The following is a 57,671-nucleotide window of genomic DNA, read 5'->3' as shown; positions in this document are numbered from 1 at the left end:
TTTCCGCCATCCGGCCCTCTGCTCAACAAGCGTTGAAAAGCCCCATCAAATAACGCAGTATAACCATCTCTTCGGCCGGTACCACAGGCATAGGCCGCAGACAATTGTGTCAATCTGCAACCCTGTTAACCGTCGCGGATACGCCGGGTCGCAACGATCAGAATCGGGGATAACAAACAAGATGTCAGGCAAGAAACTGGAAAACCTGAACGTGGCCAGCCAGGAACCGCTGATTACTCCAGAAGCATTGAAGCAGGAGCTGCCGCTTTCCGATAAGGCCGCAGAAACCGTCGCTAACGGCCGCCAGGCCATTTACGACATTATGGATGGCAAAGATCACCGCCTGTTCCTGGTGGTTGGACCCTGCTCTATCCACGACGTTGAAGCCGCGATGGATTATGCCCGGCGCCTGAAAAAACTGGCCGACGAAGTCAGCGACACCCTTTTGATCGTTATGCGGGTCTACTTCGAAAAACCGCGCACCACCGTTGGCTGGAAGGGTCTGATCAACGATCCCCACCTGAACGACACCTTTGATATTGAACAGGGCCTGCACATTGGCCGCCGCCTGCTGCTCGACATCAACGAGCTGGGTCTGCCGGTGGCCACCGAAGCGCTGGATCCAATTTCACCGCAATACCTGCAGGATACAGTGGCCTGGTCAGCCATCGGCGCCCGTACCACCGAATCCCAGACGCACCGGGAAATGAGCAGCGGCCTGTCCATGGCGATAGGCTTCAAAAACGGCACGGACGGCAGCCTGGACGTCGCGGTTAATGCCATGAAATCCGTGTCTCACCCGCACAGTTTCCTGGGCATTGACCAGCAAGGTAAAGCCTCCATCGTGCGCACCAAGGGCAACAACTACGGCCACGTTGTACTGCGTGGCGGCGGTGGCAAGCCTAACTACGATTCGGTGAGCGTGGCCCTTTGTGAACAGGCTCTGGACAAGGCCAAGTTGCGCAAGTCCATCATGGTGGATTGCAGCCACGCCAACTCCAACAAGGACCCGGCGCTCCAGCCCCTGGTCATGCAGGACGTCAGCCATCAAATTCTGGAGGGCAACACCTCCATCCAGAGCCTGATGATCGAGAGCAACATCAACTGGGGCAGCCAGTCTATCCCGGATAACCTGGCTGATCTGCAGTACGGGGTTTCGGTTACCGACGCCTGCATTGACTGGCCAACCACCGAAAAAGCCGTTCACGACATGCGAGAAAAACTCAAGGATACCCTGCCGAAGCGCCGTATCGGCTGAATCAGGTGCGGGGCCATAATCAACAGCCCCGAAAAAAGGGAGCCATCAGGCTCCCTTTTTTACGTCCTGAAAACAACCAACAGGTTTACACGGGCTGCTCGTCAGCCAGTTCCGGTACGCCCCCGACCCAGTCGAGCTTACTGCGTAACGAAACAACCTGGCCGATAATGACCAGTGTTGGCGGATGGACCTTGTGGGCCTGCACCCGCGCCACGATATTTGCCAGAGTCCCTGTCACCACGACCTGTTCCGGTGTTGTGCCTTTGGACACCAACGCAACTGGCATGTCCGGTGACATGCCGTGCCCCATCAACTGCTTACAAATGATCGGCAAGCCGACCAACCCCATGTAAAACACCAGGGTCTGATTGGTCTGGACAAAATCCTTCCAGGGCAGATCACAGGTATTATTCTTCAGGTGGCCGGTCACGAAGCGCACTGACTGAGCATGGTCTCTGTGAGTCAACGGTATACCGGAATAGGCCGCGCAGCCGGAAGCTGCGGTAATGCCAGGGACCACCTGGAAGCGAACACCGGCTGCGGCCAGGGTTTCGATTTCTTCGCCACCACGGCCAAAAATAAAGGGGTCGCCTCCCTTCAGCCGGACCACCTTGCGACCCTCCCTCGCCAGATCAACCAACCGCTGGTTGATCTGATCCTGAGGCAACGCGTGATTGGCGCGTTGCTTGCCAACATGAACCCGTTCTGCGGTTTCCGGAATCAGCGAGAGAATCTCTGGGGACACCAGGCGATCGTAGAGCACAACCTCAGCGGAAGTAATCAGCCGCCACGCCTTTATGGTCAAAAGCTCTGGATCGCCGGGGCCGGCGCCTACGAGAGCGACCTCACCGGCGGAATCGTTCGGGTTTTCCGTTACCGGGTTGGTGCGGTAGCGGGTTGGTCCTGGCGCTACCCCAACGTTTTTCCTAGATGCAAATCCCTGCCGTTGACTCATTGGATTCGATCAATGCCTCCCATGTAGGGCTTCAAAGCGTCCGGGATGGTAATGCTGCCGTCAGCTTGCTGGTAATTCTCCATCACCGCAATCAAGGCGCGCCCCACCGCAAGGCCGGAGCCGTTCAGGGTGTGTACGGGCTCCGGCTTCCCGGTTTCCGGATTACGCCAGCGCGCATGCATGCGACGCGCCTGGAAGTCCCGGGTGTTGGAGCACGACGAAATCTCACGATACTTGTCCTGACCCGGCAGCCACACCTCCAAATCGTAGGTTTTTGCCGCGGAGAACCCCATGTCACCGCCACACAGGGTAACGACGCGATAAGGCAGGTCCAGCATCTGCAACACTTTTTCAGCGTGGCTGGTCAGAGCTTCCAGTGCCGCCTCAGAATCCTCCGGACGTACCACGTGCACGAGCTCCACCTTATCGAACTGATGCTGACGAATCATGCCGCGGGTATCGCGCCCATAGGAGCCCGCCTCACTGCGGAAACACGGGGTGTGGCAGACCATCTTCAGCGGCAACTCTTTAGCATCGAGAATGGTGTCGGCCACCAGATTGGTTGCCGGTACCTCAGCGGTGGGAATCAGGTACAGAGGGTTTTCGCCTTCCATCTTGAAAAGGTCGTCTTCAAACTTCGGCAGCTGGCCGGTGCCGTACAGAGTGTCTGCATTCACCAGATACGGAACGTAGGCTTCCATGTAGCCATGCTCACTGGTGTGCAGGTCCAGCATGAACTGGGCCAATGCCCGGTGAAGCCGGGCAATGCCACCACGCATCACGGCAAAGCGGGAGTGCGCAAGGCGGCTGGCGGTTTCGAAATCCAGCCCTTTCATCGCCTCGCCGAGGGCCACATGGTCCTTTGGCTCAAAATCAAAAGTCCTGGGACTACCCCAGGTACGAATCTCGACATTGTCGTCTTCGCTCTCGCCCTCGGGCACATCGTCGTCCGGAAGGTTAGGGATTCCAGCGAGAAAGGCGTTGAGCTCTTCCTGCAACGCTCGCAACTCGTCTTCCGCCTCAGAGCGCTGTTTCTTCAGGCTTTCAACTTCATCAAGCAGCGGTTGAATATCTTCACCGGCCGCTTTTGCCTTACCGATGGATTTGCTGCGCTTGTTCTGCTCGCTCTGAAGTGTTTCCGTGCGTACCTGAAGGGCACGGCGGCGTTCTTCGAGCTGCTCGAAGGCGGAGATGTCAAAAGTATAGTTTTTGACGGCCAGCCGACGGGCGATCTCTTCAGTCTGGGTACGGACACGTTTTGGATCGAGCATGGTTATCCTGAATCTGAACGTTTGCGTTGTGAGGGAAATGACAGGCCATTATACCTGCACTGAATCTGGTGGCTACCGTGCGCTCAGGGGTAGCGCTTTCGCGAACTTTCCTTATTCCAGCGATCAAGGCGCTGACGCTTTTCCGCCAGCTTGATTTCCAGACCCCGGGAAACGGGTTGGTAGTAGCGGCGCTCATGAATCGGCTCGGGAAGATAGGATTCCCCGGCTGCGAACGCTTCCGGTTCTTCGTGGGCGTAGCGGTAGGTATCGCCATGGCCCATGGATTTGAGCAGCTTGGTGGGCGCATTGCGCAGATGCACGGGAACGTCGTAATCGGGATCCTTACGAATATCGGCCATGCACTGATTGAAGGCGGCGTACACCGCATTACTCTTGGGTGACAAGGCCAGGTAGGTGACCGCCTGGGCCAGTGACAGTTCGCCTTCCGGGGAGCCCAGACGCTCCTGTGCGTCCCAGGCGTCCATGGCAATTCGCAGCGCCCGGGGGTCCGCATTCCCAATATCCTCACTGGCGATGCGCACTAACCGGCGAGCCACATAAATGGGGTCGCACCCTCCATCCAGCATCCGACACATCCAGTACAACGAACCATCCGGATCGGACCCGCGTACGGATTTGTGGAGCGCGGAAATCTGGTCGTAAAAGACATCCCCACCCTTATCGAACCGGCGCAAACTGGTTTGCAGAACCTGCTCGAGGTGCGATTCCGTGATGGTTTCCTGCCCCTGCTCATCCGGCTCAGCCAGGTCGGCAGCCACCTCCAGGATATTGAGTGCGCGACGGGCGTCGCCTCCCGACGCAGAAGCGATTAAATCCCTTACCGCCGGACCCACCGATAGGCGCCCGTTGAACCCCTGTTCTGCAATCAGCGCCCTGTCCAGAAGCTCCAGAACATCGGATTCTTCCAGGTTTTTGAGCACGTAAACCCGGGTTCGAGACAGCAACGCGCTGTTGAGTTCAAACGAAGGGTTTTCGGTGGTGGCACCGACGAAGATAAAAGTACCGTCTTCGATGTGCGGCAGAAAGGCATCCTGCTGGCTCTTGTTGAACCGATGCACCTCGTCAACGAACAACAGCGTATCGCGCCCCTGCCCCTGCTTGCGGTCACGCGCTCGCTCCACTGCCGCGCGAATGTCCTTGACTCCGCTGAGCACCGCCGAAATGGTTTCGAAACTGAGATCACTGAGGTTGGCCAGCAATTTCGCAAAGGTGGTTTTACCAACCCCGGGTGGGCCCCATAGAATCATCGAGTGCATCTGGCCCTGCTCCACGGCTCTGCGCAGCGGCTTGCCAGGCCCTACCAGATGCTTCTGACCAACGTACTCTTCCAGCTGGGTCGGACGCATGCGATCCGCCAGCGGACGAAACCCGGCCTGGTCTTCGAACAGGCTGTCCTGCATCAGGCGCCGTCCCGGATTACGTCGACGCCCTCCGGGTAATCGAGGGTGAACGCACTGCTGTCGATGCTCTCATTCAGTTGGATGGTGTCAAAACTCAGAATGCTGACCTGGGCCAGCGAATCCAGCATACGCATTTCCCGCAGCTCGCCGTTCACAAAAGACAGACGCAGTGACACGAACAGGGAGTCCGGGCTGCGCGGCTCCAGCATGTACTCCTGACGGCTGTCGCCAACCATTCGCTGAGAAACCTTGTAGGTCTTTTCCAGGTTGTCTACCTCGCCGCTCAACAGCAGCGCCGGCGTGGTCTGGACCCGTTCATCCAGGTTGTGGATGGTTACCTGTTCCAGGTCAGGATCGTACACCTCAACGGTTTCGCCATCACTCACTATAAACTGCGCCAGAGGCGCACTCGTTTCCCAGTAGAACAGTCCGGGGCGCTTGGCCTTCAGCTTTCCACGGGTTTCCTGCACGGCATTACCATACTCGTCCGCGACAATCTGAATGAAGTCGGCCTGATAGGTTTCATAACTCTTCAGGGTCTGGGCCAGCTCACTAGCGGCCTCACTGCTGCCAGCAGGCTCCTCCGCGCCGACAGGCGCAGTGGCAACAAACAGCATCACTAGCAGGCAAAAAAAACGGCGTGCATTCATAACAGTCGACTCCTAGTCTCGGGGAGGCGGCGGCGCCAGCACTTCTCTCGCACCGTTGTGCCCGGCAGGACTGACAACGCCCGACGCCTCCATGGCTTCCACCAGGTTCGCAGCCCGGTTGTAGCCAATTTTGAATTTTCGCTGGACGGAGGAAATGGATACCCGTCGGCTTTCGGTTACAAAGGCAACGGCTTCGTCGTAGAGGGCATCACCTTCGTTGTCTCCACCTTCCGACAGCGTCGGAACGCCCGGCAGGTGTTCGCCTTCGGCGCCGTTGAGGACCTCATCCACATAGATCGGCTCGCCCCGTGCTTTCCAGGCACTGACAACCCGGTGCACTTCGTCGTCGTCGACAAAAGCACCGTGTACCCGCACCGGCAAGCCGGTTCCCGGCGGCAGGTACAGCATGTCACCATGCCCGAGGAGCTGCTCCGCGCCGCCCTGATCCAGAACCGTCCGGGAATCAATCTTGGACGACACCTGGAACGACATACGAGTCGGGATGTTCGCCTTGATCAGGCCGGTAATCACATCAACGGATGGGCGCTGTGTCGCCAGAACCAGGTGAATACCCGCGGCCCGGGCTTTCTGCGCGATACGGGCGATCAGCTCCTCGACCTTCTTGCCAACGATCATCATCATGTCGGCGAATTCGTCGATCACCACCACGATAAACGGCAGGGTCTCAAGCTCCGGGCGATCCTGTTCGTCATTGGCGAGGAATTCGTCCGGTTTCCAGATCGGGTCCAGCAGCGGCTCCCCGGCCGCGATGGCGTCTTTAACCTTGCGGTTGTAGCCTGCGATATTCCGGACCCCCAGGCTCGCCATCAGCCGGTATCGACGCTCCATCTCTGCGACACACCAACGCAAGGCATTGGCCGCTTCCTTCATGTCCGTCACAACCGGCGCCAACAGGTGCGGAATGCCGTCGTAGATGCTGAGCTCCAGCATCTTCGGATCCACCATGATGAAACGGACTTCTTCCGGGGTCGCCTTGAGCAGCATGCTCAAAAGCATGGCGTTGACGCCGACGGACTTACCGGAACCGGTCGTACCCGCTACCAGCAGGTGCGGCATCTTGGCCAGATTGGCCACCATCGGGTTACCGCCGATATCGTTGCCCAGAGCCAGTGTTAGTGGCGACGATGAATCCTTGAACACCGGAGCACCCAACACTTCGCTCAGCCGGACGATTTCCCGTTCTTCGTTGGGAATTTCAATACCAACGACTGATTTGCCGGGAATAACTTCAACCACGCGAACACTCAGTACAGCCAGTGACCGAGCCAGATCCTTGGCCAGGTTGGAGATTTTGCTGACTTTGACGCCGGGCGCCGGCTTGATTTCAAACCGCGTGATAACAGGCCCGGGGTTGACCTCAACGACTTCTACCGACACACCGAAGTCAGACAGCTTTTCTTCAAGAAGCCGTGACATGTGTTCAAGGGATTCCTCGGAATAACCCTTTTCCTGGTGCTCCTCCGGCGGATCCAGCAGAGAAATGGGTGGCACAGGGCTTTCGATATCTTCAAGCAGGGATCCCTGCTTGTTGCCCCTGCCAGGCTGGTCCACTTTCGCCGTTTGCGGCTCTTTCTTGAACGGCTCGATTTTCAGTGAACGGCTCGGTGCCTCTGGCTCAGGCCGTGACTCGGGTTGCCTTGGTTTTCTGGCCGGTTTGGCTGGTGTGGCCGGTGCGGCCTGATCGGTAGAACTGAATCGTTCGAACTCAACCGGCTCGGGTTCCGGTTCTGGCACAAAGCCGTCGAGCCCGGGCTCTTTGCGAACCACGGACTTATCGCCGGAACTCTCCCGCTTCAGCTTCTGTTTTCGGCCGCCAATCAGGCGCTGCCACCAGTTGCCGGGTTTTTCCGAACCGGCAGAATCAGCCGTCTTACCGCGCTTGCCTGCGGGCATGACACGATCTTCAACCACCGGTGGCTCCGCCGCTTTTGCGGCCTGCTTGTCCCGTTTCTTCGCTTCGGCCTTCTGCTTCTTTTCCGCTGCCGCGGCCTTGGCGTGAGCCTGTTTCTCGGGATCGGCGGCAAACGCGGATTTAAGATATCCGAACAGTCGGATTGTCCACAGACCAATCTGATCCATCAGCCGGAACCAGGACAAACCGGTCGTTACGGTCAGGGCGAAGAGGAAAATCGCTATCAGTAGCAGCGTGGTAGCCGGCAAATTGAAAAACCGGATCATCGCCTCAGACACAGTGGTGCCCAGGACGCCGCCTGACGATACCCCCAGACCGAACACCGAATACAGTGACAACAAGCTGGAGGCCGAAAGCAGGATAAGAAGGAAGCCGCCAAATCGCATCATAACCAGTGGCCAGTGCAACTCGACGGCATCGTTCCGCCTGCGAATCAGCATGATGGCGTAACCGGCGATCATCAGCGGAAACAGAAACGCGACCTGACCGAAGAAATCAATGAACAGGCTTGCCAACCAGGCACCGGTTCGGCCGGCGTAGTTGGTCACCGAGGTGTCGTGGCCGATACTGGCCCAGCCAGGGTCCGTCGGGCTATACGTTACCAGTGCCATGGCCAAATAAATGGCCAGTGCAATCAGGGCAATAACCGCACCTTCCCGGGCACCCTGTGCCACCAGGCGCCGGAAGCGCAGTTGTTTGTCCGTCAGTTCCTGTGGAGCCTGCTTTGCTTTTACTGATTCGGCCATGCAATTCTGCTAGTTGTGTTTATTGATTCTGAAGGGCCTGAAGTCCCCGGGTAAGATCGGTTTTCAGGTCTTCAACTGCTTCAACACCCACTGAAATCCGTACCAGGTTCTCGGTGATACCCGCCGCCTCTTTGTCCTCAGGAGACAACCGGCCATGGGTGGTCGTGGCTGGGTGGGTGATCGTCGTCTTGACGTCACCAAGATTGGCAGTAATGGAAATCATCCGCGTGGCGTCAATAAAACGCCACGCTTCGTCTCTTCCGCCTTTCAATCGAAACGACAGAACACCTCCAAAGCCATCCTGCTGGCGCTTGGCCAGTTCGTGCTGAGGATGCTCCGGCAGCCCGGCATAAAACACCGTTTCAACTTCGGGCTGCTGTTCAAGCCATTGAGCTAACTCTAATGCATTCTCACAGTGTGCTCGCATACGGATTGGTAAGGTTTCCAATCCCTTATGAAACACCCAGGCATTGAACGGGCTCATGGTTGGCCCGGCCGAGCGAAGGAAGCCATAGACCTCCTCCATCAGTTTACCCGGACCGACCACAACACCACCGACGCAACGGCCCTGGCCGTCCAGGTACTTGGTGGCGGAGTGGATAACCACATCGGCGCCATGCTCCAGCGGTCGTTGCAGGACCGGCGTACAGAAACAGTTGTCGACCACCAGCAAAGCATCCTGCGAATGAGCGAGATCGGCAAGGGCGCGAATATCGGCCACTTCACACAGAGGATTCGACGGCGTCTCGATGAACAGCATCCGGGTAGTATCCCGGACCGCGCTCCGCCAGCCTTCGTAATCCGTGAGGCTGACGAACGAGGTTTCAACACCGAATTTTGCCAGGTATTTCTGGAACAAAACGTTAGTGGTACCAAACACACCCCGGGAACAGACTACGTGATCGCCGCTTTTGAGCAGCGCCATGCACGTGCTCAGTATGGCCGCCATACCAGAGGCCGTGGCCACCGCGCGCTCGCCACCCTCCATTGCCGCCATGCGCCCTTCAAAGGCCTGCACCGTGGGGTTGGTAAACCGTGAGTAGATATTGCCCGGCTCATCGCCGCCAAATCGGGCGGCGGCCTGGGCTGCACTGCCGTATACAAAACTGGAGGTCGGAAAAATCGGGTCGCTGTGTTCCAACTCCCCGGTACGCATCTGCCCTGCCCTCACCGCGAGGGTATCTACCGACATACCCTCCAGATCCGATTCCGGGATCCAGACATTTTCTTCACGGCGAAAGGTCATGAACAACTCCTGCTTGGGTTTCGTACGCGTTTAGTCTTCGTCGTTATGGAGGTCAATAATGCCGTTTTCATCGGACTTATTGTCACCGGCTCCGGACCGTTTGGTGTCATTGCGGGCCTCGTCCAGCCGGTCCAGATAAGACTGATCTATGTCGCCGGTGACGTACTGGCCGGTAAACACAGAACACTCCCAATCCTCAATGTCGTCATTGACATCGCTGACGCAGGTCACCAGATCCTCAAGGTCCTGGTACAGCAGCCAGTCGGCGCCAATCAACTCGCCCACTTCCTCGACGGTCCGATCATGTGCAATAAGCTCGTTGGCCGATGGCATATCGATACCGTAAACGTTCGGATAGCGAACCGGGGGAGCCGCAGAGGCAAAATACACTTTACGGGCACCGGCATCCCGGGCCATCTGGACAATTTCCTTGCAGGTTGTGCCACGCACGATGGAGTCGTCCACCAACATGACGTTCTTGTCGCGGAACTCCAGATCAATCGGATTCAGCTTTTGGCGAACCGATTTTTTGCGCATTTTCTGCCCCGGCATGATGAAGGTCCGACCGATATAGCGGTTTTTGATAAACCCTTCGCGGAACTTGACCCCGAGCCGGTGCGCCATCTGCATGGCAGAAGTTCGGCTGGTGTCCGGAATCGGCATAACTACGTCGATGTCGTGATCCGGAAACTCGCGCAGGACCTTGTCGGCCAGTGTTTCCCCCATACGCAAGCGAGCCTTGTAGACGGAAACGCCGTCCAGGATCGAATCCGGGCGCGCAAAATACACGTGCTCAAAAATACAGGGGTACAGATGTGGGTCCTGCGCGCACTGCTGGGTATACAGGGTGCCGTCGGTTTCGATGTAGACAGCCTCGCCAGGGGCGATATCCCGCACCAGGGTAAAGCCGGCCGCACTCAGCGCGACGCTTTCCGAGGCAATCATGTACTCCTTGCGACCGTCTTCAGCTTCACGCACGCCATAGCACGCAGGACGAATTCCGTTCGGGTCGCGGAAGCCCACAATGCCGTACCCGGTAATCATTGCAATAACTGCATAGGCGCCACGGCAGCGCTTGTGTACCGCCTTTACCGCGGCAAAGATTTCATCTTTGGTCGGGTTGAGTTTACCCAGCTTCTGAAGCTCATGGGCAAAGACATTGAGCAGCACTTCGGAGTCTGAATTGGTATTGATGTGACGCAGGTCGGTACGGAACAGATCCTGGCTCAGGTCGTCGGCATTGGTCAGATTGCCGTTATGAGCCAGGGTTATGCCGTAGGGACTGTTGACATAAAACGGCTGCGCCTCAGCCGAGCTTGAGCTTCCGGCGGTGGGGTAACGTACGTGCCCAATGCCCACGTTACCGACCAGACGACGCATGTGGCGGGTATGGAAAACGTCACGCACCAGCCCGTTATCCTTGCGCAGGTAAAACCGTTCATTCTGAAACGTAACGATACCCGCAGCATCCTGCCCCCGATGCTGAAGAACGGTCAGCGCATCATAGAGCGTCTGGTTGACGTTGGAGGTGCTGACGATGCCGACGATGCCACACATGAAGAAACTGTCTCCGAGCGTTAATACTGAATGTTAACTGGATGCAGCGACGGGTTCCACGACCGTCTGCTGCTGAATAGTGCTGTGCGCATCCGTGCTATCTGGCGCCGGCCCAAGGAAGCGGGCGAACTCGTCACCAAAGGTTCTTCTGGACCAGTCCTCCACCTCAGCCAGGTGGTCAATCATGACAGATTCTCGCCACCAGGTATCTTGTGCCAGCGGGGTGTACCGAGTGAACGCTATGGCCACAATAACCACCACGACACCTCTCAGAAGGCCAAAGCCCATCCCTAATACACGGTCGGTGGCCGACAGCCCGGTTGCACGAATCAGGTGGCCGATCATGTTGTTTATGATGGCACCGACGATCAGTGTACCGAAGAAGAGAATCGCAAACGCTGCAATCAGACGAACCAGCGGAGTTTCGACCGTGCTTTCCAGCAATGTCTGCATCTGTGGATGGAAGGTTCGCGCAAGAATAAACGCACCCACCCAGGTGACGAGTGACAGAGCTTCGCGAACGAAACCCCGTTTGAGACTAATCAGTGTGGATACTGTGATCAGGGTGATGATCACCCAGTCAATCCAGATCAGAGTTTCCATGAACTACCCAATGGAACAGAGGAAGCGCGAATTCTATCAGGAAACCGACAGCGGCCAAACTGCCAGCGGGCCCAATCGGGCGCGTTTGTTCGTTTATTTGTCGCCGGTTGTAACCAGACTGTTAAGGCTGAACGCCTCGTCGAGCACCCGCTTCGCGGCTTCGGCACTGGGCCGGTCCGGGAAAGGACCGCTGAAGACCCGGGTCAATGTGGCATCGCCACGCTTGATAGCTTCCAGATGGGAGCCATATCCTTTCTCTCGGACCTGATCCCGCAAGCGTCGAGCATTATCGGCATTGCCGAAACTGCCCAACTGAACCACCCAATCCCCCTCAGCAACGGGGTTCGGCACGGTGTTCGAGGATTCACCAGCAGAGGGCTGATTTGCCGCAACTTCTGGTTTTGGTCCAGGAGTGGCCGGTGCCGGATCGGGAGCAGGTTCAGAGTTCGCCGCCGGAGTCTCATCCACCTGGGGTACGCCTTCAAAGGGCGCAGGTTCATCCTCGACAATCCGGTAATCAGGCGCACTCTGACCGGGCTCCGCTGGCGATTCAGAAACATCACCAGTTGCTTGCGGCGCATTGTCGATAGGCGCCCCTGCCGCCTGATCCTCGGGTATCACAACTTCGGGGAACGGCGGCTCCTCGGGGATCTGGATTGAATTAGAGGTTCTTTCCGAGTGCGGCTCATCGAAAATCATGGGGACAAAGATAACGGCCAGCGACACCAACACCAGCGCACCGACAATTCTTTGCTTCAAGCCATCCACAATTCCACACTCCTGTCAGACGAAAAACCTGTTTTTACGGCAAGCAGATACTAACCGCGATCCCGGCGTAACACAAAGCTTCAAACTGAGCTGCCAGAACTCAGCCACCATCAGGCTCTTCAGGGTGAATTTGGCTGTGCTGAACGGGAAACTTGGCCAACAAACGCCCAATGGAAGCGCGCATATCCAGCCGATCAATCACCATGTCCACCGCGCCATGCTTGAGAAGGTGATCGGCATCCCTGAGTTGAGCGCCGCCATCCCCCGCCTCCTGCTCAAGCAATGCCAACGGCGCCATACTAACCTTCACGCCGGATTCAGCAATATTCAGATCGCCAAGCACAGCAAGGCTGGCCCACACCTCCCCGGATACGCGGTTGGCCAGCACTGAAATGTAGGGAATCCCCTCCCGACGAAGTTTTTCGACGGCGGCGGCTGTCTTGGCCATTTGCATGAGTGCGCCAATGCCTTCTTCCAGCCGAGCGCCCTCACTGGCCGAAAAACAAACCAGAGGCAACCGATCTTCGAGCGCCTTGCTGGCCGCCCGGGCAAAGAGGTCACCCACAACCGCCCCCATGGTGCCACCCATAAAACCGTACTCGAAAGCGCAGGCAATAACAGGCGTTCCGTGGCACGCTCCCTTCATCACAACCATCGATTCCTGTTCACCGGTGCGCCGCTGCGCCAGCGCATGCTCTTCCGCATACTGGTTTGAAGCACGTGCCGTTCTCGGCACTGCCGGGTAATCCCCCGCAAAAAGCTCCTCGCGATCGTTTTCATCTAGAAATTCATCCAGTCGCCGCCGCGCTGAAGGGTGGGCAAGCAACGCTCTGGCTTCGGCAACCGTGAAGAAAGAACCAAACACGATAACAGTGTCGCCCGGGCTGGCTTCCGCGAGCGCCGAACGTATCGCGTCGGTCACGGTGCCTGCCTGCTCAGCGCACATAATCCCTAGCTCCCCGGCGCGCTGGAAGAGCTCAATGGCAGATAGTCCCCGGGGCACATCCAGCCCAGATAACCACCATCGATCGACGATTGACTTCATTGCAGCGAAGACACCATCGATGTCCTTGTCCGCCAGCGCTGCATAGACGGCGAGCACCCGGTGACCGGAATGCTTTCGTGGCATTAAACGACTAGCCAGCCAGCGCGCTGCATGGGGGTTGTGGCCAACATCAACGAACACCGCCGGCCGCTCTCCCAGTTGCTCGAATCGGCCTGGCACCCTGAGACCCGCCAGGGCTTTCTCGATGAACCGCTCCGTGATGTCCGGTTCAAGACGACGCATTGCCACGACGGCGGCGGCAACACTCGACACGGGCAAAGGTCCGTCCGGCAACTCGACCTGCCAGCCCCCGATCTGAAGCAAGACACTGGGCACAGGACTGCCAGTGATTCCCCGGGCCTCCTCCAGATGGTAGTCACGCCCGACCAGCGCCAGCTCGACCTTCTGCGCCTCAGCCTGCTGGAGCACGGATTTTGGCGGGTCCGTGTCAGCGCAGACGGCGGGAATCCCCGGGCGCAGAATACCGGCCTTTTCGAAACCAATCGCTTCCCGGTTATCGCCCAGGAACGCGACGTGATCAATATCCACCGAGGTGATGATTGCAAGGTCGGGATCCAGAACGTTGACGGCGTCAAGCCGGCCACCAAGCCCCACTTCCAGAATCCAGTCTTCGACACCCGCGGCATCGAAAACCACAAAGGCCGCCAACGTTCCGAACTCAAAATACGTCAGCGAGACATTCCGGCGGGCCTCTTCCACACGCTCGAAAGCTGCCACCAGACGACGATCTTCCACATCTCGCCCGTTCAGGCGGACGCGCTCGTTATAGACCTGGAGATGAGGAGATGTATATGCACCGGCCTTGCGACCGCTCGCCAGCAGCAAACGTTCAATGGTGGCAACGGTACTGCCTTTGCCATTGGTACCGGCAACCGTGATGATCCGCGCGTCCGGCTTCCTGGGGAATAGCCTGCGCAAAACAACAAGAACGCGGTCGAGGCCCAGATCGATTTCGGTGGGATGAATGGCCTCCAGGTAGGCAAGCCACTCGTTAACGGTGGCCCCGGCGCCCGGTGCTACGGGCGGCCGGGAATCATGCTTATTCGATCTCGCCATTGGCTTCCGGCATTTCCGTGACTTCAAATTCAATGGGCTCTTCCGTGCCCGGCCGTTCTGCCGCGGTAAATTTTGCCAACAGGTGCGCAATGCGCTCACGCATCTGATGGCGATGCAGGATCATATCGATCGCACCGTGGTCCAGCAGAAACTCGCTTCGCTGGAAACCCTCGGGCAGCTTTTCCCGCACAGTCTGTTCAATGACTCGCGGGCCCGCAAAACCAATCAACGAGTTAGGTTCAGCGATGTTCAGATCGCCCAACATGGCAAGGCTCGCGGACACACCACCGAACACGGGATCGGTCATGACCGACACATAGGGTATGCCCTCCTGCTTCATGCGCTCGAGCACCGCTGCGGTCTTGGACATTTGCATCAGCGACAGGATGGCCTCCTGCATACGCGCCCCGCCACTGGCAGAGAAGCACACCAGAGGAATGCGCTGCTCAAGGGCCACATTCGCTGCCTGAACGAACTTTTCGCCCACAACCTGCCCCATGGAGCCGCCCAGGAAGTTAAACTCGAACGCACAAGCCACCAGAGGCACACCGAGGGTGGCACCTCGCATGGCGATCAGCGCGTCTTTCTCGCCTGTCGACTTCTGGGCCTGCGACAATCGGTCCTTGTAACGCTTGCTATCCTTGAACTTCAGGCGATCCCAAGGCTCCAGGTCAGTGCCAATCTCTTCCCGGCCATCAGCATCAAGGAAGATATCAAGGCGTCGACGGGCGCCAACCCTCAGGTGGTGATTGCATTTCGGACAAACATCGAGATTTTTCTCAAGCTCCGGCTTGTACAGAAAGGCGCCGCACTTGGGGCATTTCTTCCACAGCCCCTCCGGCACACCGGTTCGCTGCTTGGATTCCGAGCGGATCTTGCTCGGCATGATTTTGTCCAGCCAGTTACTCATGTTTTCATCCTGTCCTTTGATGCCGTCCAGCCTGGAGCGCCTTGGCTCAGGAACTCAGGCTGTCCAGTGCTTCTCGCATCGGTTGCAACAGATCCGCCAGCGCACGTTTCAACTGCGCGGTATCTGCCTGATTTCTGGCAATTGTATCGACTAGGACACTTCCAACAATTACACCATCGGATACCCGTCCTACCGCGGCAGCTGTCTCAGCATCCCGAATACCGAATCCAACACCCACCGGAAGCGCTGTCAGCTCGTGGATATGGCTCACACGGGAGGCAACTTCCTCCACATTGAGTTTGCCAGCCCCGGTCACGCCCTTGAATGAAACATAGTACACATAGCCGGAACAGTACTCGCTGATCGCGCGGATGCGGTCATCCGTGGTGGTGGGCGACAGCAGAAAAATCGCATCAAGATGTCGCTCGGTGAACAGCGGAGCGACTTCGTCAGCCTCCTCAGGCGGCAGATCGACCGTCAGCACGCCATCGACCCCGGAATCCCGGGCCGCGTCTGCAAACGCCTCATATCCCATAGCCTCCATGGGGTTGAGGTAGCCCATCAGAACGATGGGCGTGTCAGCATCCTTCGCGCGAAACTCCTTGACCATTGCCAGGACCTGACGCAGCGAAGTGCCATGCGCAAGTGCCCTCTCGCATGCAAGCTGTATAACCGGGCCATCCGCCATAGGATCAGAAAAGGGTACGCCCAGTTCAATAATGTCCGCACCCGCTTCGACCAGCGTGTGCATCAGGTCAACGGTTGCACCGGGATTCGGGTCACCCGCGGTGATATAGGGAATCAGCGCTTTACGGCCCTGCCCTTTGAGGGTTTTCAGAACTCCTTCAATTCGGCTCATGCCTGTCCTGCTCCTGTTACTGCCTCAGATCTCGATGCCTTCCAATTGGGCAACCGTGTTGATGTCTTTATCGCCTCGACCGGAGACGTTGATAACAACGCTCTGATCCTTGTCCATGGTCGCGGCCAGCTTGATGGCGTAAGCAACCGCATGGGCGGTCTCGAGGGCCGGCATGATGCCTTCAACACGGGTCAGACGGCGAAACCCTTCCATAGCCTCGTCATCAGTGACCGAGACATAGTGAGCCCGACCGATGTCCTTGAGCCAGCTATGTTCCGGCCCGACACCAGGATAATCCAGGCCAGCGCTCACCGAATGAGTGCCCGCGATCTGTCCGTTTTCATCTTCCATCAGGTAGGTCCGATTGCCGTGGAGCACGCCCGGACGCCCGGCGCAAAGCGGCGCAGCGTGCTTTCCGGTTTCGATACCCAGGCCACCGGCTTCAACGCCGTACAGACTCACGGATTCATCGGCGAGGAACGGGTAAAACATTCCAATGGCATTGGAGCCGCCTCCCACGCACGCCACCAGCGCATCCGGCAGCTTACCGGTTTTCTCCAACGCCTGCCGGCGCGTTTCGCGGCCGATGACTGACTGGAAATCTCGCACCAGCAAGGGATAAGGATGCGGGCCCGCTACAGTGCCGATGATATAAAACGTCTCGTCGACGTTGGTCACCCAGTCACGCATGGCATCGTTCATGGCGTCTTTGAGGGTTTTGGTTCCGCTCTGAACCGGATGCACGGTGGCGCCCAGAAGCTTCATTCGGAACACGTTGAGCGACTGCCGCTGAACGTCCTCGGCACCCATAAACACATGACACTCCAGACCAAGCCGGGCACAGACCGTTGCAGTGGCAACACCGTGCTGGCCAGCGCCGGTTTCCGCAATGACCCGCTTTTTGCCCAGGAAACTGGCCAGCAGTGCCTGGCCGATAGTGTTGTTCACCTTATGAGCGCCGGTGTGACACAAATCTTCCCGTTTCAGCCAGATTTGTGCGCCACCGGTTTCCCGCGTCAGGCGCTCGGCGAAATACAAAGGCGTGGGCCGGCCCACGTAGTCCGCCAGTTCTTTATCGAAACGGGCCTGGAATTCCGGATCCTTTTTCATGCGCAGGTATTCTTTCTCCAGCGTCATCAAGGAGTCCATCAGTGTTTCGGAAACAAACCGGCCTCCGAAGGGTCCGAAGTGTCCCCTCGCATCCGGTAATGCGTTCAGCATTTCTTCAGTCAGTTTTACAGACACGGCGAACCTCTTTCATGAAATTGAACATTCTACTTCTGTCCTTGATCCCTTTCTGTTTCTCAACGCCCCCACTGACATCCACGGCCCACGGCTGGACCTGCTCGATGGCGCGAAGTACGTTATCAGATGACAGACCACCGGCCAATATCAACGGCATAGGCCGGTTTTGAGGAATAAGGTTCCAGTTAAACGATTGCCCTGTGCCACCGTAGCGCTCAGGATCCCACGCGTCTACCAGTATCCCACAGGCCATGTGAAAGTCGGAAAATGCCTGCTCGATCTGGCCATCTGTTTTCACTCGGATTGCCTTGATCCAGCGACGATTGAATTGATTGCAGAATTCCGGTGTTTCATCCCCGTGAAACTGCAACAGGTCCAACGGGACCCGCTCAATAACATTACGAACGAAAGCCTCGGTAGGGTTCACGAACAGCCCGACCAGCGACACGAAGGCCGGAACGTAGCGCGCCAGTTCCGCAGCCTGTTCAGCAGTCACCGACCTGGGGCTTGGCTCGTAAAACACCAGACCCACAGCATCTGCACCACTTTCCACCGCGCCCCGGATGTCCTCGGCGCGCGTCAGCCCGCAGATTTTTGCTCGAACATTCATGACACAGGCCTCTGCTTGATATGAATATGGCTTGGCGGAATTGGCCGATTCTCTTCTGCTGTAAACCAGGGCCGCAGAAAGCCCGGGCCGCACTCCGCTTCGGGAATCCCACACTCTGCAGGGTAACCCACATCCACCAGGTACAACCCATGTGCAGGGCCCGTCACACCCGCCAGAGTTCGATCCCGCGCTTCCAGCACCTGCCCCAACCAGTCCACGGATTGTTCACCGGTACCGACCGCCATGAGGGCGCCAGCGATGTTTCGCACCATATGGTGCAAAAACGCGTTGGCCTGAATATCAATCACCACGAAGCTGCCTTTTCGGAGCACCGAGATCCGCTCCAGGAATCGAACCGGGGTCCGTGACTGACAACCCGCTGCTCGAAACGATGTGAAATCATGCTCTCCAACCAAAGCTTGCGCCGCCTGGTGCATCCGCGCGTCATCCAGCGGTCGGAAAGTCCAGCTCACCTGCCCACGCAGAATGCCGGGACGAACCGGGTTGTTATAAATCACATAGCGGTAGCGCCGATACGTTGCCGAAAACCGGGCGTGGAAATCGTCATTGCCATTTCCCGCCCAATGAACCGCAATATCGCCAGGCAAAGCGGTATTGATGCCCATAACCCAGGAACGCCGGTTTCGTATTGACTCGGTTTCGAAGTGGGCAATCTGAAAACTGGCATGAACGCCCGCATCCGTGCGCCCGGCGCACACCAGATCGACAGGATGGTTGGCAACTTTCGCCACCGCTTTGGCCAGATCCCCTTCGACCGATCGAACGCCGGACTTCTGGAACTGCCAGCCGTGAAATTCACGGCCATCGTATTCGAACGCAATGGCCACACGGCCATTGCCGATCGCGTTGTCCGTGCTGAGAGGTTGTGATTCGAGAAACAAGCGCTGGCCCGATTTTTTCTGCTGACAAACGAAAGCGCCGGCTCACTCGGGAACAGAACCCGGTGGCCGGCGCGGTTTACCTGACCGATCGATTATAACGAATCAGGCAAGATTTTTAAGGAGATCCTGCGCTTCGGATTTCTGCTCCTCATTACCCTCCAGAGATACTTCCTCAAGGATATCGCGGGCACCGTCGGCGTCACCCATCTCCATATAGGCACGAGCCAGATCCAGCTTCGTGGCCGCCTCATCGGTACCAGCCAGGAAGTCGAAGTCGTCATCCTCACCAAGATCGCCTTCATCGATATCCGCGACTGCCGAGGATTTGGCCCGTGCATCAATCGTGTCGGAGGTCACCGGAACTTCCGGCTCTTCAAGACTATCCAGAGATGCCAGAGCTTCCAGTTCCTCCGCCGCCGCGACTTCCTCTTCCGCGCTATCTGTCGCAGCATCGGATTCCGGCACAAGCGTATCTTCCAGACTCAAACTCTCATCCAGTGCCGAAGCTGAAGCCTGTTCCTCGGTGCCGCTGTCTGAAGCCTCGGAGAATTCCTCCATCAAGGCGAGATCTTCGTCGGAAACATCCAGCTCCAATTCGTCCAGACCACCCTCTTCGGAGCTTGAATCTCCGACTGCTTCGCCTTCACCGGCAACCTTATCCAGCTCGGCGTCCAGCTCATCCAGGAAGGACTCGTCCAGCGATTCCAGACCGCTGTCGTCTTCTAGCGACTCAACTTCAAGAGACGCCTTTTCAGACTGACTATCCCCGAGGTCGAAATCGAGACTCCGCTCAAGACTGTCCAGCTCAGACTCAACGCTCTCGCCGGCCTCCTCAAGCTCGAAGTCCAGTGAGCCGGAATCTTCCTCGGTTTGCATAGAGAGGGAACCAAACTCGGCCTCATCGTCCCCCTTACCAGCCTCTGGCGCCTCTTCTGGCTCAAGAGACAAGTCGGACAGATCGAATTCGATAGCCTCGTCCGCGCTGGCCTGACCAGCTTCTTGCGGCTCCTGGCTTTGCGAATCAGCCTTCCGGTCTTCAACCTCGTTTAAATCGAAGTTGGCGAAGTCGGAGTCCAGCGCGCCAAACTCGTCTTCGACCTTCTCTTCTTGTTGCGCGTCGTACTGATCAGCCAGCAACTCGTCAGAGAGATGCGTTTCGGCTCCAGCGTCCGCAGCAGAGGCGAAGTCAGCGTTGGATTCGTCGACGGCGGCACCAAACGAGTCAGAGCGCAACTGCGACTCCAGGTCATCGATGCTCGGGATGGCCTCCGCATCGTCGAGGCTGGCACGCAGTTCCTGCGCTACGGCCATTGCCTGATCGTCATTCAGCGACTCGAGCTCCGCGTACTGCTTGTCGAAAGACGCCTGATTCTGTATTTCCGCATAAATGCCCAGCAGTTTAAGCCGGAGATCGGTACGGCTGGGCTCGCGTGAAATGGCCTCTTCCAGCGCTTGCGCCGCCTGGTCGTGACGACCGAAGGCAAGGTAGTTATCAGCTTCTGCAATCGCGCTGTCGTTAGCAGATTCCTGCGGCTCGTCATCCAGACTCAGCTCAAAATCATCGTCTTCCGCTGTATCGGAATCTTGATTCAGCTGCTCATAGAATGCTTTCTCACGATTCGCATTGCGCCGCGCCACCACCAGCAGCAGGAGCAACAGGAGAATCAAGCCACCACCGAGCGCAACCTGGTACAGCATGTTGCTCTTGATGGCTTCGATAATGCCCGCAATCGGGCCTTTGTCATCGACCGGAGCACTCGCTGTTGATGGCTGTGCAGGTTCAGTGACCTGGCTGGTTTGCGCAACCATCGGCGCAGTTTCCGCTGGCTGCGATCCCACCTCGGTTTCGGCCTGCGAGGCTACTTCGGATGCAGGTTCGACCTCAGAACCCTGCTCATCGGATCCGGCACCAGCCTCCACCGCTGAAACTTCGGCCTCGCCAGCAAGCTCTTCAGCATCAGCTTCCAGATCGGCGGAAACCGCTTCACTTTCCACCGCAGCCTCATCCAGGCCTTCCCCGGCAGCTTCCTCAGCTGAGAGTTCGGCTGCGGCCGTTTCTGCTTCAGCAGAATCGCCGGCACCGTCCGTCGCAATCGATTCGTCAGCACCTTCGGCGTTGGCGGGGCTTGCGTCGGCGCCCTCAACTTTACTGCCTTGCGGTGTTTCGCCGTTCGCCGGCGCGTCACCAACAGGCTGGCCCTCTTGATCCTGTGTCATGCTCTGAAGATCAGCCAACTGACTGTTCTTCAGCTCAATAAGGCGCTGCAGCGTTTCGATCTGGCCTTCAAGGTCCTGAACGCGACCACTCAACTCCTCATTTTCGCGACGAGCACTTTCGAGTTCCTCCAGGGCCACGGCCGCACCTGCGTCGACGCCGCCAGACAGCTGTCCATCACCTCCGGCAGAACCACCATCGTTCGCTTCCCGGGATCCGGCCTCTGCAACCACCAGCTTAAGCTCATCACCACCAGACTGCGCCTGGGACGTAGCTTCCGCCAGAGCAACCTGAGTATCGGTCGCATCTACCGTACGCTGAGGAGACTGGAACTCGCGATTCTGCTGGCCAACCATCCGGGTGACTTCGGCACGGGAACGACTCTGAATCTGCTCGAGGGTCGGAACACGAAGCACTTCGCCGCGCTTGAGGCGATTGATATTTCCGCCAATAAACGAATCCGGATTGAGGTCCTGGATGGCAATCATCACCTGCTGGGTTGTCACGCTGTTGTTCGGACGAATCCGCTCAGCGATGGCCCAGAGAGTATCAGAGGAACCTGTCGGGCCGAGGGTGTTGGCTTGATAGCCACGACCCAGCGATGCTTCAGCCTCCGCCTGGCGACGAACAGATTCCTGACTGCGGGATTCAGAAGACTGGGGAGCAGCTGCCGTGCTGGTTGGCGCACTTACACTTTCCTGGACGCCGGAATCTTCGGCATAGACGGGGGGATCGACCAGAACGGCATATTCGCGCATCAAACGGCCGCTTGGCCAGGTCAATTCAAGAAGGAAGTTCAGGTACGGTTCACGCAGGGGCTCACGGGAAAACACCCTCACCGCCAGCGAACCATCGTTTTGCGTAACAACCTGGAACCGCAGCTTACTCAGAAACTGATTACGGCTCAGACCCACGGTTTCATAGGCCGATTCTGGCGCTATGTTCACAAATACATCAGTCGGATCCACACCGCGACTTTGGGGAAGACGAATCTCCGCATCCAAAGGCTCATTCAGATAGGACTGAAGTTCAATCTCTCCCAGCCCCAAGGCTTGTGCGACGCCGGACCCGAGCCCTCCCGCCAGAGCCAGGGCAACCGCAAGCTTGCGTACCTTCATGCTTTTTCCTTTCCAGTCTCCGTTATTCTCTACTGCTTCTTAAAACAGAATCGGACGAGGTTGGATGACTTTCGTCTAGACAGCTCTAATTATTATGTCGAATTCTTAATTTTCGTCGGGCCAGTATTGTTGATAACGCCCTTTGAATCAATCAATCAGGGGCTAGATTTGTACCAATTTTTTACAAACCACGTGGAACTTGTTATTTGAGCGCAAAATAACAGGGGCGGAGGCTGACGTCAGCCTCCGCCCCTAGGCGGTTTTGTTAAAACCGGACCCAGTTGGCAATACTCAGCCCCCGGGTAACATTTCTTAACGTTCCTGCAAGATCCGAAGCATGCGGCGCAGGGGCTCAGCAGCCCCCCACAGCAACTGATCGCCCACGGTGAATGCCGAAATATACTCCGGCCCCATCGCCAGCTTGCGAATACGACCAATCGGGACACTCAAAGTGCCGGTAACCTTCGCAGGTGTCAGCTCTTCCATGGTGGCATCCCGGTCGTTCGGAATCACTTTGACCCAGTCGTTCGACTTGGCAAGAATGCTCTCGATTTCAGTAACGGAAAGATCCTTCTTGAGCTTGATCGTCAATGCCTGACTGTGAGAGCGCATGGCACCGACGCGAACACAGATGCCGTCGATTGGAATCGGATTGTCGCTGCGACCAAGAATCTTGTTGGTTTCAACACCCGCCTTCCATTCTTCCTTGCTCATGCCGTTGTCGAGCTGCTTGTCGATAAACGGAATCAGGCTGCCCGCCAGAGGAACACCAAAATGCTCGGTCGGGAAATCTCCACCGCGCATGGTCTCGGTGACCTTGCGATCGATTTCAAGGATCGCTGAGGACGGGTCCGCCAATTCAGAAGACACGCTGTCTTTCAGCGCCCCCATCTGATTCAACAGCTCACGCATGTTCTGTGCGCCGGAACCGGAGGCCGCCTGATAGGTCATCGGCGATACCCACTCAATCAGATCCTGCTCCAGCAACCCACCAAGGGCCAGCATCATCAAACTGACGGTACAGTTACCACCGATGAAGTCTTTTACACCCTTGTCGAGCGCCCCATCAATCACGTTTCTGTTAACGGGATCCAGGACAATCACGGAGTGATCCGCCATTCGCAAAGTGGATGCGGCATCAATCCAGTACCCCTGCCAGCCTGCGTCTCTTAGTGGCTGGAACACCTTGGAGGTGTAATCGCCACCCTGGCAGGTAACGATGACATCCATGGTTTTCAGGGTGTCAATGTCGAAGGCGTCCTGCAGAGGCGGAACGCCATCTTTGCCAACATCCGGAGCCGGTTTCCCGGTCTGGGAGGTGGAAAAAAATACCGGATCGATATCGGCAAAATCGTTTTCTTCACGCATACGCTGCATGAGGACAGAGCCCACCATGCCACGCCAGCCTACAAGTCCAACTCGCTTCATTTGCGACCTTTGAATCTCGTACTGTGCCCGCCCCTTGCCTGTATCGCTGACTGGGACAGGATGAATGATTCCGCGGCAACCGCATGTTGTTGCCGTCGGCTCTCAACTACACCAGGGCTGGCCCTACAACGCGGCCAAAACAGCGTCACCCATTTCGCGAGTCGACACCTTGCGACCACCATCAGCCATAATATCGGCTGTGCGCAGCCCCTGGTCGAGCACCTTGCTGACGGCCGTTTCGATTGCCTGAGCAGCCTCTTCTTCTTCCAGGCTGTAACGCAGCATCATGGCCGCACTCAGAATCGTCGCCAGCGGGTTGGCAATGCCTTTTCCTGCAATATCCGGCGCGGAACCATGGCAGGGCTCATACATCCCCTGCTTTTCCGAGTTCAGCGACGCAGACGGCAACATACCAATAGAACCGGTCAGCATGGCAGCTTCGTCCGAAAGGATATCACCAAACATATTGCCAGTCACAATCACGTCGAACTGCTTGGGCGCCTTAACCAGCTGCATGGCGGCGTTGTCCACGTACATGTGTGACAATTCTACATCGGGATATTCCCGCTGCAGATCATTCATGATTTCACGCCACAAAACAGTCACTTCCAGAACATTCGCCTTATCCACCGAGCACAGCTTTTTACCGCGCTGACGGGCGGCTTCAAAGGCGACGCGTCCGATGCGGCGGACCTCGGTTTCGGTGTACGCGTAAGTGTTGTAACCCTGACGCTCACCGCTTTCGAGCTGACGCACGCCGCGCGGCTGACCAAAGTAAATCCCACCAGTCAGCTCCCGCACGATCATGATATCCAGGCCCGAAACCACTTCCGGTTTGAGCGACGACGCCGACGCCAGTTGCGGGTAAAGAATCGCAGGGCGAAGATTGGCGAACAGCTCCAGATTCGAGCGCAATCCAAGCAACCCTTTCTCAGGCCGTTTGGCCATCGGCAACCCGTCCCACTTCGGGCCACCAACCGCGCCAAGAAGAATCGCATCAGACTGCCTGGCTTTCTCAAGCGTCTCATCCGGAAGCGGGCTATCAGCCGCATCAATGGCCGCACCACCAACGAGCCCCTGCTCAAATTCGATACCAAGCCCGAATTTCTCGTTAACCTTTTTGAGGACCTTGTCCGCCTCTGCGACAATTTCCGGCCCGATACCGTCACCCGGTAACATCAATACACTTCTGGACATTTTCACTTCCTGTTTGAAATCGCGTCTATTTATTCACAATCAGCTTGAAGCACGAAAGAGCCACGGTGCGGTCTTGCGTCGGGCCTCCTCATAAGCCTGGATGGCGTCCGCATCTTCCAGAGTGACACCAATGTCATCGAGCCCGTTCAGCAGGCAGTGGCGGCGAAAGTCATCGACCTCGAAGGAAAAGCTCTCTCCGGACGGCGTCCTGACGGATTTCGCCTCCAGATCCACCTCCAGCGCATAGCCCGCATTGTCTTCCACTTCACGGAACATCTGGTCAACAACTTTCTCAGGCAAAACAATCGGCAACAAGCCATTCTTGAAGCAGTTGTTGTAGAAAATATCGGCAAAGCTCGGGGCAATAATTACCCGAAATCCGTAGTCTTCAAGCGCCCATGGCGCATGCTCACGGCTTGAGCCGCAACCAAAATTGGTCCGCGCCAGCAGCACACCGGCCCCCTGGTAGCGCTCCTGATTCAGCACAAAATCCGGATTCACCGGCCGGGATGCACAATCCTGATCCGGCTTACCCTCATCCAGATACCGCAATTCATCGAACAGGTTCTGACCGAAACCGGTGCGCTTGATGGACTTCAGAAACTGTTTTGGAATGATCATGTCCGTGTCAACGTTGGCACGGTCCATCGGGGCAACCAGCCCTTTATATTGAGTAAAAGCGCGCATGGTGTCTCCTATGGATCAGTTCAGCAATTCACGAACATCAACGAAATGGCCGGTAACCGCTGCGGCAGCTGCCATTGCCGGGCTAACAAGATGGGTCCGACCGCCAAAGCCTTGCCGGCCTTCGAAGTTGCGGTTGGAGGTCGAAGCGCAATGCTCACCCTGACCCAGCTTATCGGCGTTCATGGCCAGACACATGGAACAGCCCGGATCACGCCATTCGAGGCCAGCCTCAATGAAGATCTGGTCCAGTCCCTCCTGCTCGGCCTGGGCTTTGACCAGACCAGAACCGGGCACCACAAGGGCCTGCTTTAACGTCGGCGACACCTTGCGCCCCTTGACCACGGCCGCGGCTTCGCGCAAATCCTCGATACGGCTGTTGGTGCAAGACCCGATGAAGACGCGATCGAGGCGAATATCGGTGATGGACATGTTCGGCTCGAGCCCCATGTACTTCAACGCACGGGCGATGCCTTCGCGCTTGATAGGGTCCTCTTCCCGGGCAGGATCGGGCACCTGGCCGTCAACATCTGCCACCATCTCAGGCGAAGTGCCCCAGCTCACCTGAGGCTTGATCGCTGAGCCATCCAGTTCGACAACCTTGTCAAACTCGGCGTCGACATCGCTATGCAGTGTCTGCCAATACGCCACGGCCGCATCCCATTGCTCGCCTGTCGGCGCAAACGGACGACCACGCACATACTCGATGGTGGTGTCATCGGCCGCCACCATCCCGACCCGCGCGCCGGCCTCGATGGCCATATTACAGATAGTCATTCGACCTTCCATGCTCAGGCCACGGATAGCTTCACCACCGAACTCGATGGCATAACCGGTACCGCCAGCGGTACCAATCCGCCCAATAATCGCCAGTATGACGTCTTTGCCTGTCACGCCCGACCCCAACGAACCCGTGACTTTAACCAGCATGTTTTTCATTTTCTTCTGGACCAGGCACTGCGTGGCCAGAACATGCTCTACTTCCGACGTGCCAATGCCGTGCGCCAGACACGCAAAGGCACCGTGAGTGGAGGTGTGAGAGTCACCACAGACGATGCTCATACCGGGCAAGGTCGCGCCCTGCTCGGGCCCAATGACGTGAACAATGCCCTGCCGCTGATCCTTGATTTTGAATTCCTGAATGCCGAACTCATCGCAGTTGCGATCCAGAGTTTCCACCTGGGTACGGGACACCGGATCTACAATGCCATCGATACCCTTTTCCCGATCTGTGGTTGGTACGTTGTGATCGGGCGTAGCGAGGTTCGCATCGATGCGCCAGGGCTTTCTTCCGGCCAGGCGCAGCCCTTCAAAGGCCTGCGGCGAGGTTACTTCGTGCAGCAGCTGACGATCAATGTAGATAAGCGCGGAACCATCGTCCCGCTGCGTCACCAGATGGTCGTCCCACAATTTGTCGTATAAGGTCTTGCCCGCCATAGTTGGTCTCTCACTGTCCAGTTATTCTGGTATTAACGACGATGGCGAACATCATACTCGCCCGCCTTGCATAACCGCAATTCATGTTTTTTATTTTTGCCATTCCATATGGGAATGCTAAATTGGCAGGCAAGCAACTGGCCAACCCAAGCCAATTGCGAACGTTCACAGCGGTTCCACCAATGAGCAGCACCCATGGATTCAAACGCCCTGAAAGCCTTCCTGGCCATCGTTGATCACGGCTCCTTTTCCGAAGCCGCCGAGGCCCTGCACCTGACCCAGCCAGCCATCAGCAAGCGCCTGGCCGCACTGGAACATCAGCTTGATGCAACCTTGCTGGACCGAAGCCAGCGCCATATCGGTTTGACCGATGCCGGTCGCCGACTGGTTCCCCACGCCCGACGAATCCTCGACGAGATCCACAATGCCCAAACCACGCTGGCGAGTGATGACGGAGTGGTTTCCGGAGAACTTCATATCATCGCCAGCCACCATATCGGGCTGCACCACCTGCCCAACTGGTTGAGAAAGTTCACCGGCGAGCACCCGCAAGTTAATCTGAATCTGCAATTCATGGAATCCGATGCGGCCTATGTCCAGATGCGTAAACGCAATGCCGAACTGGCCTTTGTCACACTTAGTGACAGTATGGAAAGCCACTTCATGGTATACGAACAATGGCCAGATCCCATGGCGTTTGTGGTGGGGCCAGACCATGAGCTTGCCACCCGTTCGCCGGTCACCCTGAAGGACCTGGCCGAGTACCCGGCCATATTGCCCGATACAACCACAGCCACCTATCGGGTGGTGAGCCGCCTGTTTCTGGAGGCCAATCTGCCGCTCAGGCAGCAGATCCCAACCAACTACCTGGAAACCATCAAGATGATGACCGGGGTGGGGCTCGGCTGGAGCGTATTACCCATCAGCATGGTAGACGCCTCCATCCGCACTCTGGACATCGGCTGCCCGGTTTCAAGGGTTCTGGGCGCCGTCGGCTTTTCGGGCCGACAACTCAGTCACGCGGCCCGCGCCCTGCTCGAAACGGTGCGAAGAGAAGGGTCGGGAAAGTAAAAACAAACACGAAACGTTTAGGAGATTTCATGGGGTTCGACGATTACCTGAAGATTCTGGCCAAACACGATGGCTCTGATCTTTACCTCAGCACCGGTGCCCCGCCCTGTGCAAAATTCCACGGCACCCTGAAGCCCATCGACAGAACACCCCTGGGGCCTGGCGCGATCAAAGACATTGCCTACGAGATCATGGATGACGAGCAAATAACCGAGTTCGAACAGGAACTCGAAATGAACCTGGCCTACAGCGTCCGCAATGTGGGTCGCTTCCGGATCAATATTTTCCGTCAGCGCAACGAGATTTCCATAGTGGCGCGCAACATCGTTACCGAGATTCCGAACGCTGATGACCTCGGTCTGCCGCCGATTCTGAAGGACGTCATGATGGCCAAACGCGGCCTTGTCCTGTTCGTAGGCGCGACCGGCTCCGGTAAGTCCACCTCACTGGCGGCCCTGATCGACTACCGAAATTCCAACTCTGCGGGCCACATCATCACCATCGAGGATCCCGTCGAGTATATCCATCGCCACAAGAAGAGCATCGTGAACCAGCGCGAAGTGGGCGTGGATACCCGGAGCTTTCACCAGGCACTCAAGAACACCCTTCGTCAGGCGCCGGACGTTATTCTGATCGGCGAAATACGCGACCGCGAAACCATGGAACACGCACTGGCCTTCGCCGAGACCGGTCACCTGTGTATTTCCACGCTGCACGCCAATAATGCCAACCAGGCGCTGGACCGGATCATCAACTTCTTTCCAGAAGAGCGTCGGCCGCAATTGCTGATGGATCTGGCCATGAACCTGAGGGCCTTTGTTTCGCAGCGGCTGATTCCCACCGTGGACAAGAAGCGCTGCGCCGCCATCGAGATCCTGCTGGGCACCCCGACAATCAGCGAACTCATCCTGCGGGGCGAGATCGACGGTATCAAGGAGATCATGGAAAAGTCCGCTAACATCGGCATGCAGACCTTTGATCTGGCACTATTTAACCTCTGGAAAGACGGAAAAATTTCTGAAGAGGAAGCACTCAAGAACGCCGATTCGGCCAACAACCTGCGGCTGAAAATCAAACTGCACGGACAGGGTGGCGAGCCCAGCGCTGCGGCACCGAAAGCCGCCGCTCCCATGGGGAGCGGGCTGTCATTGCAGCTCGAAGAAGACGAAGAAGACGCCGAAGTCTGATCAGGCGGTCTCTGATTTCGATGGCGGGAGCCTGAGCCCCCGCCAGGTGACAACCACGGCAACAGCAATAACGGCAGCGCTGCCCCAGAACGCCAGGGAAGTGCTGCCCCCCTCCACCAGGAAGCCCGACATCCAGGCTCCGAGAGCCCCACCGGCACCAAAGGTCAGCCCGCTGTACAGTGCCTGCCCCTGCCCGTGGTGATCCTTGCCGAAAACCTGCTGAATGTACCCCACCGATACGGCATGCAGCGCACCGTAAGACGCCGCGTGCAGACACTGAGCCAAAATAAGCACAGGTACCATATCGGTCACCTCAGCGATCAGGGCCCAGCGGATCAAGGTTAGCATGAGCGCGCCAATGACAATCTGGCGCACGCTGAAGCGGCGGAACAGCCGGTGCATGACAAGAAAGAGAACGATCTCGGCGATCACCCCCAACGACCACAGCAGGCCAATCGATAGCTTGCCATAGCCGTGTTGCTCCAGGTGGATACTGAAAAATGTGTAGTAGGCACCGTGTGACACCTGAAGCAAAAAATTCATCACGAAAAATGTGATCACAGCCGGATGTGCAACGATCTCCCGAAGGCTGCCCTCGGGGGCTGCCGGCTTACGCTCGCCCCGCTCAGACGGCACCAGAAACGCTGAGATTCCAATTCCGACAAATACGGGTAACAGCAACAGCGGTAATGACTGGATGGGAACGAACTCCAGCACCGCGCCCACCAGACCTACCGCACCGATAAATCCGACCGACCCCCACAGGCGCACTTTGCCGTATTTCTCTTTCTGCTTGCCCAGACTCCTCAGGGTAATAACTTCGTAAAGCGGCAGGATGGCGTTCCAGAAGAAGGTGAAGGCCAGCATCACCAGCAACAAACCGTAGAAACCGGGCTCCAGGAAAACGCCGGCAAAAAACAGCGAGCCAAAAATAGCCCCGAACCGAACCAGGCGAACCCTTTGCCCCGTCCGGTCGCCCAGGTAACCCCAGACACTGGGAGCAATGATCTTGGTGAACTGGATGGTCGCCATCAGGGTGGCAATCTGAAGGTAGGAGTAGCCCTCGCCCTCGAGGTAAAGCGACCAGTACGGCAGCAACCCTCCGAGCAGAGCAAAAAACCAGAAGTAGAGATTGGATAGTCGCCAGTAGATACTCAACGCTCCCTAGCGGTCGCAGTCGGGCAAGAAGGGCTCAGCCTGCGCAGTACAGACCGAGCCACGCCTTTCCACCAGGTCGAACTCAGCGCTGGCCGAGGACCGGGGTCGCCACATCGACATCACCATTCTGGCCACGCTGGCGCAGGTAGTGATCCATCAGCACGATGGCCATCATGGCCTCGGCAATGGGCGTCGCACGGATGCCGACACAGGGATCGTGCCTGCCGGTTGTAATCACCTCAACCGGGTTGCCGTGGACATCAATACCCCGGCCCGGAAGACGCAGACTGGACGTCGGCTTCAAGGCGATGCTGGCCACGATGGGCTGGCCGGAGGAAATACCACCAAGCACACCTCCCGCGTGATTCGACAGAAAGCCTTCCGGCGTCATCTCGTCCCGGTGCTCCGTACCCTTTTGCTCGATGCAGTCAAAACCGGCGCCAATCTCCACGCCCTTAACTGCATTGATGCTCATGAGCGCGTGGGCCAGATCGGCATCCAGACGATCAAAAATCGGCTCGCCAAGACCCGGCGGAACCCCCTCAGCCACTACGTTGATCCGTGCTCCGATGGAATCACCCTCTTTGCGCAGGGCATCCATGTACGCTTCCATTTCCGGGACCTTGCCAGGGTCCGGACAGAAAAACGGGTTTTGATCGACCTGATCCCAGTCCAGAACCTCCGCCTTGATTGGCCCAAGTTGAGACAGATAGCCACGAACGCGGATTCCCAGACGCTGTTCCAGGTACTTCTTGGCAACGGCACCGGCCGCTACCCGCATGGCGGTTTCACGCGCCGAAGAGCGGCCGCCACCCCGGTAGTCACGGACACCGTACTTGTGCATGTAGGTGTAGTCGGCGTGAGCCGGGCGGAACTGTTCGGCAATCTTGGAATAATCTTTGGAGCGCTGATCGGTGTTTTCGATCATCAAACCAATCGGTGTTCCGGTGGTCTTGCCCTCGAACACCCCGGACAGAATCCGCACCTCATCCGCCTCGCGACGCTGCGTGGTATGACGGGAAGTCCCGGGCTTGCGGCGATCAAGATCACCCTGCAAATCCGCCTCTGACAGTTCCAGCCCCGGTGGGCAACCGTCGATAATGCAGCCGAGCGCGGCGCCGTGGCTTTCTCCAAAGGAGGTAACAGTGAACAACTTACCGAAGGAATTTCCCGACATAGTTCAATACTTCTTCCAGTTTTTATAAGACAGGTGATTACGGCCTGTTGTGCCACTGGCGCAATGCGTCTTCCGTGAGCAGAAACACGCCGTTGCCGCCATTCTCAAAATCCAGCCAGGTCAGGGGCAGATCCGGGTATGCCTCGTCCAGCGCCACCCAACTGTTGCCAACCTCGACGATCAAAAGCCCACCCGGGGTCAGATGATCGAGCGCTCCAGCAATAATGCGGTGCGCGATATCCAGTCCATCCTGCCCGGCGGCCAGGCCCAGCTCCGGCTCATGCTGATACTCATCCGGCATGGAGGCCAGATCGCCGGCATCCACGTAGGGTGGATTGCTGAGGATCACATCGTACCGGCCTTCGATGCTATCAAAGACATCCGACTGGACCACACGGACCCGATCACGAACCCCGTGAAAGTCGATATTTGAACCAGCCACTTCGAGGGCATCGGCAGAAATGTCCGACAGAACCACTTCTGCGTCCTGAAACACGCTCGCGGCCCCGATACCGATGCAGCCGCTGCCGGTGCACAGATCGAGAACCCGATCCACCGGTTTATCTGCCAGCCAGGGTTGCAGGCCATTTTCCAGCAGCTCACCGATCGGAGAACGGGGAATCAACACCCGCTCGTCAACGTGGAAGGGCATCCCCATGAACCAGCCTTCGCCCAGCAAATACGCCACAGGCACGCGCTCTTTGATCCGCCGCTCGATGCGCTCAACGATTCGCTGACGCTCTTCCCGGGTCAACCTGGCGTCCAGGAACAGGGCGTTATCCTCCAGCGGGAGGCTGACAGAACGCATAACCAGCTGAACGGATTCATCCCAGACGTTGTCGGTGCCATGCCCGTAATAAAGTTCGGAGGCCGCAAAACGGGAGCATGCGTAGCGCAGGAAGTCACGGATGGTCTGTAGATCGTCGATCGGGCTGGTCACGAAGCGGGGTCCTGTTAGGAATTAATGTAGCCGGGCATTATACGCGTTTTCGCGGCCGCCCTGCAGCAAGCGAACCACCCTGGCGGAGGGAAAACCCTCATGTGGACAGCGGGCCGGAGCTATTCCGATTCCGCTCGTAGCGATCCAGCGCAGCCGCCATTCGTTCGCGACCCAGCTGAATCAGCTCAGGCGCTTTGTGGTAGTCGTAACTGCGGCAGGCGTTTTTGGGCAGATTGACCAGCAAGTCCGGCGGGTAGCCGGCAATCTTGTACTGAACGAGGGCGCTCTGCATCGTTTCAATGGTCAGGTTCATCACATCAAATTTGCCGATACCCAGCTTGTCCCAGTCGATGGTTTCCTTTTCATCACTTTTCTTCTGGGCAGCAGAGCGCTTGTCTTCGTCCTTGTCCTCACGTTTTTTGATTTCGCGGAGCACTTTGTCGTCGCCTGGTTCACCTTGTTCTGATTTTTTCGCCGTCAGGGATTTAATGTTGTCCCAGTCGAACCAGCGCGACGCCTTTTCGCGAATGGCCTCTACCCACTCTTCCATATCGCTGCCTTCATCCGCCTGAACAAACGCGGCATCGGGGATTTGATTCGGCCCCTGACGCTCTTCTTCGCCGGCCAGATTAACGGCCACAATCAGGTCAGCATGGGCTGAAATCGTGGGAATAATGGGCAGCGGGTTCAACAAGGCGCCATCCACCATCACGCGCCCATTCAAGACAAGAGGGGTAACCAGCCCGGGAATGGCAACGGAGGCACGAATGGCCCGATCCAAAGGCCCCTCCTGGAACCAGACTTCCTTGTGTGAGAGCAAATCAGTAGCAACCGCAGTGTAGGCGAAGGGCAGGTCTTCGATCCGGATATCGCCGAGCATTTCGCGCACCACGGAAAAAATCTTTTCCCCACGGATGGCGCCAACCGCGTTGAACGTCACATCCAGCAGCTTGAGTACGTCAAACTGCCCAAGACCGGTTACCCAATCTTTGTAATCCTGCAATTTACCGGCGCCATAGACGCCTCCGATCAGAGCCCCCATGGAACATCCCGAAATAGCGACGATGTCGTAGCCTCTTTCCTCAAGGACCTCGATAGCGCCAATATGGGCGTAGCCTCTGGCACCCCCGCTCCCAAGCGTCAGGGCAACGGTGGTCCTGCGGGCAGTTGAAGGTGACGATGCCTCCGGGGAGCCGGTTTCCGGGGCTGAGTCTGACGGGGGCTGCGCGACGTCCTTTGGAGCCGGATCTTCCTGGGTCGTATCCTGTGCGTTCAAATCCTTCTTGCCCACCTCGCTCTCCCTGGCAGTTATTGCGTGATAACGGTAATTTCCACCCGATTGCCCTGACGATCTGGGTCGGCAAAGGGCACGGCCGGGCCCACGATGAGTGTTCTCTGCTGTTGTGTCGGCACCCCTGTCTTGGCCAAAACGTCAGACAGAGACGAAACCGCGCGTTCGGCTCTTTCCAGGGCTTCGTCGAAAGTCTCTCCTACATTCAGTGACGAAAACCCGGTCAGCACCACCGTGGACGAATCCGCCCGGGCCCAATCCGCCACCCGTCGGCGGTCATTGGCTGACCAGTCGAATCGATGCGTTACGCCGCCGGACCAGGGCACCACAACCGGCCCCTGAATCCGGCGATCAAGGTTACCCAAGCCAGGTATTGCGACTGACGCCGTCACCTCAAGGTGTTCGACCCAGATGTACTCGCGCAAATTACCCCGGGTGACCGTGTAGACCAGCGTCAGCCAACGGCGACCATCAGCCGCTGTGGTGCCCGCCACGAGATAATCCTGATTCGCGTCCCGACCATACAATTTACGTTGACCAAAAATCTGGTTCGCCCAAACGTTGCTGCGCCCGCAGGCAATTCCGGTGCACTCGAACAGTACCTGGCCGCCGCCGGCCTGCAGCAACTTCAGGTAGTAGTCACGCGCTTTCTCCCGATCGGAATCCCGCTCGATTTCATACAAGCGCCCCTCGCCCTCAACTGGAAGTCGCGCCATGGTTTCCGATCGGATTTCGCCCCTCACTTCCCGAACCGGGCTGAAGAGAACCAAATGCCCGGAAGAGCGAATCGATGCCGTGTCCTCCAACTCCGACTGTGGAAAGGGCTCTGGCGCTGTCTCGGGGAACGCCGCCCAGCCGGCCAGGGGAAACGCACCCAGAAGCCACACAAAAACAGGTTTTAACGCTTGCCGTACGGTTGTCTTATTCATCATTTAGAAAGGTTCTGATGGTTTCAATAACGGGCTGCACATTCCCGTCGAAATGGCAATGGTGCCCACCGGGCACAGTGACGTTCTTCAAATCGGCAATGGCCGCCCCTCTGGGCTCCATTCCGTTTCGGTTTGCGAGTAATCCGGCGTCGGCCCTGATCAGCAAAGTCGGGCTCTGCAGCGCCCGCAATGACGCCAGCACTTGTTCTTCAGTCATCATCAAGGGCGAAGGGTGGCGCAGCCGTGGGTCCGTACGCCAGACGTACCCGCCTTCGCACGGTCGCATATTTCTTTGCGTCAGGATGTGAGCAGCGTCATGGCTGAGCGGGCTCAACCCACCTGCCCTCGCCTGTGCGGCTGTATCGATATCGGGATAAACCACCGGTTTGCCGGACCCCGCCAGGCGTTTTTCGATGGAGCGCCGAAGCTGGGCAACGGTCTGGTGCACAGGTTTACTCAGCGCACCCAGGCTATCGATCATCACCAGCTTTTCGACTCTCTCAGGAAACGCCGCCGCGTATAGCGCGCACACAATTCCCCCCAGGGAGTGCCCCACCAGATCGACAGATTGTTCCCTGCCGGTGAATACGTGAGCGTCGAGCAGCTCTGCCAGATCCGCCACGTAGTCCATCAACAGATAGCCGTGACCCAAGGCGCGATGCCCGGACAGTCCGTGGCCAGCGAGGTCTACCGCGTGCGTTGTTCGGTGGAAAGAAAGCGAAGGTGCAAGCTTCGAAAAACTCAGGCAGTTATCTAGCCAGCCATGCACACACAGCAGGGGTCGCTCGGCTTGCGGATCCGGCTCGCTGGCGGGCCAGGTGACCCCGGCCAGCGTGATGTGTTTGAGGGGCCAGGCAGCCTCGATGTAACCGGCCTCGGCCTGGATCGCCCCCGGCGACGTGTCGATCGCGTTCATGGACACCCGTGGGTTACATGGTATGGGTCGGCCGGTCTGAGCTCAGCGAGCCGGCAAGGTAAGACTCGATTTTGGTCCGGGCGGATTCGTCATCGCCGGTAAACTGGACACCAATGCCCGCAGCCCGGTTTCCCTGAGCGCCTTTCGGCGTAATCCAGATTACCTTACCGGCCACGGGAATTTTCTCTGGCTCATCCATAAGATTCAGCAGCAGGAAGACCTCGTCACCTAACTGATACTGTTTCTGGGTCGGGATAAACAGGCCACCCTGACGGATATATGGCATATAGGCCGCGTAAAGCACTGCCTTGTCTTTGATGGTCAGGGTAAGTATGCCACTGCGTGCGCCAAATCCGGGCCCCATAACTGACACCTTTCTCTTATCAATTTAGTTGTTGTTTCGGGCGCAAGGCCCTAATCATTCGGGAATCATACCAGTTGTTCGCACCAAAGGTGCAACGCGCGGGCGCTTCGCCCACTCAACTCGCGCGCCGCCGCTTCGGCATCAGCTTTTTCCACTCTATAAGCAACTGCGCCGCTTCAAGCTCAGGGTTTGCATTGTATACGGCCGCCTGGCGCGCCTCGTTCACCTTGTCCTGAAGTTGATGGGCCCGCCAGCCGGGATTGGTTCTGGCCAAATATCCGAGCATCTCTGCCGCTTCGGTATCCTTGGCTGCCCCACCAGCGACCAGCCTGGCAAGATCGGCCGCCCAGCCTTCAAACAGAGCCAGGGCACCCTCCAACCCCAGCGCTTTGAAGGCGCGGGCCGCCTGGGTTACCGGGGCCTGTCCTTTCATGAACTGCCGGAATTGCTCAAACGCCTCATCCCGGAGCTGAATGAACTCGCCGGTGGCGTATTCGAGACCAAGCCTGGGCGCATTCCCGGCAAGCATGAGGGCCTTCTTCAGGGTTTCGGGAGAAGGCCGCTCCGCCTCATCCATTTCCGCAGTTTTGGCCTCAAGCCAGGCCTGCGCCTGCTCGAGTCCCGGGGCGGGAATATTGAGAACCTGACAGCGGGAGCGAATGGTCGGCAACACCGGGCGACCGCTTTCCTGCAGCAGCAACAGCGTCACATCCGGCAACGGTTCTTCCAGCGTTTTCAGCAACGCGTTGGCGGCGTTGATATTCAACTGATCCGCGCGATCGACAATAGCGATCTTGCGACGAGCCACCTGGGGTGACGCCACGGCAAACCCAGTCAACGCCCGCACCTGATCGACCTTGATCACCTTCGACTTTTCCGGCGAGTAGGCCCGAACATCCGGATGACTCGATGCCCCGAGCAAGGCGCATTGCTTGCACACGCTGCATGCCACAGGCCCGCCCTCAGCGTCGGTTATCGGCTGGTCGCACAGCAGCAGCTGCGCAACAGCGTCGGCCCAGGCTCGCTTACCTACTCCCCGCTCGCCCGCAATGATCAGGGCGTGGGGCAACCGGTCATCCCGCAATCCGGTTTGAACGGTCTTCCAGGCTTTGGCAAGCCAGGGCATTTCCAGTGCAATATCGGTCACGAATCTTTCCTGTTCGAGCGGGAATGTCGCAGCTGCTTCTTCATAATTGCCAGCAGGCGCCGCATACGGGCCAGATCAGAACTGCCATCGCCTGCGCCGGCCTTATAGTAATGACTGTTAACTCCCTGGGCAAAGAGCCGGGCAGATTGCGAGGCTCCGGGAACGGCTTCACCCAGCCTTGCGGCCAGTTCGCTCGGCGTTTCACCGGTGCGCGCCGGGACACCGGCGGCCGCGCTCAGGCGGTGCCAGGCAACGACGGCCCGATCAAAGCCGTCCTTTCGCTCCCCCCGCCTTACCTTCAAGGCTGAAACCAGGGCAGCCATCAATAAACCCAAGCCTGCGATGCCAGCAGAAATATAGCCCAGCTCCTTCAAACCAAGACCGCCCGGCAAGCGGGAAAGCAGGTCCATCTGGCTCTCTCCCTGGTAGCCAACGACCCAACGCTGCCAGGTGTAATTCACCCGGTCCAGCTGATGGCTTAGCCACCGGACAACCTGAATATCACTGTAACGCTGCGGAGACGCCCAGCGCTCTTCTAAAAACGAACCTTCCTCTGCGACCGCCTCACGAAGCCCGGATTCAATACGCGAGGGCGCAATGACTGCAGTGGGGTCAACTCGTGTCCAGCCCTGCCCCTCAATCCAGACCTCCACCCATGCGTGCGCGTCGTACTGACGCACAATCAGGTATTCGTTATTCGCTCCGGATTCCCCGCCCTGATACCCGACAACAACTCGGGCGGGCACGCCTGCTGCGCGCAGAACGAATGTGGTCGCACCGGCATAGTGGGCGCAAAAGCCCCGGCGAGCATCAAACAACAGCGTGTCGATGCCATCTTCAGCCATACGAGGCGGCCTGAGCGTGTAGTAGTAAGGCTGGTTACGAAAACGACTCAACAGCGCGTCGACCATCTCCGCATCACTCATTCGCGACCTCAGAGACTCACCCAACTGCCGGGCCCTCGGGTTCCCGGTCTCAGGCAATTGCAGGTAACGGCGACGCTGATCCATGGCCAGCTCGGGAACTGAATCTCGCGAGCCGCCCTCGAAAGCCAGTCGGTAACGGACCGCCGTGTCTGCCGGCCTCTGGAACCGGAACAGATCTTCCGATTCCTCAACCACGTTTCGGGATGCAGCTTCAGAGCCCTCCAACGCAAATGCCCAGTGCTGGTCGGTGGGTTCGAGCAGGACTTCATATTCATCAGGCTCAAGCTCACCGACACCGCCATCATTCGCAACCCGCCCCGGCCGACGATATCCTTCGCCGGCGGCCTGGCGCCAGGTTTCGCCATCCAGATAATCGAGGATCAAACCACGCCAGTAACGATCGCGATGCGGGGGCGCCTCCCCACCAAAGGTGACACGGAATGCACGCTCATCACTCTGGGCCAGATTGGAGATATCGCCAGGGCTCATGGATTCGGAAATCCCCGTCCGGGCCTCGCTGGAGACCAGCGGAACGCTCCATAACGGCGCCATTCGCGGAAAAAAGATAAACAACAGCACAACAATCGGCAGTGTTTTGAACATCAGCCCACCGAGGCGTCGCCAGCCAGAGGCGATGCCATGGGGCAAGTCAGGCGCATTCAGCAGCTGCAAACCAACCAGCAAGCCCCCGAGCGCCGCAAAATTTAACAGCGCCCAATATATCTCCTGACGAAACAGGAAGTTGACCCCACCGAGATACACCAGAATAAAGAACAGGACGTAATAATCCCTGTTCGATCGGCATTCCAGCCATTTAAGGCCCACCGCCAGCACGAAAAAGGAGGCCGCGGTATCAACCGAGAACTGGCCTTTGATGGTGGCTATGTAGGCCGCCACCAGTGAAAAAATCACAGCCATCCTCGCCACTCGTCCCGGCAACCTGACCCTACCGGTCTGCGCGAGCCAGCGCCAACCTGCAAGCGCGGCACAGGATACCGCCAACCAAAGCGGCAGCCGATCAAGTTGTGGCACTACCAAGATAAGGAAACTGGCGATGAGCCAAAGTAAGGCATTGGAGGGCAAGGGTTGATTCTGCACACCGGCCCACTGCCGGCCACTGGTGCCCGCAATCAATGTCACGAACGGGCCTCCGCACGGTTGATGACGTGGGTCTGTGCGGAGTAATCGGAAAGCTCACCATTTGCTGCATCCGGCGCCTTCATCCCCCACACAGCGAGAGCGCGCAAGCACCTTTGCGCGTGCGCGGTCCCCTCGTCCGGATCGATGGTCTGGCCGGGAAGACGCAGACCGAACGGCTGATCAGTCTTGGCACGCTGCCGCACCATCCAGGCCAGATATTTCAATCGAACTTCCGGATCGATGCCCTGGAAACTGTCAAAATCCAGCCAATCAGGGCTGCCACCCTCACCCTGCCAGTCAGCGACGACCATCTGGCCATTCCTGACATAGCGTTTCCACATCACTCTCTGGCTCAGATCGCCCTCTCGCCAGGGTCGTAACTCCGCATGATCGGTGTCGTCGATGGGGCTGGCGCTCGCGTCATCGTTTTCGTCCGGAGCGGCACCGGTTATTTCAGGCGCAGCCAGCGGTGCCGGATAAATAACGCCGGATGTAGACGGCCGGATCCAGGACCAGGCTCTGAGCAACCCAAAAGGAAAGCGGGTTTCCACCCGAATTCTTTCAGGCCGGAAATAACCTCGATAAGTCGTTGGTATCAGGAGGGTAACGTCCCGCGCCTGTCCTGCCTGGACATGCACAGGTTCCACCTTGTGACCGCGCCAGGAAAGCCAGATGGCCACGACATCGGCTCCATTCGCGGTGGCACGGAAGCGGAATTTTATTTCCTCGCCGGCGAACGCCTCGCCCGCTGCCGACAGTGAAAGTGCGAGCCCGGAAAGGTTTCGGTGCGTCTGGTGCATCGCCCCGATGAATACCGTACCCAGAACAAAGGTCATCAGATAAATGAGGCTGTTCTGATAATTGATTCCGGTGATCAGCATGACCAACAGCAGGATGCCAAAGACAAAGCCGGCCCTGGTCGGGAGAATGAAAATGTTCTTCTGATCGAAATGTTGCACATCCGACCGGGGAATCCTGCGGTTGATCCAACGTTGCCATCGGTCTGTAAAGAAATGGACCATCATCCCCACTGCGACTGAATAAGCCGGTTGCTGAATTTCCTGAAACTGTATCGGAGTACGTATAACGAAACCATAGCAAATGCAGCTCCGGGATGGCGCCCGCCCGCGGCGAAAACGATGCCGGTCACAAACTCCGGGCACCAACCTTGAAAAGCGGTGTCGTTCGCCGAATACTTGTTACTGGCGCTGGCTGCCTCAGCATTCTGTGCAGCGCCGGGCATTACTTCATTTCAAGGGCCACGCCATGAACAAGCACTCTCAGCTGATTGCCGCGTCTGTCGTCGGGGCCAGCATCTGCCTTCCGGCAAGCGCCGGTGTCCGAACTCTGACCTCCGATGAAATGATTGAAACCTATGTGAAGGATTCAGCGGTGATTATCGTGCCACAGGACAGGCCGAAAAAATCAGAGGCTGATCGGCGCCGCATCATTCGCGCCTTGACCATAGCACCAGGCGAGCCAGAGCTCAGCGAAGCCGAAGAAGAAGCTTACCGACAGGAGCTGCAGCGCCTTGCCGATGAAGGAAAATCAGATGCTCTGGAGCGTGCAGAAGAAGAGTTTGTTCGCAGGGCCATCCTGCTTCCACAGCAGGAATTGGCGAAAGCCCAGCCCGGCGTGGTGGACTTTTCCCCGAACATTCCACCGATCATTTTTGGCGAGCAGCTTGTTATTCCTGAGGGGCCGTTCGAGCAGACCTACCTTAACGACCAACTGGGACTGAGCTTTGACGGGCAGGCACTGAACTTTTCCATCGGCTCACCGCCCGGTATCGACAACATACAGATCCCGAGAGGGATCAACGAAGGCCCTGTCAACCTGACCCCCCGGCCGGGTGGCGGTTTCGACCTTTCTATTCAGGTACCGGATTGATGGCTCACGGGCTGGCCCTATCGGGTCAGCGCGCTGATAAAAGCCGTTGAGGGAATCAGGGGTGGAACGTCAAAACCGTATCGTGGACCTGAACATTGTCCAGAACCATGGCTCCGAGGTCAGTCTGCCCTACTGACATGCCGGCCACGCCAATATCAGCAGCAAACCCATGGATTTGGATCTCCACGGTCTCGGCACCGGTCGGAGAATCAGTAGCGGCCACCGGACGGTAGCTATACTCCATTGCCGCAAAACCGCTCTCGATGTCGCTTAGGGGCGAGTCGAAGCCCGCAGCGCCGCCGGTCGCCCACCGGGAAAACTCGCTGGTCAGGGTCGCGGAACCCAGTTGCAAACCTTGCGATTCCGTACCCTTAACGTACGCCCCCTTCAGGCCAACAGTCCCCGGCAACGCGTCTGCAGAAAGGTCTTCAACCGTGTAAGCCGTGTAAACATTCGAGCCCTGCGATAACCCATTGGAACCCAGCTCCGGCTCAATACGCCGATAAGAACGGCGCAAGTAACCCCAGGCCTCAACGCCCGAAAGCATTTCCGTTTGCATGGAAGTACTGGAAGTCAGTGAAACACTGTCGGCTCTGAAGCCCCAATCAATGAAAGAACCCGATTCCGGCTCCCAGCGTACGTCCAGGGTTCCGTCGGAGGCGATATCCACCATCACCAAAGCGTCGTCGAAATAAGTACCAAACCCAGCGGCTGCGCCCGAGGCTGTCACACCAGCACCACCCATGGTAATGCCATCAACTTGGATGGAGCCAAGCTTCTCGAATTTCAGCTGCCCAAGTGTGGCATGGCCCGAATAGGATACCGTCAGCCCGCTTTGCCCGGTGACATCCGCCAATTCGTTGTCAGTCACTGGAGCCAGGTCGCTATACGCTAGGGGAGCAGCGAGAGAGAAGAGCACCAGCACGATCTGCTTTTTGCTTGTAGCCATAAATCTGCACCGGTTATGCCTGAACCAAAATAAGAAAACGCCCCAGGATACCCCGGAGCGCTCTCAGTCATAACACTATGAAAGTCAGCCTATTAGTGACCGTAAACGATCATTGAAGCGCTGATATTCATATCGGTCATATAGAGGTCGCCAATTGAGGCGGCATCCGATGCACCCATACGAATGTTTTTCAGATCCAAGTCACCGGAAAAGTTGTTTACATCAAACGCCAGAGCCTCTTCACCGGCAGCATTGGTTCCTAGCCCAATATCAACCTGCGCGTAAGCAAAGCTGGTATCCACTCCAGCAGCAGCGATCTGCAGTCTGTTGGTGTCATCACCACGACGGTTATGAAGTTCGAAATCCAAGTAAGTGCCAACGAAGTCAGCCTTCAGCCCGCCTTCGGCATTGAAGAACGCGCTGATGTTCATCTCATTGGAGTTTTCTTGAATAACGACATCAATGGGACCAAGCTCACCCTTGATTCGCAGATCAGAGATCAGAGTAGTGCTGGTGTCGCCTGCAACTTCATTCAGCTTACCAAGATCATCGGCTTCTCCGCTCTGAGCCAAAGACACTTTGCCGATGCCCAGACCATAGCTGACCGGCAGACCCGAAACAGAACGCAGGCCGATCACCAGATCACCGTTTTCGATATCGGCAGTCGCAAGGTAATTCGCGTAATCGCCTGCAGTAAGCTTAGTATCAGACCAAGCTACTCCGTTGGCCGGATCCGCAGCAGCAGCGCCAAGATATTCGCTGCCGATACCTCCCGCACCCGTGTCACCGGCCAGGCCGGCACCAACCACATCAATGTACAGCTTGATGTCAGAAATACCGCTTTGGTCCATGACGCCGCCTGTGTACTCTCCGGTGGTTGCATCAGTAGCCCAGTCACCGGCACCAATGCTCACGTCGGAGATGGCCAAAAAGCCTTCATCCTGATAGGCGACTTCGCCGATATCTACCTTCGCTGACAGTTCGATGGTTACACCAGCCTGACCAGTGACGTTACCCATGGAGGTATCGTCCAGTGCCTTGAGTTCGGCGTTGGCGGCGAACGGTGCTGCGGCAATCGCTGTTGCCAGAGTAAGTTTCTTCAGGCCTTTCATCTTGTTCTCCTAGACATTCACTGTTGTTTTTTTACAGCGCATTTCCATTGCTGCCATTGCAGTGTTGCAGAGTCTCAGAAAGCTTTTTGAGAGGTGACGCACAAGAACCGCACATTCCGTTACACTCTTTAACATTCGAGTTCAGTTTGTGACTTATTTCGCGCGCGGGTGGGAGCTTCCATTTCTTTGATTAACCCTCTTCGCCGGAGAGAAAGACACGCGGTTCATAAGCAGTGAATGCACCCTCTGTGTATTCGTAGCCATCTTCAGTCAGTTGGTAATGAGTACCCAGTACTCGCGCAAAACCGGTGAGATATTCCAGCTCAATATTGATTTGATTGGCCTGCTGCTCTGAGTCGGGCGCAAACCGGTAGATCACCGCCGAGCCCAGGATCCGCCCACTATCGGCCTGAGTTCTCAAGGCAGTACGTACAGCATTCAGAACCAACACGGGGTTGATTCCTTCCGTGCTCTCTCCCGGCTTGATTGCCCAAACATATTTAACTGAACCATCAGGCATCAAGCCTGCCCCAAAAGGAGCGAAGTCACCATAGGCTTCCAGCAACGCTTTCGCCTTCATCAAAGATTTCCCGCTCAGAAACTGAACATTGTGCCTAATTTCTGTCGCTAGTTGCTCTCCGGTTACAACTTTCTGTTTCGGCGCACTCTCCTCCGCGGAAACGAAACTGCCTACGCAAGAAAAAACCAGAGTGGTCGCCAGTACCAAGGGAATCTTGTTTTTCTTCATGATCTAAATCCTGCCGATATTATTGTTGTGCGAGTAACGAGATCTCCTCTTAAAAGAGGCCCGTATATGCTTTCATCTTGCGAGGGCCAATTCAGTGCACTATTTCGCACCTGAACACCTAGAATTGACCGAGGACCTGTCTCCTGACGTGCATACCCGTTTCAAGGGATTCCCAAAAACCATAAAATAAGCAGCTTTACTTCCCTTTCATTTCGACTCACGGGAACCAATGTGTCTCCTAGCCTCACGGAATTAAGACAATCTGAATACGAGCAACTTCTGGGGCACGCATCCCTTCAGCCTGATTTCGTTCATATCGGGAGTGTCGGAGGCGGTGGCAATCGGGGCAATCTATCAGGCTTCAGTGCACTTGCCTCTCGATACCTGAACATCCAGTCAGAGAAAAACCTGACGTTCAGAAGTGACCTAGTCGCCACTGAGATGGAGGCACAGATAGAACAACACCGGTTCGCCAACTGTGCCGATGGCGCCTCACCTTTCCTTGCAGGGGGGTGGATGGGTTTTTTGTGTTATGAGCTGGGCTTTCAAACCGAAGCGCGGTTTCACAGAGTATGCGTACCCATTCCGCTGCCTTCATTGGCTGCCGGCTTCTATTTGTGGATGGCAAGTCACTGCCGACGAACTGGCCGATTTTTTTTGTGGATTCACCCGCGGTGTTCACAAGCAACTCGAACCACTCTAGCTAATTGGCGCGCGAACCCTGCACCAATTCCAGCACAGCCATGGAAAATGAGCGGGAAGTTTTCGCCAACCCAATCAAAAGATGCTTTGCTCGCAAGCGTCAGAACCATTAAGCAATTCATCCAAGCTGGCGATGTCTATCAGGCAAATCTGTCCCAGGAATTTCAGGGACACTACGAGGGCGACCCATGGCTGGCCTTCAAGGCCCTTACCTCCGAGCACCCGACACCCTTCAGTGCATTTATTCGCCACGAGGGGGCGTCAATCCTGTCTATCTCTCCAGAACGCTTCATTGGAATTGAAGGCCGAAGGATGTTTACCAGTCCGATCAAGGGAACGCGCCCAAGAGGACGCACCCCTGAAGAGGACGTTGCACTTGCACAAGAACTTCAGTGCTCTGAAAAAGATCGGGCAGAGAACCTGATGATTGTCGATCTCCTGCGAAATGACCTCAGCGTCAACGCAGAAACCGGCAGCGTAGCAGTAGAAAATTTGTTCTCTCTGGAGTCCTATCAGAATGTCCACCACCTGGTCAGCCACATTCACGCTGAACTTCGGGATGGCGTTTCCCCGATCAAAGCCCTGATGGATGCCTTCCCGGGTGGTTCAATCACCGGGGCACCGAAGATCCGCTCCATGGAAATCATCAACGAACTGGAACCCCACTGGCGTGGCCCTTATTGCGGGTCGGTGTTTTACTGGGGGCTGAACGGTCGACTGGACAGCAATATCGCCATCCGGACCCTGCTTTGTGAAGAAAACGGTACTGTTCGATGCTGGGGCGGTGGCGGCATCGTTGCGGATTCAGACCCGGAAAGCGAGTATCAGGAAACCCTGACCAAAGTTAAACCACTCATGGATTTCCTGGAGAGTTTATAAAAGGCCGATCAGACCCGGCATTGCTCAGTGAAGGGGCCCTGCCCCCTCACTGCCTCTGAACGACGCTCAGCTACCGTGAACAACGCTGGCTTTCAGGAATTCGGCGCGCAAATCATCATAGGTGTGCACGGCCGGATACTGCGGAAACTCTTCAATCACATTCTGCGGCGCATGGAAAAGGATACCCGCTTCCGCCTGGCCCAGCATGGTGGTGTCGTTGTAGGAATCCCCGGTTGCAATCACCCGGTAGTTCAACAACTGGAAAGCGCGCACTGACTGACGCTTCGGGTCACGCTGGCGCAACAGATAGTTCGTGATCTGGCCGTTGTCTGCCACTTCGAGTTTGTGGCACAGCAACGCAGGGTGACCAAGCTTGGCCATCAGGGGCATGGCAAATTCATAAAAGGTGTCGGACAGGATCACCACCTGAAACCGTTCACGCAGCCAATCCAGAAACTCGCGGGCACCCGGTAACGGGTCCAGCTCACCGATCACTTCCTGAATCTCTGGAAGTCCGTAACCGTGTTCATCCAGGATTCTCAGGCGTTGGCGCATCAAAACATCATAATCGGGAATATCCCGGGTGGTGGCCTTGAGCTCTTCGATTCCGGTTTTCTCTGCAAACGCAATCCAGATTTCTGGAATCAGTACTCCCTCAAGGTCAAGGCATGCGAGTTCCACGATTTTCTCCTGATGTCTGATTTAAAAAGATGGAGCATGAGGCTCCCGTCGGCACGGGGCCGTATGATATGCAATTCCTTCAGCGCCTGCATAGTTTCCGAGCACGCCCGCGAATTGTCACAGCGCTCTGTTATTCCACAAAATACATAACGATATAGATTGTCATTCCTTCCAGCTATGTTCAAATAAATGATAGCCTCTACGGCTAACTATCTGATCAGCCATGGGTGAAGAGATGACCGAGATCAAACAGCTTGAAGCCGAACTTCAGGACCAGAGCCCAAGATCTATCCTTAAAGCCGCGTTTCAACGTTATGACAACATTGCGGTCTCTTTCAGCGGCGCCGAGGATGTGGTGCTGATTGAGATGGCCCGTAAGCTGACGGATAACCTGAAAGTTTTCACCATCGACACCGGCCGCATGCATCCCGAAACCTATGATTTTCTGGAACGGGTGCGGAAGCACTACGATCTGGACATCGAAGTGCTCTTTCCGGACTCAGAGGAAGTCCAGCAACTGGTTGGGCGAAAGGGGCTGTTTAGCTTTTATGAGGACGGGCATTCGGAATGCTGCGGCATCCGGAAAGTTAACCCGCTGAGAAAGAAATTGGCCACCGTCGATGCCTGGATTACAGGCCAGCGCAAAGACCAGAGCCCCGGCACGCGAAACGATGTACCCTTGGTACAACTCGACACGGCATTTTCCACGCCGGAACATACCTTGGTGAAGTTCAATCCGCTGGCGAACTGGAGCTCTCAGGAGGTTTGGGATTACATCCGGATTTCCGAGGTTCCCTACAACACATTGCACGAAAAAGGATTCGTCAGTATTGGCTGCCAGCCCTGCACTCGGCCGGTTCTTCCAGGTCAGCATGAGCGTGAAGGCCGTTGGTGGTGGGAAGAGGCGACCAAGAAAGAATGCGGCCTGCACGCAGACAACCTGATTGCCAGCAGCCAATCCCACTGATCGGTGGCGGCGGCCTGTAGCCAGACTCGCCGCCGGCCAACTCGTCAGTAGGTTGGCAGCTCGACATCCTTGAACAAGCCTTCGATCTCTGCGCGACTGCCCTGGTGCGCGACCGCCTCATCGACCATTTCCCGCGTCAGGTGGGGCGCAAAGCGCGAGATGAAATCGTACATATAGCCTCTGAGAAAGGTCCCCTTTCGGAAGCCGATTCGGGTAACGCTGGGACGGAACAGTTTGCTGGCGTCCAGTGCCACCAGGTCACCGTCGGTCTTCGGGTCGTAGGCCATACTCGCCACGATGCCCACCCCCAAACCCAGCCGAACATAGGTTTTGATCACATCGGCATCGGCGGCGGTGAACACAACCTTCGGGGTTAAGCCCTGGGACTGGAACGCCTCATCGAGCTTGGAGCGGCCGGTGAAACCAAATACATAAGTCACCAGTGGGTACTCTGCCAGTTGCGGCAGGGTCAATTCATCGAGTCTGGCCAAGGGGTGATCTCGCGGCACGATGACACTTCGATTCCACTTGTAGCAGGGCATCATGATCAGGTCATTGAATAGTTCCATGGCTTCGGTGGCGATCGCAAAGTCTACTGCGCCGTTGGCTGCCATTTCCGAGATCTGCATGGGCGTCCCCTGGTGCATATGCAGTGACACCTCCGGAAACGACTCGATGAAGCCCCCGATAATCGGCGGCAGAGCGTAACGGGCCTGGGTATGAGTGGTTGCGATACTTAGCTCACCCTGACGCTGATTGCTGAACTCCTGGGCAATCTTCTTGATACCCTCAACCCGACGCAGAATCTCGCCCGCCTCGCGAATGATGATTTCACCGCCGGGGGTTATACGGGTCAGGTGTTTACCACTGCGGGCAAACACTTCTAGGCCCAGTTCGTCTTCAAGCAGGCGAATCTGTTTTGAAATTCCAGGCTGGGAAGTGAATAGACTTTGGGCGGTCGCCGAGACGTTCAAATCGTGATGGGCAACTTCCCAGATATACCGCAACTGTTGTAATTTCATTGAGTACGCTGCTCCTGACTTCCCGGCCACCGACGAGGGTGACGCATCCCCTCTTAATTGGCGGCCAGTTTACGCATAAGATTTTTGTTTTTCATTACTTTTTAATATACGCAAGACCTAAAGCTAAGTTTAGACCAAAATTGAATTTGCGAAGCCGCAAACCAAACAACGAGGCCTCAAAGCCCTTGACTTGCCTGTTACAAAGCACACAATTCCCTATCAATCGTTTGCGAATCAGGTAAGTATGCTTCTCACCACCAAATTCCTTCGACCTTCAGCAGATGCCCGGGCCGTCCGACGGGACAGGCTCAACGCCATGCTGGAACCGGAGCCGCCGAAACGACTGAATCTGGTGGTTGCCCCCGCAGGCTTTGGCAAGACGACACTCGCGGCTCAGTGGTGTTCCCAAACCCGCTCACCATCCGCGTGGCTATCGCTGGATGAGCATGATGATGAGCCCCGACGCTTCTGGCAGTATGTGGTCGGTGCCTTTGCGCACGCAGGCCTGGCGGGACTGGAAGATTGCCGCAAACACTTAACCCATGAGACCGGCGACACCTCGACTGGGGCGGTAACCGCGCTGCTCAACGCATTGTCCGCCGATAACAGCGCCTGGCTGTTGGTGCTGGATGATTTCCACTTCATTGGCCATGCGGGAATCCTGCGCGAATTCAGTTATTTCATCGATTACCTTCCAGCTGGCGTGACGGTCACCATTGCCTCGCGCACAGAACCCGCACTGCCTTTGGCCCGCTGGCGAGTCAGGCGCTGGGTCCAGGATGTGCACCCGGGCATCCTGGCGTTTTCTGAAGAAGAATCCCGTCAATTCTTCCTCGACACCATGGGCATTCAGCTTTCCGACCGAGACGCTGAGGCGATCTACCGGAAAACTGAAGGCTGGGTTGCCGCTATGCAGCTTTCGGCACTTTCCGGCGGCGGAACAAAACCGGGGACCACCATACCCGCCACCATGGAACGCTCAGCCCAAGCGGCCCAAGTGGATATTGATGAACGGCACATCAGCGATTACGTTCTGACAGAAGTCCTTCAATACCAATCCGGTGAAACGGTTCAGTTTTTGTTGGACACCGCGTGCTGTACCCGACTCTGCGCAAGTTTGTGTGATGCGGTCAGGGGCGAAACCAACAGTCAGGAGAAGTTGGAGCAGCTTCTCAAGCAAAATCTGTTTTTACTGCCACTCGACACCCAGAACGAATGGTTTCGTTACCACGACCTGTTTCGTGATGCGTTGCTGCACAGAGCCCAACACGACAACCCACGAAGAGCCACAGAACTCCAGCAGCGCGCCGTTAACTGGCTACTGGATGATGGTCAGATTCACGAAGCCATCGCACAAATACGCCAGCTGGAAGATTGGCACTGGCTCGCCAAGGTGCTCGCGGAACACGGCAACAACCTGATTCACGGCGGCTACCACCTCCTCGTACTCGATTGGCTGGATGCCCTGCCCCAACCGCTGGTCCAGGACAGCCCGCAAATCCAGATGCTGCGGATCTGGGGCCTGTTCTTTGCAAACCGGGTGGACACACTTGATCCCTTGCTGACATCACTGGAAGACCTTCTGGACCAGCGAGTGGCCGATTCGCACCCCGACGCCGAAGGAGCACTGGGTCTGCAAAGCGAAATCTCACTGATTCGGTCGTACCTGGCCCGCACCCGCAGTGATGAAAAAAGCGCAAGTGACCTGACACAGCAGGTATTGAGGGATATCGACCACACCCAAATCCCGCTGAAATCGGTCACTTACTATGGGGTTGGGCTGGATTATTACGGCAAAGGTGAGCTGGCAGAGGCAGAAGATGCCCTCCGTTCTGCGGTGCATTACGGACAATTGGAGCGCAAGCCGAGTACCGTTCTGTCAAGCGGTGGCCTTCTGGCCTGGATTCAGTACGACCGCGGCGATATCGACATGGCGCTCGACACCTGCACCGACGTGCGCCAATGGGTCGACAAACATTATTCGGACCCCAGCCAGCCGCTGCTGATTTCCTGCTGGCAAAACAGCGCCCTCACCGAGATACACCGGGAAAGAAATCGGCCTGAGCTGGCGTCCACCTACCTCGCCCCACTTATTGACCATGTCAATCAGGGTACCGAACCAGGTCAGCACGTGATTATCCAGTATGTGCGCGGCCATCTCGCGTTCAGCGAGGGTCGATTCGAGAACGCGGCTGAATTTCTCAAGAATGCGGCGCAAGTCGGGCGTAAACGCCGGGATCATATCGTGTTCGAGCCGCCGGCTATTGAAGCGCTCCTGGCCAGGTGTTATCTGGCCATGGGCCAGCCCGGAAAGGCCCGCGCCTGTCTGGGCAATGCTGACGACCTGAAATTAAGCAATCCCCTGAACCGTGAACAGATGCAGATCAGCCTGGCGCGCGTTCAGATCGCAGAGGGTGATTCGGAAGCGGCCCAAGCAGTGCTCACCTCTCTGATGCCTGCGGCAGAGAGAAATGCGCACATACGACACCAAGTGGAGATTTTGCTGGTTTATGCCGAGGCGCTCGATCACCAGGATCGACAACCTGAAGCCAAAGAGATGCTGCTGCGGGCGGTTCGAAAAGCTTCCGATGCCGGTTTCCTGAGCCTGTTTGCAGAGGAAAGTGACCGCATTCGCTCTTTATTGCTGGAGCTTGAGGAGGTCCGTGGTCCCGGCTCATGGAACCGCAGCCTGCGTGACATTCTGTCTGGCGCCCCGATCAGCAATCCACACTCGGAAGCGCGAATACAGAAGGCGACGCAAGCGGAGAAAAAATCACCGTCGCCATCGCTGCTGGAACCCCTGAGCCAGCGGGAGCAGCAGGTCCTGGCGTTGATTCATGCCGGACACGCCAATAAAGAGATCGCAACGGAGATGAACGTTGCGCCAGCCACCGTTAAGGCACATATCCGCAACCTTTACGGCAAACTCGGTGTCAAGCGGCGGACAGAGGCACTGGCCAGAGCCCGTGAACTCGACCTGCTGGAAAGCTGACTTTTGTGAAGCCCATCACGTTTGGTGTGTTTTTTTGAATGCCACTACGCCCTTTGGACGATCCATCTACGCCCGGTTACGCCCTATGATTCTCCCAACGGTGGGGTAAAGCCTCACCAGAGAATTCTGAAACTTCAGGCCTTCAGATTTCTTGTTTCCTTTTATTTCGACGCTAGGGTTCCAATGAGCCCCCTTTGATAAGAGCCACCCGATTGGGATGGCTCTTTTTTTATGAGCAATAGCCGCTAGTCGATAATCCGGCGAAACGGAGGCAGGGCATCCAGCAAGAGTTGCCCGTAACGACGCGTGATGATCCGGCGGTCCAGAATGGTAACCCGGCCGGTATCCTGCTCGGTCCGGAGCAACCGGCCAACGGCCTGAACCAGCTTTATCGAGGCTTCCGGAACGGTGATTTCCATAAACGGGTTGCCACCACGCTGAGTCACCCACTCCGCAAGGCTCGCTTCAATGGGATCGTCCGGTACCGAGAACGGCAATCGGGTAATCACCACGTGGTGCAGGTACTTGCCGGGCAAATCGATACCCTCGGCAAAACTCGCAACACCGAAGAGAACGCTCGGCTTGCCCGCATCCACGCGGGCGCAATGCTCCCGCAGAACCTCTCCTTTCGCCTTATCGTCCTGAGTAATGATCAGCCCCGGGTAATCCGGTTCGAGGGCATCCCGCACCAGCTGCATTTGCCGGCGGGCCGTAAAAAGCACCAGGGTTGCCTTTTCACCCGCCCACAGATCGGGCAGTCGCTGCGTCAGCTCCTCGGTGAACTTGTCATCCGTGGGCATGGACGACATGGCAGGAATCTCAACCGTCGCCATATCGGCGTACCGGAACGAGCTGGGAACGTTCAGAAAGCGGCTGTCCTCCGGCAGGCCTGCTCGAATCTTCAGCCGATCGAATCGCCCCAGAGCCGTTAAGGTCGCGCTGGTCAGAACCGCGCCATATGCGCGCGACCAAAGGCGCGTGTACAGCAGATTGTCGGCCAGTACCGGAGAACTGAACAAAGTGATGTCTTCGGCGTGGTCCCAGCGCTGCTTAACTGCCCAGCGCGCAGGCGCGGGGCTGGTTCTCGTCTTGCCTCGCGCTGCGGCCTCGCCGTCGACGGAATCCTCATCTGCGTTGGCCGACATCGTGCGTCGGTCCGCAGTATCAGACCATGCCACCCAGAGACGCAGCTGATCCTCAGCCCGGCTGTGGAACGCCCCGATCACCGGATACCACGCTTCAGCGGTGTCGCGATCGATATCACTTTCCTTGCGCTCGTCAAAGGCCCCCTGAAGATCATCCACCAGAGACCCCAAATGCCGACATAGCGTGGCGGATGCGATGCGCGTTTCTTTCGCCAGGTTCGCCAGCAATTCAGGCAACTCGCCATGGGCGAACCGCCACTGGGCGGTTTTGCGTTCGTCATTGAAATCCCAGGCGGTGTTCTGCTCCATCTGCTCATAAACCCGGCCCAGCACGAGATCCAGATCGCGCGACGCAGTGCTGATTTTGCCCAGGGTTTTGGTGGCCTGGGCGCCAGCCGGCAGGTAGGGCTGCATGGTAGATAGCGCCTGCGACAACTGCTTCAGCCACTGTTTTGCGGAATTCAAACCGACCGACGCCGCGAAGTGATTCAGCGCTTTGTCAGGCAGGTGGTGGCCTTCGTCGAACACATACAATGCGTTTTCAGGCTCCGGAAGAATGGCACCACCCCCCAGAGCGAGATCCGCCAGTACGAGGTCGTGGTTGGCCACAACCACGTCCGCCTCATCGAGCCCCTTTCGGGCATCAAAAAACGCGCAGCTGTCAAAGTAGCTGCAGTGACGATTGGTGCATTGCCTGTGATCCGTCGTTACCTGCCGCCAGACATCATCCGGAATCTGTTCGGGCCAATGATCACGGTCACCGTCCCATTCCCTTGAGCCATAGCTGGCCAGCATCTGTTCGAAAAACGCCTTGGACCCCACTTCGTCTGACGGTTGGTCGTCGAGCAGGAACAGCGGCATGGTGTCGCTGTCACCATGTCCTTCATCCTGCAAGCGGCTCTCAAGCCTCGACAGGCACAGATACCGGCCCCGCCCCTTGGCCAGAGTCCAGGAGAACTGCAGGTTGGTGTGTTTTTTCAGGTCCGGAAGGTCCTTGAGAACGATCTGATCCTGCAGCGCAACGGTGGCTGTGGAAATCACCAGCGTCTTGCCCAGGGCTTTCGCCACCGGGACGGCAGCAATCAGATAGGCTAGGGTCTTACCCGTTCCGGTGCCGGCTTCAACCACGCAGGCGGACGGCGGCGAGGTTCGTTGGCCGTCGTTATCGGTAATTGCCCCCATGTAACGGGCGATTTCGGCGATCATCAACCGCTGCCCGTACCTTGCACGGATGTCTTTGCCTGAAAGTAAGTCCCTGTACCCCTGCTGTATTTCCTGTTTGGTTGCGTCTGTCAGAGCCATCAGCGAGGGCTCACCCAGTCGCGAACGATCCCAACCCGGAAGCGCTGACCCTGCTTGCTGAAAATAACACCCTCTTCGGTGATGTCCTCGACGGTGAGACCAGAGAATACATCCCCCCGGCGAAGGTACTGACTGTTGATCATCACCCTGCTGGCAAAGGGATCGGAGGAGTAAATGTGGCTGTTAAACGTCAAATTCGGGACACTCCGCTGGAAAGACAAGGGAAGCTCGACCAGGTGCGGCACTCGGCCACCGGCATCGACTTCCTGAGTGGGCTCGGCCCGGCGCTCGGGCTGGGCAGATGGCACGATAATGACCGGGCGCTCCTGCGGCTCGGCCAACGCCAAAGGCGCGGAGACCTCGCCCGGAAGCCCGGCCATAGCCTCTGGGTCCTCGAAGGCTGCCTGGTCGCGGGCGGCCTCGTCTTCGGGCAGGATCCGATCGGGCGAATCGGTTGGTGATGCAGGAGTCTGCGGCGCAGCCTTCGCCGGCTCTGGGCGGACGTGCGATGAATCCTCAGCAGCAGTTTCAGACCGCGTGGCACTGGACATGGAAGATTCAGGCCGGGGCCAGAATACTGCAGCCAGAATTCCTGCGTTGATCATCAACGCAAGGCTCAGCCAGACAACGGGAGACACGCCCTTCTTCTTGGGCTTGTGAATCAGCTGAACCTGCTGTCCAAGGTCCGGCACCTTGCCCTGGCGCCGCTCTGTTTCGGATTTTCGAAGAGCATCGAGTATGTACGACATCCGTCACCCCTTGCCAGAACGCGCCTTGGGAACCAATCTTGGCAGAGCCGCTCCGAGGTCGTTGTTGATCTGGATAATGGTCATGGCGCCGGCGATTCCGTCCACGCTGAGGCCCTTGATATTTTGATACCAACGAACCTGTTCTTCTGTGTTCATCCGCTTGACTCGCGCATTTTCAGAGATCGATGAACTGTATTTGTCGGCCAGCTCCATCATCCGGGCGCCAAGCCAAAGCTGTTCACCACGTCGTGCACCATCACCCCTGTCATCCATAAACGACGGACGGCTCCACAGTACCTTGTACGAACCAAACCAGTAAGGTTCGATACTGGCAAACGACACTTTCCGGGTGCCGGCTCGGGTACGAATTTCGGCAACATCACCAATCAGCGTTTCCAGCACGAGGTAACGACGCTGTCCGGATTCCTCCTGAAGCTCAAGCAAGGCGGGCCGGTCAAGAAACTCGAGACTGCGGCGGGTACCCTGCCGCTCCAGACAGCCCAATGCTTCGCTAAGCGCAAACTCGCAAGCATTCGGGAATTGGTCAGGTTGATATTTCCGCCCCCAGACCTGGAACAGAAAACGATACCCTTCAGACAACGCAAGGGCATCGGCATTGAACTCAAACATCGCCCGCTGGGAGTCACTGGCGGGACGCACCGCACCCGGAGGCTGCGAACCCGACACTGTCTTTTGCACCGGGTTCTCGTCGGCAGGCCGCTCGATCGTGCCACCCAGCAGCACGTCTTCGGCAAGCTCCTGCAGCGCGGCCGGTTCCGGCATTGTTGACTCCTCATACCACCAGGCGCCGCCAATCACCAGCAGCAATACCATGGCCGCCAGCATCAGGTAGCGCGGCAAGCCTGATCGCGACGGGTTCACTCCACTTGACTGCGAGCCCCAGTTTCCCCGAACCTCTCTCGCGGCCTGACGAATATGAGCGGCAGTAATCTCGTGTTCACCCTCTGCGTAGGCCCCCAGCAGTGCGCGATCACTGATCAGGTTGATCAGGCGTGGAATCCCCGAGCTCTCCTGATACAGCCGACTAACCGCCCTGGGAGAGAACACGTCACCGCGAACACCTGCCACCCCAAGCCGGTAACGCAAGTAGCTATGCAGTTCGGCTTTGCCGATGGCATCCAGGTGATAACGGGCTGTGACTCGCTGATTCAACTGTCTCAGCTCGGGCATACCGAGAATTTGCTGAAGCTCGGGCTGACCCAGTAACACTATCTGGAGCAGCTTCTTCTCGGCCGTCTCAAGGTTGGTCAGGAGGCGAAGTTGTTCCAGCACGTCCGCCGACAGATTCTGGGCCTCATCGATGAGAAGTACCTTGTGTCTCCCCGCTGCGTGCGCTTCGAGAAGATTTGTATTGATGAGATCCACCATGATCTTGACGCTGGCGTCCGATCGATGGGGAATTTCCATTTCGCTGCAGATGGAAGACAAAAGCTCCCGGGCGGACAACCGGGGATTCAGGATCAGCGCGATGTCCACGTAATCGGGCGCATTTTCGATAAAGCAGCGGGATATGGTGGTTTTTCCAGTACCCACCTCACCGGTGATAACAATGAAGCCGCCCTGCCCTTTGACGCCATACATGAGATGGGCCAGCGCCTCTTTATGGCGCTCGCTCAGGTACAGGTATCTGGGGTCGGGTGCAATAGAAAACGGAGGTTCCCGAAAACCGAAAAAGTCGTAGTACATGGGTATCCAGTCTGGTGCTCAGGCGTCGGGAATCGCTTCGTGACGCGCCCTTTCTTACTCACGCGGTATCATAACGTTGCCGCCAAGGGGCTGTCATCTCAGGCTTTACCCGAATCCGTGTTGCTGACCAGGCGGAGCTCGCCGCCGCGGCTTTCCTGGCGTTTCAGGCGTGCCACACACCGCTCCAGCGTCTTGGAAATGCGCGCATGGGAACGGATCATGGATATCATCGGCCAGGTCGCCCGCTCACCGGCCAGAATCATCTCCCGGACGTACTCGGGTTCCGGGTTGGACAGCATCCGGCGAAAGTCCCGGAACGAATAAGACGGCGCGATCGTAACGTCCCCCGAATACTTCTGCGCCATCATGGTATAGAACTGGCCGGACACCTGTCTGAAGAGTTCGGGTTTCAAGCGCTTGCGCAAATAATCGAACACACCCTGCCCATGGAACTGAATCTCCGATTTGAACAAGTGCATGGGAAGGCTGGAAAGCGAGAGCTTGTCTTCGACGGACTGGCCGCTCAGGAAGGGCACCACATGGGGATTGGTCTGGCTGACGATGGTGAAATTCACATCGTAGAGGTGCATCAAACGCTCGATTGGCAGATCACTCACCACCGACCCATCAACAAACTTGAGCCTTGGCATGTAAGGCAACACGTTCCCGTGAATGTCCTTTTTCATCAATGTGACGGGAGGGAAAATGCCCGGCACAGCCGCACTGGCCAGAGCCGCACTCCAGATCATCAGGTAGGGAGAGGTATACCCGCACAGCAGACGCGCTTTCTGGTTGGCCTGAATCGGCGACACACTGATATTGATGGAACGTCCGGTGCGCTCAAAAGCCTCCTCAAAGGTATATTCACCAATATTGGATCGCAGACAGCTTTTCAGCTGTTCCTGATCCATCAGCCCGTCGCCGCGCATCGCGCTCAGCAGGCCCCGCCATTTCCAGGCCCTGAGGTCGTGGGTCTCAGGCACCAGCATTTCGGGTATTTCCGCGTCGGTGTGCACGCCCAGAATTCCGGCGATGATGGCGCCGATACTGGAGCCGGCAACCACCTGGGGTAGCAGTCCTTTTTCCCACAGTGCCTTGATCACGCCGAAATGAAAGATCCCCAACGTGGCGCCACCACTGAGTAGCAGAGTTGGCCGGCCGTAACTCTTGAGCGTATCGCGGAAGAACCGGTATTTTTCTTCGGCCGGGAAGTCCGGCACGGGATGGTCACAGAGGAAATCGAGGGCTTCGCAGGCCTGGGTAATGTACTCCTCAATCAAATGTTTGGTGCCCACCCTTGAACAGCGGTACAGGGCAGGGTTACCGAGGTTGCCCAAATCGTGGTGCAGGCCCTCTCTCAGAGCCCGCTTGAGGCGATGAAAATCGTTCTGCTGACGATACTGTTTCAGGTGGCTGAGGCGATCGTAAACGAGCTCATAATGGTA

At 57.2% G+C, this 57,671-nt stretch carries 45 protein-coding genes and 1 pseudogene (1 of these 46 cut by a window edge); 7 read left to right on the top strand and 39 right to left on the bottom strand.

The features are described 5' to 3' along the window. Positions 1–181 precede the first annotated feature (181 nt). On the top strand, positions 182–1,258 hold the full coding sequence (locus LPB19_RS11205) for a 3-deoxy-7-phosphoheptulonate synthase (protein ID WP_206642986.1): 1,077 nt from the start codon (positions 182–184) through the stop codon (positions 1,256–1,258). 85 nt (positions 1,259–1,343) lie between these two features. On the opposite strand, the pseudogene cobA reads toward LPB19_RS11205, so the two are convergent. From cobA to leuC, 20 genes and pseudogenes are all read right to left on the bottom strand, one after another. Continuing rightward, a pseudogene (gene cobA / locus LPB19_RS11200) lies at positions 1,344–2,192 on the bottom strand (uroporphyrinogen-III C-methyltransferase); the annotation flags it as partial. 17 nt (positions 2,193–2,209) lie between these two features. Further along, entirely contained in the window at positions 2,210–3,484 is a 1,275-nt protein-coding gene (gene serS / locus LPB19_RS11195) for a serine--tRNA ligase (RefSeq protein ID WP_206642984.1), read from the bottom strand. An 83-nt stretch (positions 3,485–3,567) separates the two neighbouring features. Beyond that, positions 3,568–4,905 (bottom strand): replication-associated recombination protein A, encoded by a 1,338-nt coding sequence (locus LPB19_RS11190; protein WP_206642983.1) that lies wholly within the window; start codon positions 4,903–4,905, stop codon positions 3,568–3,570. Further along, positions 4,905–5,555, bottom strand: a complete 651-nt coding sequence (lolA, locus tag LPB19_RS11185) for an outer membrane lipoprotein chaperone LolA (protein ID WP_407943928.1) — start codon at positions 5,553–5,555, stop codon at positions 4,905–4,907. Before lolA ends, LPB19_RS11190 begins: the two co-directional genes overlap by 1 nt. Before the next feature lie 12 nt (positions 5,556–5,567). Then, positions 5,568–8,234 carry a DNA translocase FtsK gene (locus LPB19_RS11180; RefSeq protein ID WP_206642982.1) on the bottom strand — a complete coding sequence of 889 codons (2,667 nt, stop codon included), beginning with the start codon at positions 8,232–8,234 and terminating at the stop codon, positions 5,568–5,570. 19 nt (positions 8,235–8,253) lie between these two features. After that, on the bottom strand, positions 8,254–9,480 hold the full coding sequence (locus LPB19_RS11175) for an O-succinylhomoserine sulfhydrylase (RefSeq protein ID WP_206642981.1): 1,227 nt from the start codon (positions 9,478–9,480) through the stop codon (positions 8,254–8,256). 30 nt (positions 9,481–9,510) lie between these two features. After that, positions 9,511–11,037, bottom strand: coding sequence for an amidophosphoribosyltransferase (gene purF, locus LPB19_RS11170; protein WP_206642980.1), 1,527 nt, complete (start codon positions 11,035–11,037; stop codon positions 9,511–9,513). 33 nt (positions 11,038–11,070) lie between these two features. Continuing rightward, positions 11,071–11,640 carry a CvpA family protein gene (locus tag LPB19_RS11165; RefSeq protein WP_206642979.1) on the bottom strand — a complete coding sequence of 190 codons (570 nt, stop codon included), beginning with the start codon at positions 11,638–11,640 and terminating at the stop codon, positions 11,071–11,073. Between the two features lie 93 nt (positions 11,641–11,733). Then, positions 11,734–12,408, bottom strand: a complete 675-nt coding sequence (locus LPB19_RS11160) for an SPOR domain-containing protein (protein ID WP_206642978.1) — start codon at positions 12,406–12,408, stop codon at positions 11,734–11,736. A 100-nt stretch (positions 12,409–12,508) separates the two neighbouring features. Next, positions 12,509–14,530 carry a bifunctional tetrahydrofolate synthase/dihydrofolate synthase gene (gene folC, locus LPB19_RS17180; protein ID WP_206642977.1) on the bottom strand — a complete coding sequence of 674 codons (2,022 nt, stop codon included), beginning with the start codon at positions 14,528–14,530 and terminating at the stop codon, positions 12,509–12,511. Continuing rightward, entirely contained in the window at positions 14,514–15,440 is a 927-nt protein-coding gene (accD, locus tag LPB19_RS11150; protein ID WP_206642976.1) for an acetyl-CoA carboxylase, carboxyltransferase subunit beta, read from the bottom strand. Before accD ends, folC begins: the two co-directional genes overlap by 17 nt. A 46-nt stretch (positions 15,441–15,486) precedes the next feature. Continuing rightward, the gene (gene trpA / locus LPB19_RS11145) at positions 15,487–16,299 is read right to left on the bottom strand and encodes a tryptophan synthase subunit alpha (RefSeq protein ID WP_206642975.1); all 813 of its coding nucleotides are present in this window, start codon (positions 16,297–16,299) and stop codon (positions 15,487–15,489) included. Between the two features lie 24 nt (positions 16,300–16,323). Continuing rightward, complete coding sequence (trpB, locus tag LPB19_RS11140) at positions 16,324–17,532, bottom strand: tryptophan synthase subunit beta (protein WP_407943960.1); 1,209 nt, start codon at positions 17,530–17,532, stop codon at positions 16,324–16,326. After that, the gene (locus LPB19_RS11135; protein WP_206642974.1) at positions 17,525–18,154 is read right to left on the bottom strand and encodes a phosphoribosylanthranilate isomerase; all 630 of its coding nucleotides are present in this window, start codon (positions 18,152–18,154) and stop codon (positions 17,525–17,527) included. The genes trpB and LPB19_RS11135 overlap by 8 nt, the downstream gene beginning before the upstream one ends. Continuing rightward, a complete protein-coding gene (gene truA, locus LPB19_RS11130) occupies positions 18,151–19,056 on the bottom strand; it encodes a tRNA pseudouridine(38-40) synthase TruA (RefSeq protein ID WP_206642973.1) in 906 nt (301 codons plus the stop codon). Before truA ends, LPB19_RS11135 begins: the two co-directional genes overlap by 4 nt. Before the next feature lie 102 nt (positions 19,057–19,158). Further along, positions 19,159–22,389, bottom strand: coding sequence for a FimV/HubP family polar landmark protein (locus LPB19_RS11125; RefSeq protein WP_206642972.1), 3,231 nt, complete (start codon positions 22,387–22,389; stop codon positions 19,159–19,161). A gap of 312 nt (positions 22,390–22,701) precedes the next feature. Beyond that, positions 22,702–23,817, bottom strand: a complete 1,116-nt coding sequence (gene asd / locus LPB19_RS11120) for an aspartate-semialdehyde dehydrogenase (RefSeq protein ID WP_206642971.1) — start codon at positions 23,815–23,817, stop codon at positions 22,702–22,704. Positions 23,818–23,940: 123 nt separating this feature from the next. Beyond that, the gene (leuB, locus tag LPB19_RS11115; RefSeq protein WP_206642970.1) at positions 23,941–25,014 is read right to left on the bottom strand and encodes a 3-isopropylmalate dehydrogenase; all 1,074 of its coding nucleotides are present in this window, start codon (positions 25,012–25,014) and stop codon (positions 23,941–23,943) included. Positions 25,015–25,053: 39 nt separating this feature from the next. Then, complete coding sequence (gene leuD / locus LPB19_RS11110) at positions 25,054–25,701, bottom strand: 3-isopropylmalate dehydratase small subunit (protein ID WP_206642969.1); 648 nt, start codon at positions 25,699–25,701, stop codon at positions 25,054–25,056. A 15-nt stretch (positions 25,702–25,716) separates the two neighbouring features. Beyond that, complete coding sequence (gene leuC / locus LPB19_RS11105; RefSeq protein ID WP_206642968.1) at positions 25,717–27,135, bottom strand: 3-isopropylmalate dehydratase large subunit; 1,419 nt, start codon at positions 27,133–27,135, stop codon at positions 25,717–25,719. A 195-nt stretch (positions 27,136–27,330) separates the two neighbouring features. Between leuC and LPB19_RS11100 the strand changes: the two genes are divergently transcribed. After that, the gene (locus LPB19_RS11100; RefSeq protein ID WP_206642967.1) at positions 27,331–28,206 is read left to right on the top strand and encodes a LysR family transcriptional regulator; all 876 of its coding nucleotides are present in this window, start codon (positions 27,331–27,333) and stop codon (positions 28,204–28,206) included. Between the two features lie 29 nt (positions 28,207–28,235). Then, positions 28,236–29,393, top strand: coding sequence for a PilT/PilU family type 4a pilus ATPase (locus LPB19_RS11095; RefSeq protein WP_206642966.1), 1,158 nt, complete (start codon positions 28,236–28,238; stop codon positions 29,391–29,393). Here LPB19_RS11095 and LPB19_RS11090 read toward each other — a convergent pair whose 3' ends face one another. The 10 genes from LPB19_RS11090 to LPB19_RS11045 all read right to left on the bottom strand — a co-directional run bounded on the left by LPB19_RS11090 (position 29,394) and on the right by LPB19_RS11045 (position 40,340). Next, a complete protein-coding gene (locus LPB19_RS11090; RefSeq protein WP_206642965.1) occupies positions 29,394–30,551 on the bottom strand; it encodes an MFS transporter in 1,158 nt (385 codons plus the stop codon). Between the two features lie 82 nt (positions 30,552–30,633). Next, positions 30,634–31,728, bottom strand: a complete 1,095-nt coding sequence (gene aroC / locus LPB19_RS11085; protein ID WP_206642964.1) for a chorismate synthase — start codon at positions 31,726–31,728, stop codon at positions 30,634–30,636. Positions 31,729–31,765: 37 nt separating this feature from the next. After that, entirely contained in the window at positions 31,766–32,668 is a 903-nt protein-coding gene (gene prmB, locus LPB19_RS11080; protein ID WP_206642963.1) for a 50S ribosomal protein L3 N(5)-glutamine methyltransferase, read from the bottom strand. Positions 32,669–32,765: 97 nt separating this feature from the next. Then, positions 32,766–33,812: a patatin-like phospholipase family protein gene (locus LPB19_RS11075; RefSeq protein ID WP_228289272.1), complete on the bottom strand. Its 1,047-nt coding sequence runs from the start codon at positions 33,810–33,812 to the stop codon at positions 32,766–32,768. Between the two features lie 164 nt (positions 33,813–33,976). Continuing rightward, the gene (locus LPB19_RS11070; RefSeq protein ID WP_206642961.1) at positions 33,977–34,891 is read right to left on the bottom strand and encodes a DUF4892 domain-containing protein; all 915 of its coding nucleotides are present in this window, start codon (positions 34,889–34,891) and stop codon (positions 33,977–33,979) included. Next, on the bottom strand, positions 34,881–35,804 hold the full coding sequence (locus LPB19_RS11065; protein ID WP_206642960.1) for an alpha/beta fold hydrolase: 924 nt from the start codon (positions 35,802–35,804) through the stop codon (positions 34,881–34,883). Before LPB19_RS11065 ends, LPB19_RS11070 begins: the two co-directional genes overlap by 11 nt. A gap of 13 nt (positions 35,805–35,817) precedes the next feature. After that, the gene (locus tag LPB19_RS11060) at positions 35,818–36,168 is read right to left on the bottom strand and encodes a PilZ domain-containing protein (RefSeq protein WP_206642959.1); all 351 of its coding nucleotides are present in this window, start codon (positions 36,166–36,168) and stop codon (positions 35,818–35,820) included. A 115-nt stretch (positions 36,169–36,283) separates the two neighbouring features. After that, the gene (locus LPB19_RS11055; RefSeq protein WP_206642958.1) at positions 36,284–37,315 is read right to left on the bottom strand and encodes a DNA polymerase III subunit delta'; all 1,032 of its coding nucleotides are present in this window, start codon (positions 37,313–37,315) and stop codon (positions 36,284–36,286) included. Next, on the bottom strand, positions 37,312–39,339 hold the full coding sequence (locus LPB19_RS11050; protein WP_206645780.1) for a transglutaminase TgpA family protein: 2,028 nt from the start codon (positions 39,337–39,339) through the stop codon (positions 37,312–37,314). Before LPB19_RS11050 ends, LPB19_RS11055 begins: the two co-directional genes overlap by 4 nt. 38 nt (positions 39,340–39,377) lie before the next feature. Continuing rightward, positions 39,378–40,340, bottom strand: a complete 963-nt coding sequence (locus LPB19_RS11045) for a DUF58 domain-containing protein (RefSeq protein ID WP_206642957.1) — start codon at positions 40,338–40,340, stop codon at positions 39,378–39,380. Positions 40,341–40,647: 307 nt separating this feature from the next. Here LPB19_RS11045 and LPB19_RS11040 point away from each other — a divergent pair, with 307 nt between their 5' ends. Beyond that, complete coding sequence (locus LPB19_RS11040) at positions 40,648–41,271, top strand: hypothetical protein (protein ID WP_206642956.1); 624 nt, start codon at positions 40,648–40,650, stop codon at positions 41,269–41,271. Between the two features lie 55 nt (positions 41,272–41,326). Here LPB19_RS11040 and LPB19_RS11035 read toward each other — a convergent pair whose 3' ends face one another. From LPB19_RS11035 to LPB19_RS11025, 3 genes are all read right to left on the bottom strand, one after another. Beyond that, positions 41,327–42,220 carry a DUF6160 family protein gene (locus LPB19_RS11035; protein ID WP_206642955.1) on the bottom strand — a complete coding sequence of 298 codons (894 nt, stop codon included), beginning with the start codon at positions 42,218–42,220 and terminating at the stop codon, positions 41,327–41,329. Positions 42,221–42,312: 92 nt separating this feature from the next. Beyond that, the gene (locus LPB19_RS11030; RefSeq protein ID WP_206642954.1) at positions 42,313–43,332 is read right to left on the bottom strand and encodes a DUF6160 family protein; all 1,020 of its coding nucleotides are present in this window, start codon (positions 43,330–43,332) and stop codon (positions 42,313–42,315) included. 190 nt (positions 43,333–43,522) lie between these two features. Beyond that, positions 43,523–44,080 (bottom strand): hypothetical protein, encoded by a 558-nt coding sequence (locus tag LPB19_RS11025; protein WP_206642953.1) that lies wholly within the window; start codon positions 44,078–44,080, stop codon positions 43,523–43,525. Positions 44,081–44,521: 441 nt separating this feature from the next. Between LPB19_RS11025 and pabB the strand changes: the two genes are divergently transcribed. Next, positions 44,522–45,661: an aminodeoxychorismate synthase component I gene (gene pabB / locus LPB19_RS11020; protein ID WP_323127886.1), complete on the top strand. Its 1,140-nt coding sequence runs from the start codon at positions 44,522–44,524 to the stop codon at positions 45,659–45,661. 66 nt (positions 45,662–45,727) lie between these two features. On the opposite strand, the gene thrH is transcribed toward pabB, so the two are convergent. Then, positions 45,728–46,342: a bifunctional phosphoserine phosphatase/homoserine phosphotransferase ThrH gene (gene thrH, locus LPB19_RS11015; RefSeq protein WP_206642951.1), complete on the bottom strand. Its 615-nt coding sequence runs from the start codon at positions 46,340–46,342 to the stop codon at positions 45,728–45,730. Positions 46,343–46,577: 235 nt separating this feature from the next. Between thrH and LPB19_RS11010 the strand changes: the two genes are divergently transcribed. Continuing rightward, on the top strand, positions 46,578–47,309 hold the full coding sequence (locus tag LPB19_RS11010; RefSeq protein ID WP_206642950.1) for a phosphoadenylyl-sulfate reductase: 732 nt from the start codon (positions 46,578–46,580) through the stop codon (positions 47,307–47,309). Between the two features lie 44 nt (positions 47,310–47,353). Here LPB19_RS11010 and cysB read toward each other — a convergent pair whose 3' ends face one another. Further along, positions 47,354–48,331: an HTH-type transcriptional regulator CysB gene (cysB, locus tag LPB19_RS11005; protein WP_206642949.1), complete on the bottom strand. Its 978-nt coding sequence runs from the start codon at positions 48,329–48,331 to the stop codon at positions 47,354–47,356. A gap of 244 nt (positions 48,332–48,575) precedes the next feature. On the opposite strand from cysB, the gene LPB19_RS11000 reads away from it, so the two are divergent. Next, positions 48,576–51,323, top strand: coding sequence for a LuxR C-terminal-related transcriptional regulator (locus LPB19_RS11000; RefSeq protein ID WP_206642948.1), 2,748 nt, complete (start codon positions 48,576–48,578; stop codon positions 51,321–51,323). Between the two features lie 245 nt (positions 51,324–51,568). Here the strand turns inward: LPB19_RS11000 and dinG are convergent, their stop codons facing one another. From dinG to LPB19_RS10980, 4 genes are all read right to left on the bottom strand, one after another. Then, entirely contained in the window at positions 51,569–53,770 is a 2,202-nt protein-coding gene (dinG, locus tag LPB19_RS10995) for an ATP-dependent DNA helicase DinG (RefSeq protein WP_206642947.1), read from the bottom strand. Next, on the bottom strand, positions 53,770–54,519 hold the full coding sequence (locus LPB19_RS10990) for a general secretion pathway protein GspB (RefSeq protein WP_206642946.1): 750 nt from the start codon (positions 54,517–54,519) through the stop codon (positions 53,770–53,772). The genes dinG and LPB19_RS10990 overlap by 1 nt, the downstream gene beginning before the upstream one ends. A 3-nt stretch (positions 54,520–54,522) precedes the next feature. Next, positions 54,523–56,226 carry an ExeA family protein gene (locus LPB19_RS10985; protein ID WP_206642945.1) on the bottom strand — a complete coding sequence of 568 codons (1,704 nt, stop codon included), beginning with the start codon at positions 56,224–56,226 and terminating at the stop codon, positions 54,523–54,525. Between the two features lie 98 nt (positions 56,227–56,324). Continuing rightward, on the bottom strand, positions 56,325–57,671 hold the 3' portion of the coding sequence (locus tag LPB19_RS10980) for a DUF3336 domain-containing protein (protein ID WP_266097042.1). 105 nt of this gene lie beyond the right edge of the window; 1,347 of the gene's 1,452 nt are visible here — the last part of the coding sequence; the start codon falls outside the window, past its right edge; it ends in the stop codon at positions 56,325–56,327.

This window comes from Marinobacter salinisoli (assembly GCF_017301335.1).
In the GTDB taxonomy this organism is placed as follows: domain Bacteria; phylum Pseudomonadota; class Gammaproteobacteria; order Pseudomonadales; family Oleiphilaceae; genus Marinobacter; species Marinobacter salinisoli.
This window is presented reverse-complemented; position numbering and strand designations above follow the sequence as displayed.

Bases quoted from the DNA above. Each gene is read 5' to 3' on its own strand.
- LPB19_RS11205 (WP_206642986.1), top strand. From the start codon at position 182: ATGTCAGGCAAGAAACTGGAAAACCTGAACGTGGCCAGCCAGGAACCG.
- serS (WP_206642984.1), bottom strand. From the start codon at position 3,484: ATGCTCGATCCAAAACGTGTCCGTACCCAGACTGAAGAGATCGCCCGT.
- LPB19_RS11190 (WP_206642983.1), bottom strand. From the start codon at position 4,905: ATGCAGGACAGCCTGTTCGAAGACCAGGCCGGGTTTCGTCCGCTGGCG.
- lolA (WP_407943928.1), bottom strand. From the start codon at position 5,555: ATGAATGCACGCCGTTTTTTTTGCCTGCTAGTGATGCTGTTTGTTGCC.
- LPB19_RS11180 (WP_206642982.1), bottom strand. From the start codon at position 8,234: ATGGCCGAATCAGTAAAAGCAAAGCAGGCTCCACAGGAACTGACGGAC.
- LPB19_RS11175 (WP_206642981.1), bottom strand. From the start codon at position 9,480: ATGACCTTTCGCCGTGAAGAAAATGTCTGGATCCCGGAATCGGATCTG.
- purF (WP_206642980.1), bottom strand. From the start codon at position 11,037: ATGTGTGGCATCGTCGGCATCGTCAGCACCTCCAACGTCAACCAGACG.
- LPB19_RS11165 (WP_206642979.1), bottom strand. From the start codon at position 11,640: ATGGAAACTCTGATCTGGATTGACTGGGTGATCATCACCCTGATCACA.
- folC (WP_206642977.1), bottom strand. From the start codon at position 14,530: ATGGCGAGATCGAATAAGCATGATTCCCGGCCGCCCGTAGCACCGGGC.
- accD (WP_206642976.1), bottom strand. From the start codon at position 15,440: ATGAGTAACTGGCTGGACAAAATCATGCCGAGCAAGATCCGCTCGGAA.
- trpA (WP_206642975.1), bottom strand. From the start codon at position 16,299: ATGAGCCGAATTGAAGGAGTTCTGAAAACCCTCAAAGGGCAGGGCCGT.
- LPB19_RS11135 (WP_206642974.1), bottom strand. From the start codon at position 18,154: ATGAATGTTCGAGCAAAAATCTGCGGGCTGACGCGCGCCGAGGACATC.
- LPB19_RS11125 (WP_206642972.1), bottom strand. From the start codon at position 22,389: ATGAAGGTACGCAAGCTTGCGGTTGCCCTGGCTCTGGCGGGAGGGCTC.
- asd (WP_206642971.1), bottom strand. From the start codon at position 23,817: ATGAAGCGAGTTGGACTTGTAGGCTGGCGTGGCATGGTGGGCTCTGTC.
- leuB (WP_206642970.1), bottom strand. From the start codon at position 25,014: ATGTCCAGAAGTGTATTGATGTTACCGGGTGACGGTATCGGGCCGGAA.
- leuD (WP_206642969.1), bottom strand. From the start codon at position 25,701: ATGCGCGCTTTTACTCAATATAAAGGGCTGGTTGCCCCGATGGACCGT.
- leuC (WP_206642968.1), bottom strand. From the start codon at position 27,135: ATGGCGGGCAAGACCTTATACGACAAATTGTGGGACGACCATCTGGTG.
- LPB19_RS11100 (WP_206642967.1), top strand. From the start codon at position 27,331: ATGGATTCAAACGCCCTGAAAGCCTTCCTGGCCATCGTTGATCACGGC.
- LPB19_RS11095 (WP_206642966.1), top strand. From the start codon at position 28,236: ATGGGGTTCGACGATTACCTGAAGATTCTGGCCAAACACGATGGCTCT.
- aroC (WP_206642964.1), bottom strand. From the start codon at position 31,728: ATGTCGGGAAATTCCTTCGGTAAGTTGTTCACTGTTACCTCCTTTGGA.
- LPB19_RS11070 (WP_206642961.1), bottom strand. From the start codon at position 34,891: ATGATGAATAAGACAACCGTACGGCAAGCGTTAAAACCTGTTTTTGTG.
- LPB19_RS11065 (WP_206642960.1), bottom strand. From the start codon at position 35,804: ATGAACGCGATCGACACGTCGCCGGGGGCGATCCAGGCCGAGGCCGGT.
- LPB19_RS11060 (WP_206642959.1), bottom strand. From the start codon at position 36,168: ATGGGGCCCGGATTTGGCGCACGCAGTGGCATACTTACCCTGACCATC.
- LPB19_RS11040 (WP_206642956.1), top strand. From the start codon at position 40,648: ATGAACAAGCACTCTCAGCTGATTGCCGCGTCTGTCGTCGGGGCCAGC.
- LPB19_RS11035 (WP_206642955.1), bottom strand. From the start codon at position 42,220: ATGGCTACAAGCAAAAAGCAGATCGTGCTGGTGCTCTTCTCTCTCGCT.
- LPB19_RS11030 (WP_206642954.1), bottom strand. From the start codon at position 43,332: ATGAAAGGCCTGAAGAAACTTACTCTGGCAACAGCGATTGCCGCAGCA.
- LPB19_RS11025 (WP_206642953.1), bottom strand. From the start codon at position 44,080: ATGAAGAAAAACAAGATTCCCTTGGTACTGGCGACCACTCTGGTTTTT.
- pabB (WP_323127886.1), top strand. From the start codon at position 44,522: ATGGAGGCACAGATAGAACAACACCGGTTCGCCAACTGTGCCGATGGC.
- LPB19_RS11010 (WP_206642950.1), top strand. From the start codon at position 46,578: ATGACCGAGATCAAACAGCTTGAAGCCGAACTTCAGGACCAGAGCCCA.
- cysB (WP_206642949.1), bottom strand. From the start codon at position 48,331: ATGAAATTACAACAGTTGCGGTATATCTGGGAAGTTGCCCATCACGAT.
- LPB19_RS11000 (WP_206642948.1), top strand. From the start codon at position 48,576: ATGCTTCTCACCACCAAATTCCTTCGACCTTCAGCAGATGCCCGGGCC.
- dinG (WP_206642947.1), bottom strand. From the start codon at position 53,770: ATGGCTCTGACAGACGCAACCAAACAGGAAATACAGCAGGGGTACAGG.
- LPB19_RS10990 (WP_206642946.1), bottom strand. From the start codon at position 54,519: ATGTCGTACATACTCGATGCTCTTCGAAAATCCGAAACAGAGCGGCGC.
- LPB19_RS10985 (WP_206642945.1), bottom strand. From the start codon at position 56,226: ATGTACTACGACTTTTTCGGTTTTCGGGAACCTCCGTTTTCTATTGCA.